A 57,671-nucleotide genomic window follows, 5' to 3' on the forward strand; every position below is an offset into this window, starting at 1 on the left:
TCTGTAGCCACTCCAGTTACTGAATTGTATTTCAAATCGGTGATGCAAAAGGGACAATCTCTGGATGCTTTTTTTACATTAAACATTTCGCCAAGGCTTAATTTTTCGATTGCTTACAAAGGCCTGCGTTCTGAGGGAAAATATATTAATCAGTTGTCAAGCACAGGAAATTTCAGATATACCACAAGTTATAATACGCTAAATAAACGCTATTTTGCGAATGCACATTTTACCTATCAGGACATCTTAAATGAGGAAAATGGTGGAATTACCACAATCAGTGATTTTGAAAATGAAGACCCTAAGTATGATAATAGACAAAGACTCGAGATTTATTTTAAAGATGCTAAATCCTTTCTAAAAGGCAAGCGTGTATTCTTGGATCACTTTATGAGAATAAATGCTAAGAAAGGAGCTAACAATTTATATGTGAGCCATCAATTTAATTACGAGAATAAATTTTTTGAATACAATCAGGCAACGGTGCCTTCAACTGTAGGCGTACAAACAGTTTATAGATTTGGGGATTCTTATGTGACAAGTGGTATTAATGATCAGACACATTATAACAAAATGTATAATAAACTGGGCTTGATGTATGAAAACACAACGCTTGGGAAGTTTCAGTTTTTTGCAGATGACTTCAGAAGCAATTATTACTACAGCCAAATATTAATTAGGGATGACAAAACTATTCCGGCTTCACTAACTAGAAATATAAACAGTGCCGGAGGACAGTATGAATATCAAAAAAAGAAATGGAATGGGAAGTTCCTGTATTCAAGATCAGTGACAAATCAATCCCTATCAAATTTGGAGGCTAAATTAAATTATGATTTTAATGATGATTATCAATTCTCTTTTGGATACCAAAACTTGAATAAGTTACCCAATGACAATTATAATTTGTATCAAAGCAGTTATATTAATTACAACTGGTCTAATAATTTTAAGAATGAAAAAATAAACTCGGTCACGGCTAATGCGATAACTCCATGGGTAGAAGCATCAGTACAGTTTTTGACGTTAGATGATCATCTCTATTTTGAAAATATTGCTACTGATGAAAGTCAGCAAATTGTGAATCCAAATCAATATGGGAACACCATAAATTATGTTTCTGTTAAGGCAAATAAAGAAATTAAATTCGGAAGATTTGCGCTTGACAATACCCTTTTATATCAAAAAGTGAGTCAACAGGATGCGATCTTAAACGTTCCTGAAATTGTGACCAGAAACACCATTTATTACACTAATTATTTGTTCAAAAAAGCCTTGTTTTTACAAACCGGGATTACCTTAAATTATTTCACAAACTATTTGGCAAATGATTATAATCCGGTAATCGGAGAGTTCTTTATTCAAAATAAAAAAGAAATTGGAAATTATCCAAACTTTGATTTTTTTATTAATGCACGGATTCAAAGAACCAGAATTTACTTGAAAGCAGAGCATTTTAATTCGTCTCTAACAGGAAATAATTTCTACTCTGCTCCTAATAATCCGTATCGTGATTTCATGATTCGTTTTGGGCTAATCTGGAACTTCTTTAATTAATTTCTTCGTTTTTTTTTTGGAGTCGTCTACTACTCCAGACTCTTCGGAATGATCTGTCTTCATTGGTTCGACCACAATTACTTAAAGGATTTTGCCTTAAATGAAATTCACTGTACTTCTATTTAAATAAAAGTGCAGGAAGTAATCAAGAACGCAATTTTACAGAAGCAGGAATGTTTTCTAACAAAATACTATCTTTGCAAAAGTATTTATAACAAATTACAATCTTAAAAATTACAATTAAATGCAATACGCAGAAAATATATTAGGCACAATAGGCAATACACCGTTAGTGAAGTTAAATAAAGTTACTGAAGGAATAGATGCATTAGTGCTAGCTAAAGTAGAAACTTTTAATCCCGGTAATTCTGTAAAAGATAGAATGGCGGTAAAAATGATTGAAGATGCTGAGGCTGACGGTAGACTAAAACCAGGAGGAACTATTATTGAAGGGACTTCCGGAAATACAGGAATGGGACTGGCTTTAGTAGCTATTATCAAGGGATACAAATTAATTTGTGTGATTTCGGATAAACAATCTAAAGAAAAAATGGACATCCTTCGCGCTGTTGGAGCAAAAGTTGTGGTATGTCCTACAGATGTGGAGCCTACGGATCCCCGTTCCTATTATTCTGTTTCTAAAAGATTAGCGACTGAAACACCTAATTCTTGGTATGTAAATCAATATGACAATCCGTCGAATGCTATTGCACATTACGAGCAAACAGGCCCAGAAATTTGGGAGCAAACAGAGGGTAAAATTACTCATTTTGTATCAGGTGTTGGTACTGGAGGAACCATTTCCGGTGTTGGAAAATACCTTAAAGAAAAAAATCCTAATATTAAGATTTGGGGAATTGACACCTATGGTTCCGTATTTAAAAAATACCATGAAACAGGTATTTTTGATGAAAACGAGATTTATTCTTATATAACAGAAGGAATTGGAGAAGATATTTTGCCATTGAATGTAGATTTTTCTTTGATTGATGGTTTTACCAAAGTAACAGATAAAGATGCTGCAGTATACACCCGAAAAATTGCTCTTGAAGAAGGGATTTTCGTTGGGAATTCAGCTGGAGCTGCCATAAAAGGGCTGTTGCAACTAAAGGAGCATTTCAAACCAGAAGATGTAGTTGTTGTTTTGTTTCATGATTCAGGAAGCCGTTATGTAGGGAAGATGTTCAATGATGATTGGATGCGCGAACGTGGTTTTCTTGAAGAGGAAGTTACAAAAGCCGAAGATGTAATCAAAGATCATATTGATAAGCCATTAATTGTAGCTCGTACAGAAGAATTGGTTTCACATGCGATTGAAAGAATGCGTAAATATAAAATCTCACAAATACCAGTTATGGATATTACAGGATTTGTAGGTTCTCTGGATGAGTCTGACTTATTCCAAAGTTATGTGCAAGATAAAAACTCAGCCGAAAGACCAATTCGGGAAATCATGGGAAGTCCTTATCCTATCGTGCAACTGGGAACGACAATCGAAGAAGTTTCTAAATTGTTTACCAGAGATAATGCGGCGGTATTAATTGATTTAGGAAAAGGAAGACACCATATTATTACAAAATATGATATTATAGGTTCTATTAAATAGTTTTTAGTTCCGATAATTACATTGTATAGACCACGGAATTGACGAATTAAATTCGTTAAATTCGTGGTTTTTTCAGAAACAATAAATAAAACAGAATGACATTTACGGCAATAGATTTTGAAACGGCTACTGCATTTCACCCTTGTTCAGTGGGAATAGTGACAGTTGAGAATGGAGTAATAGTAGACGAGTTTGTCAGTTTGATTAAACCGCCAAACAATCTGTATTCCCCTTTTACAATTCAAGTCCATGGAATTTATCCAAGGGATACGGTGAATGCCAAATCATTTGCACAGATATTTCCTGAAATCCAAAAACGACTCCAGAATAGAGTTGTTGTGGCGCATAATGAAAGCTTCGACAGAAATGTTTTGGCCAAATCAATGGCGCTGTGTGGTTTAAATTATGAGGATTTGAATTTGTCAGCTCGCTGGGAATGTACCGTGAAAATATACAAAGCCAAAGGATTAAAACCAACAAAGCTTAGTGATTGCTGCCGTACAATGAAAATTCAATTGAATCACCATGAAGCTTTGTCAGATGCTCGGGCTTGCGCCAAATTGTATTTACTGAGATAGTTTTCGAAATTTAATAGGAAGTACAAGTTGTTTGTTTTTTCATTACTTTAGTCTCTTAACTACAAGGCTTTACGATGAAAGAAGATTTTCTACATTACCTCTGGAAATTTAAGAAGTTTGATGTCCTAAATTTGAAAACTTCAAATCACGAGCAAATCACGATTGCCAATGTGGGGCAGTATTTAGAACTGGCAGGTCCTGATTTTTTTAATGCTCAAATCACAATCGATGATCAAATGTGGGCGGGAAACGTAGAGATTCACCTTAAATCTTCTGACTGGTATGTGCATCATCACGAAAGAGATGCGGCATACGAAAACGTAATTCTGCATGTAGTTTGGGAACACGATACTGAAATTTATAGAAAAAACAATACTGAAATTCCTGTTCTGGAACTTAAGAAGTATGTCGACCAAGATACGATTGTTAATTATCAGTCATTAATGTCTCCAAAGGCATGGATTTTCTGTGAAAAGCAGTTAGCTGCTATTTCTCCTTTTATTTTAAAAAACTGGCAAGAGCGCTTGTTTTTTGAACGTTTAGAAAGAAAGTCCAAACCTGTTTTTGAGTTGCTACGACAAACTAATAACGATTGGGAGGTGGTTTTGTTTTGTCTGTTGGCAAAAAACTTCGGATTGAATACGAACGGAGAAACCTTTCTGAGAATAGCGACTTCCATTCCGTTTTCTGTTATAAGAAAGGAAAGTTTTGAGGTCGAAAATTTGGAAAGCTTACTCTTTGGTAATGCAGGGTTATTAGACGTTGAAAAGGAGGATAATTATTTTAAAGATTTAAAATTCAGGTATTACTATTTATTGCACAAATACCAAATAGAAAAATGCAGCGGTAATCCCGTTGAGTTTTTTAAGCACCGCCCTGATAATTTTCCCACGATACGACTCTCACAGTTTGCCAATTTGTATCATAGCAATCAAAATCTGTTTTCACAAATAAGCGAGATTACTTCGGTTAAGGTAATCTATGATCTTTTTCAGGTTTCCGCTTCTTCTTATTGGCAAGACCATTATCAATTTGATAAGGAAAGTTCAAAGAAGAAGAAGATGCTGTCAAAGTCATTTATAGATTTGATTATTGTAAATACCTTAATGCCAATTCAATTTGCTTATGCTAAAAGTAAGGGAGAGGAGATTACGGAAGATTTAATCCAATTGCTGGATCAAGTTGCACCAGAAAAAAATGCTATTATAGATAAATTTAAATCTTTTGGAGTGAAGTCAGTAAGTGCTTTTGAAACACAATCGATGCTACAACTTAAGAATGAGTACTGTTCTAAAGGCAAATGTTTAGAATGTGCGATCGGTATGGAATTAATGAAAACGGACTGATTCTTATCTGTTTTAATTTCGAGAAATAATAATTTCGTACTTTTGTAAAATAGATTATAAAAATAATGCAATGGGACAAAGTGTACCTAGAATAATTAAGCTTAAATACTTTTTTGAAAAGTATGGCTTCCATGTATCATCGCGTCTAGCAGATAGTTTAGGAATGAGGGTGACGAGCGTAAGACTGTTCTTTATTTATATATCATTTGTTACGGTTGGATTATGGTTTGGAGTGTATTTAACGCTAGCCTTTTGGATTAGGCTAAAGGATTTGATTCGTGCTAAGAGAACTTCTGTATTTGACTTGTAACAAAACTTAAAATAGGTGCAAAGAAAAAGGGATGATAAAGTATTTAAGTACTTTATCATCCCTTTTTTATATTAGAATAAATCTATTTATCCGGATTATTTAATTTACTGTGCTTTTTACCGTAAACAAAATACAGAGCAACACCAATTGCCATCCAAAGAACTAATCGAATCCAACTTTCATAGGGTAGAGAGTACATTAAGTAAGTACAAACTAAAACTCCTGCAATCGGTACATAAGGAACAAATGGAGTTTTGAAAGATCTTGGTGCATCTGGCATTTTTTTACGCATTACTAACACACCAATACATACTAATACGAAAGCAAGCAAGGTTCCAATACTTACCATGTGTCCTAGATCGCTTACCGGAACAAAACCAGCAAATAAACTAACGAAAACCATAAAGAAAAGGTTTGTTTTATAAGGAGTACGGAATTTTGAATGTATTTGTCCAAATAAAGGAGGTAAAAGTCCATCTTTACTCATAGTGTAGAAAACACGACTTTGTCCCATTAACATCACAAGCATCACAGAAGTATACCCAGCTAAAATAGCCACAATTAATCCTGTTTGAAGGAAAGAATATCCAGTTACCGCAAATGCTGTCGCAGCAGGTTTTGCATCACCTACAAATTTGTAATAAGGTACTAGACCAGTCATAACGTGAGCAAACAACACATATAGTATTGTACAGATAACTAATGAACCTAAAATACCAATTGGCATCCCTTTTTGAGGGTTTTTTGCTTCTTGTGCAGCAGTTGAAACAGCATCAAAACCAATGAAGGCAAAGAAGACGGTTCCGGCTCCGGCAGCAATTCCAGACCAACCAAATTGACCTTTAACGCCAGTATTTTCAGGAATATATGGAGAGTAATTTGCAGGGTCTATATAATCCCATCCTAAAACAATAAACATAATTACAACGATAACTTTTAATACCACTAATATATTATTTATAGAAGCAGACTCTTGGGTTCCTCTTATTAATAATAATGATAGTGCAGATACTATTAAGATAGCTGGTAGATTGATGTACCCGCCATCTATGATGGTACCGTCACCCAATGTTAAGGTTTCCCAGGGGGAACATATAAATTTTGGATTTAGATGTACACCATATTTATTTAATAATTCGAGTAAGTATCGCGACCAGCTGACCCCAACGGTTGCAGCTCCTAAAGCATATTCAAGAACTAAATCCCAACCAATAATCCAAGCCATGAATTCTCCCATAGTTGCATAGGAATACGTATAAGCACTACCTGCAACGGGTATCATTGAAGCAAATTCAGCATAGCATAGTCCAGCAAAGGCACAGCCTACAGCTGCTAAAATAAATGAAAGTGTAACTGCAGGTCCAGCATGTTCAGCAGCAGCAATTCCAGTTAAGGAAAATAAACCCGCTCCGATAATTGCACCAACTCCTAAAGCAACTAGGGATCTTGAAGATAAAGTTCTTTTTAGCCCTTTTTCATCTTCTGATGCTTCATTTAATAAAACCGAAAGTGGTTTTGTTTTCCAAATTGACATATATTTATTAGTTTTAGTATTAATAGTGCCCAAATGTATTATTTATTTTATAAAAAATAAAAGTTATTATATAAATTAATATGGAAATAAATTTATTGTGGTGCTTTAGTTTAGTCAAGTTTTTCAGAATTAAATGCAACATGGATTATGGATTTCGTTATGTAAGTAGTAATTAAACGCTGATATTTAGATTATTATTTTTTTAGAAATGTATATTTCAAAAATTATTTTCTAAATTTAGGCTTTAATAACAGCGAGTAGTTAATTTTTAAAAGCAGTGAAAATGGTCAAAATTTCTTTACATTTATTTCTTTCAAAATGCATTTAAGAGGTATAAGGAGTTATTTCGCATTTTTCTCAGAGCAACGCGCAGGTATTTTGATATTGTTTGCAATAATAATCGTTTTGCAATCGGTTTATTATTTCTTTGATTTCAGTTCACTGCAAACCATTTCTCCTAATAAACAGAAATGGCTTTCGCTGCAATCTAAAATTGATTCATTAAAAGAGTCAAATCCAAAGTATAGTAAAAAGATATATCTGTTTAATCCCAATTTCATTACCGATTATAAAGGATACAAGCTCGGAATGTCTGTTCTTGAAATTGACAGACTATTGGATTATAGAAAAGAAAATAAATATGTTAACTCTCCAAAAGAATTTCAAGCCGTTACTCAAATTTCAGATTCGTTGTTAAATGCTATAGCGCCTTATTTTAAATTTCCGAATTGGGTAAAAAATAAAGCAGAAAGTAGGGGGTACATTAAATATGAAAAGATGGGTTTTGCCAAAAAAGAAAAAATAGTTTTAATAGATATTAACCGTGCGACACAAGAAGATCTAATTAAAATTTATGGAATAGGAGAAGCGATTTCGCTACGAATCCTAAAGTTAAAAGAAAGTCTTGGTGGATTTGTGTCCATGGATCAGATGACTGATGTCTGGGGTTTGTCTCCTGAAGTTGTTGCAAATCTTAATTCTCATTTTAAAGTGTACACTTTACCTTTAGTTAATAAAATCGCCATAAATAACGCTTCTTTAAAGGAAATTTCTCAGTTCTCTTATTTTAGATATGCTCTTGCAAAAGAAATTGTGACCTATAGGAGTATGAACGGAGATATTAGAAATATTGAGGATTTAACAAAAATTAAGGGATTTCCTGTTGATAAGGCAAATATAATTGCCTTATATTTGGACTTTAATTAGAAGTTTATAATTAGCTGGTTTGAAATTTTTTAATTTACTGCAAAATGGTTGTTTTGTCGTAGGTTTCTATTTCTATAAAACGTCGCTCGATTGTGTAACTCAAAAAAACCAAGTCCTGAAATATAAAGCTGTCGCTTTTTGTTTCAATCACATCAATTTGTTAAAAATAATATTAGTTATATGAATTCAAGTTATTTCACAGAAGAACATCAATCATTTAGAGAGAGTTTAAGAGGGTTTTTACAAAAAGAAGTTGTGCCTCATATTGAAAAATGGGAGAAAACAGGTACAATAGAGCGTTTTATATGGAAAAAGTTCGGCGACATGGGCTTTTTTGGAATAAATTATCCGGAGGCTTATGGCGGATTAAATTTAGATTTATTTTACACCGTTATTTTCTTAGAAGAACTTCAGAAAATTAAATCAGCTGGTTTTGCAGCTGCGATGTGGGCACATTCTTATTTAGCCATGACACATTTGAATGCAGAAGGGGACGAGAGAATTAAACAAGATTATTTAGCACCAAGTATTTTAGGTGACAAAATAGGGGCTTTGTGTATTACGGAACCTTTTGGAGGTAGTGATGTTGCGGGTATGCGCACTACTGCTATTAAAACAGGAGATAAATATGTTATTAATGGTTCGAAAACATTTATCACTAATGGCGTTTATGCGGATTATTATATAGTTGCAGCCAAAACAAGTCCTGAACTTGGGAATAAAGGAATAAGCATATTTTTAGTAGATACAAAAACGAACGGGGTTTCTGCGACAAAATTAGATAAATTAGGTTGGAGAGCGTCAGATACTGCAGAAATTGCATTTAACAACGTTGAAATCCCTTTAGAGAATTTGATGGGTGAAGAGGGAAAAGGTTTTCCTTATATCATGCAACATTTTGCTTTAGAGCGTTTGATTATGGCTATTAATGGTCATGCTAGAGCAGAATATGCTCTTGAGTACACAATTGAGTACATGGGACAGCGTGAGGCTTTTGGGAAAACAATAGATAAGTTTCAAGCATTGAGACACACAATAGTAGAACATGCGACAGATGTAGAGCATTGTAAAGTGTTTAATTATGCTGCCGTAGCGCGATTAAATAAAGGAGAATATGTAGTAAAAGAAGCTACTATGGCTAAATTGAAATCTACAAAAGTGGCTGATGAAACAATCTATAGTTGTTTGCAAATGCTTGGAGGTTACGGTTATATGGAAGAATATCCTTTAGCACGTTTATTAAGAGACAGTCGTTTGGGGCCAATAGGAGGCGGAACTTCGGAGATACTTAAAGAGATATTGTCAAAAATGATTATAGATAATAAAAATTATAAGCCAGCGGTGGAGTAATAGCCAGTGGAAAGTATTAGAAGAGTCAATTTAGTTATTGGCTCTTTTTTTATGTGTGAAGGATAGTAGTGGAAATCCTTTTATGAAGCCTTGCGGAGTAAAAGATTGCAGCGGATAGCCTGACGGCAAAAGAGAATTTATTTTGGGAATAAATAGTGTTTTGCCGGCACACCAAAAATAAATTGGTGTTTGATGACTGATAAGTCAAAATAATAACTACTTTTGCACACTTAACGAAAGGGGGTGTCAAAATTATGTTAATTATACCAATTAAAGACGGAGAAAATATAGATAGAGCATTAAAGCGCTATAAAAGAAAATTTGATAAAACAGGAACTGTTCGTCAGTTAAGAGCGCGTACTGCTTTTATTAAGCCTTCTGTAAAAAATAGAATTAAAGTTCAGAAAGCAGCTTATATTCAAAACATGAAAGACAACTTAGAAAACTAAGTAGTTCTTTTTTACATGATAATTACCGTTAGTCATTAAAGTTTTATAACTTTGATGCTAACGGTTTTTTCATTTTATATGGTCGCTACTATAAATGCATTTCGGGATTATCTACAAAAAGAGAAAAAATATTCTCCACACACCGTAAGTGCTTATTTGAATGATATAATAAACTTCCAAGAATTTAACACCATTCATTTTGAAGAAAGGGAAATAGAGCAGGTAAACTACAGTCAAATTAGAAGTTGGATTGTGTCGCTCGTGGATGAGGGCATTTCGAATGTTTCTGTCAATAGAAAGATCGCATCTTTAAAGGCTTTTTATAAGTTTCTATTAAAGATAAAACAAATACAAGTTAGTCCGCTGTTGAAGCATAAGGCACTAAAAACAGCAAAGACGCTCCAAATTCCGTTTTCTGAGAAGGAAGTTTCGGAGGTGTTGAAGGGCATGGAAAGTCCTGTTGGTTTTGAAGAAGTAAGAAATAAATTAATAATAGATTTATTTTATACCACCGGAATAAGGCGAACAGAACTGATTCATTTGAAAATTAGCGATATTAGTTTTTCTAACAGTACAATAAAGGTACTTGGTAAAAGAAATAAGGAGAGGATTTTGCCTATTTTGCCAATTATAGTAGAACAACTTTCTTTGTATCTTGACGAGAGGTCTCGTATAGAAAGTGTTAGGGGTTTTGATTGTCTTTTTGTTTCAAAAAAAGGGTTAAAATTAAATGAATCCTTTGTGTATCGGTTAATAAATTCTTACTTTAGTCCTGTCTCCGAAAAAGTAAAAAAAAGTCCGCATATTTTACGTCATACATTTGCGACTCATTTATTAAATAACGGAGCCGATTTAAATTCAGTGAAAGAATTATTAGGTCATTCCAGTTTAGCTTCAACGCAAATTTATACACACAGTAGTTTGTCAGAGCTCAAAAAAGTATATGAAGATGCGCATCCAAGGAATAAGTAATAGTTCAAAAAATGTTTAACCATTAAAAAAATTGATTATGAAGGTAAATGTTCACGCAGTTAACTTTGCTGTTGACGGAAAATTAGTAGGTTATGTTCAAGAGAGAATGGATAAGTTGGAGAAGTACTACGATAAAGTAGTGTCTGCCGATGTCTATTTGAAAGTTGAAAAGACAAGTGATAAGGAGAATAAGGTTGCTGAGGTGAAGATGAATGTCCCTGGTGATGATTTTATGGTAAAAAAACAATGCAAAACATTTGAAGAGGCTATCGAGTTATCGGCTGAATCTTTAGAGAGATTGTTAGTGAAAAGGAAAGAAAAAATAAGAACACATATTTAATCTAAAAGTTTTTTAAAAAAATGTTTTGATTGAGAGATAAAATCTATACATTTGCAGTCCGTTAGAAATAGCGGGCTTTTTTTATTGAATTTGCCAGCGTAGCTCAGTTGGCTAGAGCAGCTGATTTGTAATCAGCAGGTCGTGGGTTCGAGTCCCTCCGCCGGCTCAAAATGAAACTGAGGTTTTGATGGGTTGAAATAAAGTAAGAAAAGAGGGGAGATACTCAAGCGGCCAACGAGGGCAGACTGTAAATCTGCTGTGTAAACTTCGCAGGTTCGAATCCTGCTCTCCCCACAATTTTAGATTTTAAATCTAAAAGTAAAAACTCTGCCGGTGTAGCTCAGGGGTAGAGTGCTTCCTTGGTAAGGAAGAGGTCTCGGGTTCAATTCCCGACATTGGCTCAAGTAAGTAAGAGATTGAAATTAAATATATAAATAGATTAAAAATTAAGTAAAATGGCAAAAGAAACCTTTAACCGTAACAAGCCCCACTTAAACATTGGTACAATTGGGCACGTGGATCACGGAAAAACTACATTAACTGCAGCGATAACTAAAGTGTTATCTGATGCAGGTTACTGTCAAGCAAAATCATTTGATCAAATTGATAATGCTCCAGAAGAAAAAGAAAGAGGTATTACAATTAATACATCACACGTTGAGTATGAAACTGCTAATCGTCATTACGCTCACGTTGACTGTCCAGGTCACGCGGATTACGTAAAGAACATGGTTACTGGTGCTGCTCAGATGGATGGTGCTATTCTTGTTGTAGCAGCAACTGATGGGCCAATGCCACAAACACGTGAGCATATCCTATTAGGTCGCCAAGTTGGTATTCCTAGAATGGTTGTATTCATGAATAAAGTGGATATGGTTGATGATGAGGAATTATTAGAACTTGTTGAAATGGAAATTAGAGACTTATTGTCTTTCTATGAATATGACGGTGATAATTGTCCAGTTGTTCAAGGTTCTGCTTTAGGAGGTTTGAATAATGATCCAGCGTGGGTACCAAAAATCATCGAATTGATGGCTGCGGTTGATGCGTGGATTGAAGAGCCAGTACGTGATACTGAAAAGCCTTTCTTGATGCCGGTTGAGGATGTGTTTACAATTACTGGTCGTGGAACTGTTGCTACAGGTCGTATCGAAACAGGTATTGCTAATACAGGAGATGCTGTTGAAATCATTGGTATGGGAGCTGAAAAATTAACTTCTACTATTACAGGAGTTGAGATGTTCCGTAAAATCCTTGATAGAGGTGAAGCTGGAGATAACGTAGGTTTATTGTTACGTGGTGTTGATAAAGAATCTATCAAAAGAGGAATGGTTATCATTAAGCCAGGATCAGTTAAACCACACGCTACTTTTAAAGCTGAGGTTTATATCTTGAAAAAAGAAGAAGGTGGTCGTCATACACCATTCCATAATAACTATCGTCCACAGTTCTACGTACGTACAACTGATGTAACAGGTGTTATTACTTTACCAGAAGGTGTAGAGATGGTTATGCCTGGAGATAACTTAACAATCAATGTTGCTTTGTTGAGCCCAATCGCTATGAATGTTGGATTACGTTTTGCTATCCGTGAAGGTGGTAGAACTGTAGGTGCAGGTCAGGTAACTGAGATTGTAGCATAATTCTATAAATAATTACAAAACCAGTAACGCTTCGTGCTGTTACTGGTTTTTCACAAACGGGCGTAGTTCAAGGGTAGAATAGCGGTCTCCAAAACCGTTGATGGGGGTTCGAATCCCTCCGCCCGTGCAAAAAAAATATATCATAATGGCAAAAATAATTAATTACATATCAGAATCATTTGAGGAATTAAAGTCAAATATGACTTGGCCAGAGTGGCCTGAAGTGCAACGTCTAACGATTGTTGTTGCTATTTTCTCAGTATTATTCGCTTTGGCAACATGGGGAGTAGATGAGTTTTTTGCGAAAGCATTAGCTGGATTTTTTAATTGGATAAAAGCCTAATTTTTGTGATGACAGATAATAATCTAAAAAAGTGGTATGTTGTTCGTGCGGTAAGTGGGCAAGAGAATAAAGTGAAAGCTTACATAGAAAACGAAATCTCTAGATTAGAGATGGGTGACTATGTTTCTCAAGTTTTAGTTCCGACGGAAAAAGTAGTAACTGTAAAAGATGGAAAGAAATTAATCAAGGATAAAGTTTATTTTCCTGGTTATGTCATGATAGAAGCAAATCTGATAGGTGAAATACCTCATATTATAAAAGGAATAACTAGTGTTATTGGTTTTCTGGGTGAAACTAAAGGAGGAGAGCCGGTTCCATTAAGACTTTCAGAAGTAAATAGAATGCTAGGTAAAGTCGATGAGTTAGCAGTTAATGCAGATACTCGATCTATACCATTCAATTTAGGTGAGACTATTAAGGTTATTGATGGACCTTTTAACGGTTTCAACGGTACAGTTGAAAAAATTAATGAAGAGAAGCGTAAACTTGAAGTAATGGTGAAAATTTTCGGAAGAAAAACTCCATTAGAATTAGGGTTTATGCAAGTTGAAAAAGTATAATATTTTGTTACATATAATATCCATCGCAATCGCTTCTTAATGATTGTGGTGTTAAATTTTTTAAAAAATGGCTAAAGAAATTAGTAAAGTAGTTAAACTACAAGTTAAGGGAGGTGCTGCGAATCCATCGCCACCGGTTGGACCTGCTTTAGGAGCTGCTGGTGTAAACATCATGGAGTTCTGTAAGCAATTCAATGCTAGAACTCAAGATAAAGCCGGCAAAATATGCCCAGTACAAATTACTGTGTATAAAGACAAATCATTCGAATTTGTTGTTAAAACTCCGCCTGCAGCTGTTCAGTTATTGGAAGCTGCGAAGCTAAAATCTGGTTCTGGTGAGCCTAATCGTAAAAAAGTAGCTAGTGTTACTTGGGAACAAATTAGAGCTATTGCTGAAGACAAGATGCCTGACTTAAATGCGTTCACTACGGAGTCTGCAATGAGTATGGTTGCTGGAACAGCTAGATCTATGGGTATAACTGTATCAGGAGACGCTCCTTTTTAATTAAAAGAAAGACATGGCAAAATTGACAAAAAAGCAAAAAGAGGCTGCTTCAAAAATTGACAAAAACAGAATGTACTCTTTGAAAGATGCTGCGGCATTAATTAAAGTTGTTGCGTCTGCAAAATTTGATGAGTCTGTTGATATCGCGGTACGTTTGGGTGTAGATCCAAGAAAAGCGAATCAAATGGTTAGAGGTGTGGTAACATTGCCTCATGGAACTGGTAAAGATGTTAAAGTATTAGCATTAGTTACTCCGGATAAAGAAGCGGAAGCTAAAGAAGCTGGGGCAGACTATGTAGGTCTTGACGAGTATTTACAAAAAATTAAAGACGGTTGGACGGATGTTGATGTTATCATCACTATGCCAAGCGTTATGGGTAAATTAGGTCCATTAGGTCGTATTTTAGGGCCTAGAGGTTTAATGCCAAACCCTAAAACAGGTACTGTAACTATGGATGTTGCAAAAGCTGTTGCAGAGGTTAAAGCTGGTAAAATCGATTTCAAAGTTGATAAAACTGGTATTGTACATGCAGGAATTGGTAAAGTTTCTTTTGGAGCTGAGCAAATTGTTGACAATGCACACGAAATTATTCAAACATTAATCAAACTTAAGCCAACTGCTGCTAAAGGTGTGTATATCAAAAGTATCTACCTTACAAGCACTATGAGTCCTGCTATTGCATTAGACCCAAAAGCAGTATAATTGGTAGTTAATAATTTTTAGTATGACTAGAGAAGAAAAATCAATCGCGATTGAAGATTTAACTGCACAGTTAGCTGGTACAAATATTGTTTACGTAGCAGATATTTCTGGATTAAATGCAGATGCAACTTCAAAGTTGAGAAGAGCTTGTTATAAAGCAGGTATTAAATTAGAGGTTATAAAAAACACTTTGCTTGCAAAAGCAATGGAAGCTTCAGCTAATGATTATGGTGACTTACCGTCAGTATTGACTGGTAATAGTGCTATATTCATTTCAGAGGTAGCAAATGGGCCTGGTAAGATAATAAAAGATTTCCGTAAAAAATCGGCAAAACCGGTTTTGAAAGGAGCTTATATTAATGCTGAGGTTTATATTGGAGATGATCAATTAGAAGCGTTAGCGACTATTAAATCTAAAGAAGAACTTATTGGTGAACTTATTGGATTACTTCAATCACCAGCACAAAAAGTTATTTCTGCACTTCAAAACCAATTCGCTAAAGAAGAGGTTGCTGAAACAGAAGCATAATAAAAATAGAGTAAAACTTAGTTTTTATTATTTACAATGCGCACAATAAACAAAATATAATTTTACAAATCATTTTAAAACGATAGAAAAAATGGCAGATTTGAAACAATTCGCAGAACAATTAGTTAATTTAACTGTAAAAGAAGTTAACGAATTAGCAACAATATTAAAAGATGAGTACGGAATCGAACCAGCTGCTGCAGCTGTTGTAGTTTCAGGTGGTAGTGAAGGTGCTGCTGAAGAAGTACAAACAGAATTTACAGTTGTATTGAAAGAAGCAGGTGCTTCTAAATTAGCAGTTGTGAAAATGGTAAAAGAACTTACAGGTTTAGGTTTGAAAGAAGCTAAAGATGTAGTTGATAGCGCTCCAAGTAACGTTAAAGAAGGTGTAACTAAAGATGAAGCAGAAGCTTTGAAAAAATCTTTAGAAGAAGCTGGGGCTGTTGTTGAGCTTAAATAGTTAAACACAGTTGAGGAATTAGGTTTAGGTCTTGGGTACACATCCAAAGACCTAAACCATTTTTCGTATAACAAAAGTCTGTCTTATTTATTGAATAATAAGTTGTGATAGCAAATTCATTTTATCCCATTACGAGGAAAAAAAATTGACAGATAATAAGAAAGTAGTTATCTTAAATTGATTTTTAAAGATGTGGTGGTTTTAAAATTAAAGTATAATTAGAAATATTTATACCAATAAAAATTACTTTTATAATCAAAATTTTGTCCATTGATGATAACAAATCAGACCGAAAGATTGAATTTTGCCTCTACAAAAAATATTCCTGCATATCCAGATTTTCTTGATGTTCAGGTTAAATCTTTTCAAGATTTTTTTCAATTAGAAACTAAATCTGATGAAAGAGGCAATGAAGGACTTTATAATACCTTCATGGAAAATTTTCCAATTACAGATACAAGAAATAATTTTGTATTGGAATTCCTTGACTACTTCGTGGATCCACCACGTTATACAATTCAAGAATGTATTGAAAGAGGTTTAACACATAGTGTGCCCTTAAAAGCAAGATTGAAATTGTATTGTACAGATCCAGAGCACGAAGATTTTGAAACTATTGTTCAAGATGTTTATCTTGGTACAATTCCTTACATGACGCCAAGCGGTACCTTCGTAATCAACGGAGCGGAACGTGTTGTTGTTTCTCAGCTACATAGATCTCCAGGGGTTTTCTTTGGACAGTCTTTTCATGCTAATGGAACAAAATTATATTCTGCCAGAGTAATTCCTTTTAAAGGTTCTTGGATAGAATTTTCTACAGATATAAATAGCGTAATGTACGCTTATATTGATAGAAAGAAAAAGTTACCTGTTACCACTTTATTCCGTGCAATTGGTTTCGAAAGAGATAAGGATATTCTTGAAATTTTCGACCTTGCTGAGGAAATTAAAGTTTCTAAAACAGGACTTAAAAAATATATCGGTAGAAAATTAGCTGCTCGTGTATTAAATACATGGCATGAAGATTTCGTAGATGAAGATACTGGTGAAGTAGTTTCTATCGAACGTAACGAAATAATCCTTGATAGAGATACAATTATCGATAAAGATAATGTGGAAGAAATCATTGATTCTAACGTTAAATCTATTTTGTTACACAAGGAAGATGCTAATCAAGCTGATTATGCTATCATCCATAACACGTTACAAAAAGATCCAACAAACTCTGAAAAAGAAGCTGTTGAGCATATTTACAGACAACTGCGTAATGCAGAACCGCCTGATGAAGAAACCGCTCGTGGTATTATTGATAAATTATTCTTCTCTGATCAACGTTACAACTTAGGTGAAGTAGGTCGTTACAGAATGAATAAAAAACTTGGTCTTGATATTCCAATGGAAAAGCAAGTGCTTACCAAAGAAGATATTATTACCATTGTAAAATATTTGATCGAACTAATAAATGCGAAAGCAGATATTGATGATATTGATCACTTATCAAACCGTCGTGTAAGAACAGTTGGAGAACAACTGTCTCAACAATTCGGTGTTGGTTTAGCACGTATGGCTAGAACTATTAGAGAGCGTATGAACGTTAGAGATAACGAGGTGTTTACACCAATAGATTTGATTAATGCTAAAACATTATCGTCTGTTATCAACTCTTTCTTTGGAACAAACCAATTGTCTCAGTTTATGGATCAAACGAATCCACTTGCTGAGATAACGCACAAAAGAAGATTATCTGCGCTAGGACCAGGTGGACTTTCGAGAGAAAGAGCTGGATTTGAGGTACGTGATGTTCACTATACGCACTACGGACGTTTATGTCCTATTGAAACACCAGAGGGACCAAACATTGGTTTGATTTCATCTCTTGGAGTTTATGCTAAAGTGAACGGAATGGGTTTCATTGAAACACCTTACCGTAAAGTAACTAATGGAGTGGTTGATTTAGTTTCAACACCTATTTACTTAAGCGCTGAAGAAGAAGAAGGAATGTTGATCTCTCAAGCGAATATTGAGATGGATGATTCTGGAAAAATTCTTGCTGAAAATGTAATTGCACGTCAAGAAGGGGATTTCCCTGTAATTGACCCTACAAAAGTTGATTATGCGGATGTAGCTCCAAATCAAATTGCTTCAATTTCTGCATCTTTAATTCCTTTCTTGGAACATGATGATGCGAATAGAGCGTTGATGGGATCTAACATGATGCGTCAAGCCGTACCATTAATACGTCCTGAAGCACCAATCGTTGGAACTGGTTTAGAGCGTCAAGTAGCTTCAGATTCTAGAGTTTTAATTAACGCAGAAGGTGATGGAGTTATTGAATATGTAGATGCAAACATCATTACTATTAAATACGACCGTTCTGAAGAAGAAAGAATGGTGAGTTTTGATTCTGATGAGAAAACATACAATTTAATTAAATTTAGAAAAACCAATCAAGGGACAAGTATCAACCTTAAACCTATTGTAAGAAAAGGGGATAGAGTTGTTCTAGGTCAAGTATTGTCAGAAGGATATGCAACTCAAAATGGTGAATTAGCTTTAGGTAGAAACCTTAAAGTTGCGTTTATGCCATGGAAAGGGTATAACTTCGAGGATGCGATTGTAATTTCTGAAAAAGTGGTTCGCGACGATATTTTTACCTCTATTCACGTTGATGATTATTCATTAGAAGTTAGAGATACTAAGTTAGGTAACGAAGAATTGACAAATGATATACCAAACGTTTCTGAAGAGGCTACTAAAGACTTAGATGAAAATGGTATGATTAGAATTGGAGCCGAGGTTAAACCTGGTGACATTCTTATCGGAAAAATTACTCCAAAAGGGGAATCAGATCCTACTCCAGAAGAGAAATTGCTTCGTGCAATCTTCGGGGATAAAGCAGGTGATGTAAAAGATGCTTCATTAAAAGCATCTCCATCTTTACATGGTGTAGTTCTTGACAAAAAATTGTTTGCAAGAGCAGTAAAAGACAAACGCAAACGTACACAAGACAAGGATGCTTTAGGAGCACTTGAAATGGAATACGAAGTAAAATTTGTTGAATTAAAAGACAAGTTAGTCGAAAAACTTTTCTTGATCGTTAATGGGAAAACATCTCAGGGTGTAATGAATGATTTGGGTGAGGAAGTTTTACCAAAAGGTAAAAAATACACTCAAAAAATGCTTTATGCTGTTGAAGATTTTGCTCACTTAAGTAAAGGTCAATGGGTTGCGGATGACTCAACTAATAAAATGGTGAATGAATTAATTCACAACTATAAAATTAAGTTGAATGATTTACAAGGCGCATTAAGAAGAGAGAAGTTTACAATTTCTGTTGGTGATGAATTACCAGCTGGAATTTTGAAATTAGCTAAAGTATATATTGCCAAAAAACGTAAGTTGAAAGTTGGGGATAAAATGGCAGGACGTCACGGTAACAAAGGTATCGTTGCTCGTATCGTTCGTCATGAAGACATGCCTTTCCTTGAAGACGGAACGCCAGTTGATATTGTGTTGAACCCATTAGGTGTACCTTCACGTATGAATATTGGTCAAATTTATGAAACTGTTTTAGGTTGGGCTGGACAGAATTTGGGTAGAAAATATGCTACTCCAATTTTTGATGGTGCTTCTCTAGACCAAATTAATGAATTGACTGACGAAGCTGGAATACCACGTTTTGGACATACTTACCTTTATGATGGTGGTACAGGAGAACGTTTTCATCAAGCAGCAACTGTTGGTGTAATCTATATGTTGAAATTAGGACATATGGTTGATGATAAGATGCACGCACGTTCGATCGGTCCATACTCATTAATTACGCAACAACCTCTTGGTGGTAAAGCACAATTTGGTGGACAACGTTTTGGAGAGATGGAAGTTTGGGCACTTGAGGCTTATGGAGCGTCAAGTACACTAAGAGAAATCTTGACTGTGAAGTCTGATGATGTAATTGGTAGAGCTAAAACTTACGAAGCAATCGTAAAAGGAGAGTCTATGCCAGAACCAGGATTACCTGAATCATTCAATGTATTGATGCATGAATTGAAAGGTCTTGGACTTGACATTAGATTAGAAGAATAGTATTTAGTATTCAGTATTCAGCCTAAAGTAATCAGTGATAAACTGAACACTAAAAGCTGAATACTGAACACTTTTTTTAATTAGTTTTAAGGATTTAGCCTCGTAAACCGTTCCGATTTTTTATATAAAATGAGTTTTATATAACTAGCGCTTTAATAGAAGTTTAAAGTTTAGAGAAGTAATCCAGGTAGAAACGCAGCACGCTGCGCACTATAATCAATTTTTAATTGCAATTAAATCAATAGTAAAAACTATGATGAATAATAGAAATAATAATAACAATAAAGATAAGAATCCTGTAAAAAGATTCAATAAAATATCTATTGGTTTAGCTTCTCCAGAATCTATCTTGAAAGAATCAAGAGGTGAAGTTTTAAAGCCGGAAACTATCAACTACCGTACGCACAAGCCTGAGCGTGACGGTCTTTTCTGTGAACGAATTTTTGGACCAGTTAAAGATTTTGAATGTGCTTGTGGTAAGTACAAAAGAATTCGCTACAAAGGAATCATTTGTGACCGTTGTGGTGTTGAAGTTACTGAGAAAAAAGTACGTAGAGATAGAGTAGGTCACATCAACCTTGTTGTGCCAATCGCTCATATCTGGTATTTCCGTTCCCTTCCTAATAAAATTGGATACATACTTGGTCTTCCGTCTAAGAAATTAGATATGATCATTTACTATGAGAGATATGTAGTAATCCAAGCAGGTATTGCAGTAAATGGTGAAGGTGAATCAGTAAAAAGATTAGATTTCTTAACAGAAGAAGAGTATTTGAATATCTTAGATACTCTTCCTGCAGATAATCAATATCTTGACGATTTTGATCCTAATAAATTTGTTGCCAAAATGGGAGCAGAGTGTATCATGGATTTATTAGCAAGAATTGATCTTGATGAATTGTCTTACCAATTAAGACATAATGCTAACACTGAAACGTCTAAACAACGTAAAACAGAAGCATTAAAAAGATTACAAGTAGTTGAATCTTTTCGTGAGTCTAACTTGAACCGTGAGAATCGTCCTGAATGGATGATTATGAAAGTGGTACCAGTTATTCCACCAGAATTACGTCCACTTGTGCCACTTGATGGAGGTCGTTTTGCAACTTCAGATTTAAATGATTTATACCGTCGTGTAATTATTCGTAACAACCGTTTGAAAAGATTAATGGAGATCAAGGCTCCAGAAGTGATCTTAAGAAATGAAAAACGTATGTTGCAAGAATCAGTAGATTCATTATTTGATAATACACGTAAAGCTTCTGCTGTAAAAACAGAATCAAACAGACCCTTAAAATCATTATCTGATTCCCTTAAAGGTAAGCAAGGACGTTTCCGTCAAAACTTACTTGGAAAACGTGTGGATTATTCTGCTCGTTCGGTAATTGTTGTTGGACCTGAGTTGAAATTGTTCGAATGTGGTATCCCTAAAGATATGGCAGCCGAATTATACAAGCCTTTCGTGATTCGTAAATTAATCGAAAGAGGTATTGTTAAAACTGTAAAATCAGCTAAGAAAATAATAGACAAGAAAGAGCCTGTAGTTTGGGATATCCTTGAAAACGTAATTAAAGGTCACCCGATTTTACTGAATCGTGCCCCTACTTTGCACAGACTAGGTATTCAAGCTTTCCAACCAAAATTAATTGAAGGTAAAGCAATACAATTGCACCCTTTAGTTTGTACTGCATTTAATGCGGATTTTGATGGGGATCAAATGGCGGTACATTTACCATTAGGACCGGAAGCTATCCTTGAAGCACAATTGTTAATGTTGGCTTCTCATAACATTCTGAATCCTGCAAATGGTGCGCCAATTACAGTACCTTCTCAGGATATGGTCTTGGGTCTTTATTATATGACCAAAGAACGTTTGTCAACTCCAGAAAAGAAAATTTTAGGTCAAGATTTGACTTTCTATTCTGCTGAGGAAGTTAATATCGCTTTAAACGAAGGAAGATTAGAATTGAATGCTAGAGTGAGAATTAGAGCAAAAGATTTTAATGACGCTGGAGAATTAGTGTTTAAAATTATTCAAACTACTGCCGGTCGTGTAATCTTTAATGAGGTTGTACCAGAAGCAGCAGGATATATCAATGATGTATTGACTAAGAAAAACCTTAGAGACATTATCGGACATGTATTAAATTCAACTAGCGTACCTGAAACGGCTGCCTTCTTGGATAACATGAAAGATATGGGATACAAATTTGCCTTTAAAGGTGGATTGTCATTCTCATTAGGGGATATTAGAATTCCAGATCAAAAACCAAAATTAATCGCAGATGCCAGAGAGCAAGTTGAAGGTATTTCTGTAAATTATAACATGGGTCTTATTACCAATAACGAACGTTACAACCAAGTTATTGATGTATGGACTTCTGCCAATGCTCAACTGACAGAATTAGCAATGAAAAACATTAGAGAAGACCAACAAGGTTTCAACTCGGTGTACATGATGCTTGATTCTGGAGCAAGGGGTTCCAAAGAACAAATTCGTCAGTTAACTGGTATGCGTGGTTTGATGGCTAAGCCTAAAAAATCGACTGCTGGTGGTGGTGAAATTATTGAAAATCCAATTCTTTCTAACTTTAAAGAAGGTCTTTCAATCCTTGAGTACTTTATTTCTACTCACGGTGCGCGTAAAGGTCTTGCGGATACTGCCTTGAAAACGGCAGATGCAGGATATTTAACAAGAAGATTGCATGATGTTTCTCAAGATGTTATTGTTAACATCGAAGATTGTGGAACATTAAGAGGTGTTGAAGTATCAGCATTGAAAAAGAATGAGGAAATTGTTGAATCATTAGGAGAAAGAATCTTAGGACGTGTTGCATTGCAAGATGTAGTGAATCCTTTAACTAATGATGTTTTAGTAGAAGCTGGACAACAAATCACTGAGGCTATTATGAAAACGATCGATGCTTCTCCAATCGAGAAAGTAGAAGTTCGTTCTCCTCTTGTATGTGAAGCGTTGAAAGGTATTTGTGCTAAATGTTACGGTAGAAACTTAGCTACTGGAAAAATGACACAAAGAGGTGAGGCAGTAGGAGTTATTGCAGCACAATCTATTGGTGAGCCAGGAACACAGTTAACATTACGTACTTTCCACGTTGGAGGGGTAGCGGGTGGTATTTCTGAGGAATCAAGTATCATAACAAAATTCAAGGGTAAACTTGAAATTGAAGATTTAAAAACTGTTAAAGGTGAAGATAATGACGGAAATGCCGTTGATATCGTTGTTTCTCGTTCTACTGAGTTAAAATTAATTGACGAGAAAACGGGTATTCTTTTAAATACACATAATATTCCTTACGGATCTAGTATTTTTGTAAAAGATGGTCAGTCAGTTGAGAAAGGTGAAGTTATCTGTAAATGGGATCCATATAATGGAGTTATTGTTTCGGAATTCACTGGTAAAATTGCTTACGAAGAGTTAGAGCAAGGTCAGTCTTTCATTGTTGAAATTGATGAGCAAACTGGTTTCCAAGAAAAAGTAATTTCTGAGTCTAGAGCTAAAAAATTAATTCCTACTTTATTGGTTTACGGTAAAGATGGCGAGTTGATACGTTCTTATAACTTACCTGTTGGAGCCCACTTGATGGTTGAAGATGGTGAGAAAATTAAAGCAGGTAAAGTATTAGTTAAGATTCCACGTCGTTCTTCTAAATCAGGAGATATTACAGGAGGTTTACCTAGAATTACTGAATTGCTAGAAGCTCGTAACCCTTCTAATCCAGCTGTAGTTTCTGAAATTGATGGTGTTGTTTCTTTTGGAAAAATTAAAAGAGGTAACCGTGAGATTATCATCGAATCTAAATTTGGTGATGTTAGAAAGTATTTAGTTAAACTTTCAAGTCAAATTCTTGTTCAAGAGAATGACTTCGTTAGAGCTGGTGTACCATTGTCTGACGGAGCAATTACTCCAGAAGATATTTTAAGAATTAAAGGACCAGCTGCTGTTCAACAGTACTTGGTAAATGAGATTCAAGAAGTATACCGTTTACAAGGGGTGAAAATTAATGATAAGCACTTTGAAGTAGTAATACGTCAAATGATGCGTAAAGTTAGAGTTCAAGATCCAGGTGATACCTTATTCTTAGAAGATCAATTAATTCACACTAAAGATTTTATCCTTCAAAACGATAAATTATATGGTATGAAAGTAGTTGAGGATGCTGGTGATTCAGCTAACTTGAAAGAAGGTCAAATCGTTTCTCCACGTGAGTTACGTGATGAAAATTCATTACTGAAACGTAACGATAAAAATATTGTTGTAGCTCGTGATGTTATCACTGCAACTGGTACTCCTGTTTTACAAGGGATTACAAGAGCATCGCTACAAACAAAATCATTTATCTCTGCGGCTTCTTTCCAAGAGACTACTAAAGTATTAAACGAAGCTGCGGTTGCAGGTAAGATTGATTACTTAGAAGGATTGAAAGAAAATGTAATTGTAGGACATAGAATTCCTGCAGGTACAGGTATGAGAGAGTACGATCATACAATTGTAGGTTCTAAGGAAGATTACAATGATATGATGGCAAATAAAGAGGAATATATTTATTAAAACTAAGATATGAGTAATTCTAATCAACAACAGGAGCAGATTAATATTGAATTAGATGAGAAAACAGCGGAAGGAATTTATTCTAACTTAGCTATTATCAATCATTCTTCATCAGAATTTGTTCTCGATTTTGTAAGTATCATGCCTGGTATTCCTAAGGCCAAAGTGAAATCAAGAATTGTCTTGACACCGCAGCATGCCAAAAGATTATTAAAAGCAATTGGAGAAAATATTCACCGTTTTGAACAAGCCCATGGCGAAATTAAAGACACCGAACAACCTCCGATACCTTTAAATTTTGGTCCAGCAGGACAAGCATAATGTTATAGAAAAAGGCTCCAGAAATGGAGCCTTTTTTTGTGCTATAATGTCGCGATGCTTGGTTTGATATTATAGGTGTAGAATGACTGTGTTTTTGTCTAAAATCTGATAACCATCGAGTAAATTCCTTTTTTGTGGTTTTTTTATGGGCGGTTTCTGTAGATAAACGTTTTTTATGGCCGTATATCGGAAATATTTTAAAGAAGGTTATTGATGCTTTAGTTTTGTACAAGAATTAAAGATATAAATTGTCTTTTTCGAAAACAAAGCCCCCTATGAACAACTTTTCTAAATGTAACTACTCTAAAAAAACACTAACTATTTTCTTTTTGTTTCTTTTTGTTTTAGTATCGAATGTTTCTGTATTTAGTCAAAGTTCAGGTAATAGTGTAGTTGAATCTACTACAAATAACAGCTCTAATGAAGTAAAAGAAGATAATAAGGCAGCGTCAAATGTAGAATTTGTTCTTTGGTTCATGGGTTCGAAACAAGATCCTAACAGTACAATTTCAAATGACGGAATCAATACAAAAAAGCAAATTATGACTTCTGGATTGGCACCCAATCGTTTGTTAATTAAAGCTTTTTTAAAGAAAGCCGTTAACTTTGAAATTGCAATAGCTTAATATAAGATTTTAAATTAAAAATATATAACCACAAAAAAACGCTAATTTTTAAATTAGCGTTTTTTTATATATTGAATTTAAAAGATACTATTCAAATTCTGAAGTAAAAAATAATTTTACACTTGGATATTTATTTTCCGTCATTTTGATTGTGAAATCTGAATCAGCAAGGAAAACTAATTGGCCATATTTGTCTTTAGCTAAGAACTTCTGCTTGATACGCTTAAATTCTTTAAACTCATCATTCTTTGGGTCATTTGGTTTTACCCAACAGGCTTTATGAACAGGGAAATTCTCGTAGGTACATTTTGCTCCGTACTCATGTTCTAGACGGTATTGTATTACCTCATATTGAAGTGCACCTACCGTTCCAATAATTTTTCTATTATTCATTTCAAGAGTAAACAACTGTGCTACCCCTTCATCCATCAACTGGTCGATCCCTTTGTCAAGCTGTTTGGCTTTCATTGGGTCTGCATTATTAATGTATCTAAAGTGTTCTGGAGAAAAACTCGGAATACCTTTAAAGCTCATAATCTCTCCTTCGGTTAAGGTATCTCCAATTTTAAAATTCCCTGTATCGTGTAATCCTACAATATCACCTGGATAAGAGATATCAACTATTTCTTTCTTTTCGGCAAAAAAGGCGTTTGGACTTGAAAATTTCAAGTTCTTTTTTTGACGTACGTGATAATACGGTTTGTTTCTTTCAAAAGTACCGGATACAATTTTTATAAAAGCTAATCTGTCTCTGTGTTTTGGATCCATATTAGCATGGATTTTAAAAACAAATCCAGTCATTTTTTCTTCTGTTGGGTCGACTAATCTAGTTTCCGACTCTTTTGGTCTTGGTGATGGAGCAATTTCAACAAAACAATCTAAAAGTTCACGAACTCCAAAATTATTCAATGCGGATCCAAAAAAGACTGGTTGCAATTTTCCATCCAAATAGTCTTGACGATCAAATTTTGGATAGACTTCATCGATTAATTCTAGCTCTTCACGTAAAGTATCAGCGGGTTTCTGCCCGATAATTTTTTCTAATTCAGGATTTTGAACATCCGAAAAAGCGATGGTTTCTTCAATGTTTTTACGGTTGTCTCCACTAAATAAATTAATATTTTGTTCCCATAAATTGTATATTCCTTGGAAGTCATAACCCATTCCTATAGGAAAACTGAGTGGTGTAACCGTTAGTCCCAGTTTTTGCTCTACTTCGTCCATAAGGTCAAAAGCATCTTTACCTTCACGATCCATCTTATTGATGAATACAATAATGGGAATTTTTCGCAATCTACATACGGCGACTAATTTTTCCGTTTGTTCCTCAACACCTTTAGCAACGTCAATTACCACTATGACACTGTCAACAGCGGTTAAGGTTCTAAATGTATCTTCGGCAAAATCCTTATGCCCTGGGGTATCAAGAATATTTATTTTTTTCTCTTTGTAATTAAATGCCAAAACGGAGGTAGAAACAGAAATTCCTCTCTGACGTTCAATTTCCATGAAATCACTCGTGGCTCCTTTTTTGATTTTATTATTTTTAACAGCACCCGCTTCTTGAATAGCACCACCAAAAAGGAGGAGTTTTTCTGTAAGCGTTGTTTTACCTGCATCGGGATGAGATATAATCCCGAAAGTTCTTCTTCTTTGTATTTCTTTTAAAAAGCTCATGTATGATGTAAATAGTTTGCAAAAGTACTATTTATAAATGTGAATAAAAAAAATGAGGCTGTCTTTTAAAACAGCCTTATTTATATTCGAAATATTTAGGGTTTACATGTTGATTGACCAAACAGAATAACCGTTTGGAGGGCACTGGATTTTAACCCATTTGTCGCCTTGCGTTGTAGGAATCCATGTAGAGTAACCTGTAAAGTCCTTTATTTGTGCATTGGCCCAATTAGTAGGAACCCATCTTTCTTGCCATGAAGAAGAATTATTGATGTAAACAACTAATCCTGGGTTTCCATTATACCCATTTCTTCTGGCGATGTATTCATCATTATCTGCATATAAAATGGATGTTGTACCAGTAGCTTTTTGATTGTGAATCCAAATCAAGTTATTCATTTTTGCTTTGTCCAGCCATTCTTCGTAATCTCTGTAAAAAATTGTTGGATAACCTTCATGAGTTAGAATATATGCATATGCCAATTGCTTATTATATATTTCATCTGTATCATGGTTGGTAACAAACGTGACTGCTTTGTATGGATTTCTTTTCCACATCATGTCGTCATTCAAAAGAGCTAAATTATTACCGTCAAATGCATCATTCATTTTGTAATAACAAGCAAAATCAAATACAGAGCTGTTTGCACTATTTGCCCACCATTCTAATGTGTTTACGTTTGAATCCCAGTATTCTCCAACTGAAAAACCACCAACATTAGTGTTCCAATCTTTAACTACCCAAGGACCAAAACCTTTAACATAGTCAAATCTCCAACCGTCAAATTTCATAGTGTTTTTGTAATACTTACCAACGCCATCTGTTCTCAGCCAAAGCCAGTTTTGAACATTTGGTGCAACGTGTGCTAAGTCAGGAAACCCACCAAAAGCACCTTCGTCATTATTAGCGTAGGCATTTTTATAAAAGTCAGCACTTGTTCTAGGGAATTTTCCAGAAGCAACGCCAGTGAAATTAGTATAGGTTTGGGTTCCTGTAAAAGGATTGCTTTCTAACTGTCCTCCGCTATTGTGATTTAGAACCATATCAGCATAAACCTGCATATTTTCGGTATGTGCTTTTGTAATTAAACTTACCAATTCTGTTTTAGAACCAAAACGCGTTTCTATAGTCCCATTTTGGTTGTAATTTCCAAAATCAAAATAGTCAGTAGGGTCATATCCCATAGAAAAAGCACCGTTCTGTGCTTTAGATACCGGAGGAAGCCAAATGGATCCAATACCTGCGTTTGACCATGCTGTTACTTTTGTGCCTAATGTATTCCACCAGTTTCCACCGGCAGGCACGTCCCAGTAAAAAGCTTGCATCATTACGCCACCTCCTGGATTTGCTACATATTTTCCTGTAGTTGAAGTTGTCATGGATTTTCCAGTACTGAACGGATGGCCGTCATGGTGAGTGACGTCAACTACTTTACTTAATGCCTTAATTTCTGCAGTTGGTCCTTGTAATTCGTCATTTGAATTACAGGAGAAAAGGCACACAGCCAATGCGGCTAATGTTGCAATTCTTAAATTTGGTTTTTTCATAATTTTGTAGGTTGGTTAATTAATTTATTTGGGTATTATTTTTTTATATGTACGACCAAGAAGCTTTTGTATTAAAAGTTAATAATTAGGATATTCATTATTATCTATAGTTTTTAATAATTATAATAATTTATTTTAGTAGTTATTTTAAGAATAATAGTGTTGTTATTGGGCTAATGTATGTAAAATAGTATATGGTATATCTTTTGAATTTCCATTCGTACGTACGAAAACGTTGTAGTGTTGATAAGTATTTATATTTTATTAGAAATGAGCTGTTTATATGTTTATTGTTTGCGTTTTTTTTAATTTTTTTCAGGGCTTAGAAATCAAAATAATTAGTTAGAGGAATAAATTATGTTAAAGTATAGACTTATTTGAGGCGAATTATTATGCAATTACGGAGGGTCGTAATGAGTAGATTTGTAAGTGGTTAAATTGCAGTGCTATTTTTGATTAGGGCGTATGAGAAGGAGTGAATTTCAGAATGTTCAAACGCGCTTATAATTTTTTGTTAATACTAGTGGGGAAACTTGTATTATGTAATTGAATTGTTATTTTTGTTCGTTTTAACTTTGGGAAACTGTTTGTAAGAACATTTTTATTTCCTGATAGTTAAAGTGTATATTTGGCGACGGGTCGCAGGGTCTTTATAAATGAGGTCTCGAGGAATTTAAATTAGAATACTTTACTAAAATATAAAATTGATATAATGCCATTAAAAACAATACAAATGAAGTCCATAAATAGTAGAATTGCACTTATATTTTTTCTTTTACTGTTTTCAAGCAATATTACCAGAGCACAAGAAATAATTAGAGATTCTGTAGTTACGCCTGTTAAGAAAATCAAGACCAACGAAAGACAAAAGATCGATGGTATTATTGCCACTGTAGGAGATTACATTGTTTTAGATTCAGATATAGACAAGTCTTATTTAGAGTTGTCAAGTCAGGGTAATTCCATAAAAGACATTACGCGATGTCAAATGTTAGGAAAATTATTGGAGGATAAATTATATGCACATCAAGCCATTCAGGATAGTGTTAAAGTAACAGATGCTGAAGTAAAGAGTATGCTTGAGGAGCGTTTAAGTTATATGGTAGGTCAAATAGGTTCCATGGAAAAAGTGATCAAGTATTATAAGAAAAATTCTGAAGAAGAGTTTAGAAGTTATTTCTTTGATATTTTGAAAGAGAATAAGCTTTCTTCAGAAATGCAGAAGAAAATTGTTGAAGAAGTAGAAATTACACCAGAAGAAGTTCGTAATTTTTTCAAATCAATTCCTAAAGATGAATTGCCTCTTTTTGGAGCGGAAATGGAAGTAGCGCAAATTGTAGTTACTCCAAAGATTTCAGAAGCCGAAAAACAAAAGGTAATAGATAAACTTAATGAGTTTAAAAAGGACGTTGAAGCAGGTTCTAGCTTTTCAACTAAAGCAGTATTGTACTCGCAAGATAAAGCTTCAGTTCCCAATGGAGGTTATTATAAAATGAATAGAAAAACGCCGTTTGTAAAAGAATTTAAAGAGGTTGCTTTTAGTTTGCAAGAAGGAGAAATTTCTGCTCCTTTCGAAACTGATTTTGGTTTTCATATTATTTATGTTGAAAAAATAAAAGGACAGGAAATTGAATTGCGTCATATATTATTAACTCCTACTGTATCCGAAGATGCCCTGACTTCAGCTAAAGAGAAAATTACTTTGATTAGAAATAAGATTGTAGATAAAAAAATAACATTTGCTGAAGCGGCTAGAACAGAATCTGATCAAAAAGAAACCAGAGCAAATGGCGGGTCTTTAATCAATCCGAAAACTCAAGATACTCGTTTTGAAATGACAAAAATGGATCCTAGTCTCTATAGTGAGGTTTCCAATTTGAAAGATGATGCGATTTCTCAACCAGTTTTAGATACAGATGAAAACGGGAAGAAAAGCTTCAAGATAATTACAGTGACAAATAGAATCAATGAGCACATTGCTGATTATGCTACGGATTATATTAAGATTAAGGATTTAGCATTGAAAGAAAAGCAAATTAGAGCAATTGGAAAATGGTTCGACGAAACGATCAAAGAAACGTACATTAAAATTCTTGGAGAATATAGAGATTGTGAGTTTACAAACGATTGGTTAAAAAAATAATTTTATATTTTTCTAAAATAAATAAAAAGAGTTAGCTTTATGAATTCATAGAGTTAACTCTTTTTTAATTTAAATCCCTATAAGAAATGTCGGACGTAGCAGCAATACATGATTTGGTTCAAAAACGAAATGAATTAAAAAGCGAAATAGCGAAAATTATTGTAGGTCAGGATGCGGTGGTAGATCAAGTTTTACTCTGTATTTTTTCTGGAGGACATGCGCTGCTTGTAGGTGTTCCTGGATTAGCCAAGACTTTAATGGTGAATACACTTGCTCAGGCTTTGGGACTTGATTTTAAAAGGATACAGTTTACTCCAGATTTAATGCCTTCAGATATTTTGGGAAGTGAAATATTAGATGAGAACCGTCAATTTAAATTTTTAAAGGGACCTATTTTTTCGAATATTATTCTGGCCGATGAAATCAATCGTACGCCGCCTAAAACCCAAGCAGCTTTACTAGAAGCGATGCAAGAGCGATCTGTTACTATTGCGGGTGAAAATTATAAGTTGAACTTGCCTTATTTTGTTTTGGCTACTCAAAATCCAATAGAACAAGAAGGAACCTATCCTTTGCCTGAGGCGCAATTAGACCGTTTTATGTTTGCTATTAAACTCGAGTATCCTTCGTTTGAAGAGGAGGTTCAGGTAGTAAAGCGTACCACTTCAGATAATAAAACTACCATTAGTCCATTGTTTACTGCGCAGGAAATCATAGATTTTCAGCAATTGATTCGCAGAATTCCCGTAGCGGATAATGTTATTGAATATGCTGTGACCTTAGTTAGTAAAACGCGTCCAGACAACCCATTGTCTGATGAATATATTAAAAGTTATTTGGATTGGGGAGCAGGTCCAAGAGCTTCTCAGAATTTAATATTAGCAGCCAAAGCACACGCTGCCTTTAACGGTAAATTTTCACCCGATATTGAGAATGTAAAAGCTGTTGCAACCGGAATACTTCGTCATAGAATAATTAAGAACTATAAAGCGGATGCTGAGGGTATAACAGAAGAAATGATAATTGCTAAATTGCTGTAAAATGTGATTTTTTGGTTTCTTTGAACTTAAATTTTGATCTGAACTATAACGTTTTCTTATTTGTAACAATTTTCGAACTTTAGGAATAATGCGAAAATAAATGATTAATTACGGATTAATCATTATGATGTTAAAATTTTTACATTTTGTCAATTATGTGTATTAAAAATTAGTATTAAGTAATAATAATTTTTAAAAAGACCACTTCTGTTAAATTTTTTTTAATTCTCGGCTTAAATTCGTTAATTTGCATTGCGAAAAAAAACAAATAAAATACCTAAATAGTATGGCTTTTGATTTTGAGATGATCAAAAAAATCAGCCTTTAACATTGAAAAGAATTGTACTATGAACATTTATAACGATTATCTACAGGAAATCGAAGAACGAAGAGGTCAGGGACTTAACCCAAAACCGATTGATGGCGCTGAATTACTAAGCGAAATCATTACACAAATTAAAGATTCAGATAACGCACACCGCGAAGAGTCTCTTAAATTCTTTACTTATAACACTGTTCCAGGAACTACTCCTGCTGCTGGTGTGAAGGCTGCGTTTTTAAAGGAGATTATTCTTGAAGAATCTGTAGTAAAAGAAATTACTCCTATTTTTGCATTTGAGTTGTTATCACACATGAAAGGTGGGCCTTCGATTGAGGTTTTGCTTGATTTAGCGTTAGGTAATGATGTTGCTATTGCAAAAGAAGCAGCAAAGGTTCTTAAGACTCAATTTTTCCTTTACGAGGCTGATACAGCTCGTTTAGAAGTAGCATTCAAAAGCGGTAACGAAATTGCTGAAGAAATTTTAGAGAGCTATGCTAAAGCTGAATTTTTCACAAAACTTCCAGAAGTAGCAGAAGAGATTAAGGTAGTTACTTATATTGCTGGTGAAGGAGATATTTCAACTGATTTGCTTTCTCCAGGAAACCAAGCGCATTCCCGTTCAGATCGTGAACTTCATGGTAAATGTCTAATTTCTCCTGAAGCTCAAGATGAAATTCAAGCCTTGCAAGCACAGCATCCTGATAAAAGTGTGATGTTGATTGCTGAAAAAGGTACTATGGGTGTAGGTTCATCAAGAATGTCAGGTGTAAACAACGTGGCGCTTTGGACTGGTGAAAAAGCAAGTCCTTATGTTCCTTTTATTAACATTGCTCCAATTGTAGCAGGAACAAACGGAATTTCTCCAATTTTCTTGACTACTGTTGATGTTACTGGTGGAATTGGTTTAGACCTTCAAAACTGGGTAAAAGTAGTTGATGAAAAAGGAAACGCTGTACGCAATGAAAACGGTGATGTTGTTTTAGAAGAAGCCTATTCTGTTGCTACAGGTACAGTTCTTACCATCAATACAAAAACTAAGAAATTATACAATGGGGACAAAGAGCTGATAGATATTTCTAAAGCGTTCACTCCTCAAAAAATGGAATTTATAAAAGCGGGTGGTTCATACGCTATTGTATTCGGTAAAAAATTACAAACTTTTGCATCGAAAACTTTAGGAATTGATATCGTTCCAGTTTTTGCTCCGTCAAAAGAAGTTTCGATCGAAGGACAAGGGCTTACGGCAGTAGAGAAAATATTTAATAAAAACGCAGTTGGAACAACTCCAGGTAAAGTTTTACACGCAGGTTCCGATGTACGTGTAGAAGTAAACATTGTTGGTTCACAAGACACAACTGGTTTGATGACTTCTCAGGAATTGGAGTCTATGGCTGCAACTGTGATTTCACCAATCGTTGACGGTGCGTACCAATCAGGTTGTCATACAGCTTCAGTTTGGGACAATAAATCTAAGGCAAATATTCCTAGATTGATGAAGTTCATGAATGACTTCGGTTTGATTACTGCTCGTGACCCTAAAGGAGAATATCTTGCAATGACGGATGTAATTCATAAAGTACTAAATGATATTACTGTTGATGAGTGGGCGATCATTATTGGTGGTGACTCTCATACAAGAATGTCAAAAGGAGTTGCTTTTGGTGCAGACTCCGGAACAGTTGCGCTTGCATTGGCTACTGGTGAGGCTTCAATGCCAATTCCAGAGTCGGTAAAAGTTACGTTCAAAGGAGATATGAAAACCTATATGGATTTCCGTGATGTAGTTCATGCTACTCAATCTCAAATGTTGAAACAATTTGGTGGAGAGAATGTGTTCCAAGGAAGAATCATTGAGGTTCACTTAGGTACCCTTACTGCTGATCAAGCATTTACTTTTACAGACTGGACTGCAGAGATGAAAGCGAAAGCTTCTATCTGTATTTCTGAAGATGAAACTTTGATCGAATCGTTAATGATCGCTAAGAGAAGAATTCAGATCATGATTGACAAAGGAATGGATAATGCTAAGCAAGTTCTTAAAGGATTGATAGCTATTGCCGATAAGAGAATCGCAGATATTAGGTCAGGTGAGAAACCAGCTTTAACTCCAGATGCAAATGCTAAGTATTTTGCTGAAGTTGTTATTGATCTTGATTTAGTTGAAGAGCCAATGATTGCCGATCCAGATGTTAATAATGCAGATGTTTCTAAGAGATATACACACGATACTATTAGACCGCTTTCTTTTTACGGAGGAGTGAAAAAAGTAGATCTTGGTTTTGTTGGATCTTGTATGGTTCACAAAGGAGATTTGAAAATTCTTTCTCAAATGTTGAAGAATATAGATGAGCAATATGGTAAAGTGGAGTTTAAAGCACCGCTTGTCGTTGCGCCTCCAACTTACAATATCGTAGATGAATTGAAAGCTGAAGGAGACTGGGAAGTTTTACAAAAATACTCTGGTTTCGAATTTGATGACAATGCTCCAAAAGGAGTAGCGCGTACTGGATACGAAAATATCTTATATCTAGAGCGTCCAGGATGTAACCTTTGCATGGGTAACCAAGAAAAAGCAGAAAAAGGGGATACAGTAATGGCAACTTCTACTCGTCTTTTCCAAGGAAGAGTTGTAGAAGATTCTGAAGGTAAAAAAGGAGAGTCATTACTTTCATCAACACCTGTTGTCGTATTGTCTACAATCTTAGGTAGAACTCCTACTATGGAGGAGTATAAAGCTGCAGTAAAGGGTATTAATCTGACTCAATTTGCACCATCTCATAAATTGTTAGTGATGTAATCACTGAGATTAGTTAATTATATCTAAAAGCCTGAGTCTATGATTCAGGCTTTTTTTATTTTTATAGCTCCTCTATTTTTTGTACCTTGTGATATCTAAAGAACAATAATAAAAAATAATTATATATATGGCGTTTGATATTGAAATGATAAAAAAAGTGTATGACAACATGACAAGTCGTGTTGATGCTGCACGTGAGATTGTTGGTCACCCACTTACTTTGACAGAGAAAATTTTATACAACCACCTTTGGGATGGTATGCCCTCTAAAGCTTTTGCTAGGGGAACTGATTATGTTGATTTTTCTCCAGACAGAGTTGCTTGTCAAGATGCAACGGCTCAAATGGCTTTGTTGCAATTTATGCATGCTGGAAAAGCTAAGGTTGCCGTTCCTACAACGGTGCATTGTGATCACTTGATTCAGGCTAAGGTTAATGCTGTAACCGATTTGGCCAGAGCAAAAACACAAAGTAATGAAGTTTTTGATTTTCTTTCGTCAGTTTCTGATAAATACGGAATTGGTTTTTGGAAACCGGGAGCTGGGATTATTCACCAAGTAGTTCTTGAAAACTATGCTTTTCCTGGAGGAATGATGATCGGTACTGATTCGCATACTGTAAATGCAGGTGGATTAGGAATGGTTGCTATTGGTGTAGGTGGAGCAGATGCCGTAGATGTAATGTCAGGAATGGCATGGGAATTAAAATTTCCAAAACTTATAGGTGTTAAATTAACAGGGAGGTTGTCAGGATGGACAGCTCCAAAAGATGTAATTCTTAAAGTTGCTGGAATTCTTACTGTAAAAGGTGGAACTGGTGCTATTGTTGAATACTTCGGTGAAGGCGCTACTTCAATGTCTTGTACAGGAAAAGGAACCATATGTAACATGGGCGCTGAGATAGGAGCTACCACTTCTACTTTTGGTTATGATGATTCAATGGGACGTTACTTACGTTCTACTAAGAGAGCTGATGTAGCTGATGCCGCAGATAAAGTTGCAGATTACTTAACAGGAGATCCTGAAGTATATGCTAACCCGGAAAAGTATTTTGATCAAGTTATCGAAATTAACTTATCAGAACTACAGCCACATTTAAACGGACCTTTCACACCAGATTTAGCTACGCCAATTTCTAAAATGAAAGAAACAGCTATTAAAAATAACTGGCCTTTGAAAATCGAAGTAGCTTTGATTGGTTCTTGTACCAATTCTTCTTATGAAGACATTGCGCGTGCAGCTTCAATAGCTAAACAAGTTACAGATAAAAAATTAAAAATAAAGTCCAAGTTTACGATTACTCCAGGTTCTGAAGTGGTTCGTTACACGATAGAACGTGACGGATTTATAGATATTTTCGATAAAATGGGAGCGACAGTTTTCGCAAATGCTTGTGGGCCATGTATTGGTATGTGGGATAGAGAAGGAGCTGAAAAAGAAGAGCGCAACACAATCGTTCACTCTTTCAACCGTAATTTCTCTAAACGTGCTGATGGAAATCCAAATACTATGGCTTTCGTAGGTTCGCCAGAATTGGTAACTGCTATGGCGATTGCAGGTGATTTAGGATTCAATCCATTGACAGATACTTTAATCAATGAAGATGGTGAAGAAGTGATGCTGGAAGCACCAACAGGTGATGAATTACCTAAAAACGGATTTGATGCAGAAGACCCAGGCTTCCAAGCTCCGGCAGCTGACGGTTCAGGTATTCAAGTATCTGTTAGCGAAACTTCAGAACGTTTACAATTATTGGCTCCGTTTGCTCCATGGGACGGGAAAAATATTATAGGTGCTAAATTACTTATAAAAGCATTTGGAAAATGTACTACTGATCACATTTCTATGGCAGGACCATGGTTGCGTTTCCGTGGGCATTTAGATAATATCTCAAATAATATGTTGATTGGTGCTATCAATGCATTCAACCAAAAGACAAATACAGTTAAGAATCAATTAACTGGAGATTATGACGCAGTTCCTGCGGTTGCTCGTGCTTATAAAGCGGCGGGCGTTCCTTCAATTGTTGTGGGAGATCATAATTACGGTGAAGGGTCCTCACGTGAGCACGCGGCAATGGAGCCTCGTTTCTTAGGAGTGAAAGCAGTATTAGTGAAATCATTTGCTCGTATCCATGAAACAAACCTTAAAAAACAAGGGTTGTTAGGATTAACATTTGCTACTGAAGCGGATTATGATAAAATTCAAGAGAACGATACTATTAACTTTACGGATTTAGTAGATTTCGCTCCAGGAAAACCTTTAACATTAGAATTCGTTCACGAGGATGGAAGCAAAGATATTATCTTGGCAAATCATACTTATAACGAAGGGCAAATTGGTTGGTTCGTTGCGGGTTCAGCTTTAAATTTAATTGCAGCTGGAAAAGCATAATTTTAAGTATAGAATTATATAAAAAACGTTCTGTGAAAACAGAGCGTTTTTTTTGTGTTTTTTAAGTTTGTTAAAATGATTATAAAGAGGTGTTAAAATAGTAAGAAATCTGTATTTATATGCTAAATTAGCATTTTAGATGTGCGATATCTTCAGGTATTGATGTTATTGTAGTACGATTTATGCTATTGTAAAAAATAAATTGTATTATTGTTTTGTTGTTCAGGAATATAAGGGTTGTTGGGTAAAATTTAAATTAAGTTTATGCGGTTTTATAGTTGGGTCTTTTTATTTGTTTTATTAAGTAGCGTAAATATTTTTTCACAAGAAAAGTATACAGAGCATACCGTTTCCAAGGGAGAAACTATTAGCCAGATCGCAGCACATTATAACATAAAGCCCAGTGCTATTTACGAACTCAATCCTGATGCGAGGAAAGGGATAAAATTCAAAGAAGTTTTATTAATCCCCGCGGCTGTATCAAAAAACAAGGATACCGAATCAGAAATTGACACTCCTTATCCTGAAAAAAAGCATACAGTCTTCCCCAAAGAAACACTTTACGGAATAGCGAGACAATATGGAGTTGCCGTTGAAGACTTATACAAGATTAACCCTACATTAAAGAAATCAGGGTTAAAAAAAGGAGATGAAATTAGAATCCCAGGAACACAATCAAATCAAAATCCTACCGTAATTGTTGCTGAACCTATAAAAGAAATTCAAAAAAACATTCTTCCGGAAAAAAAAATAACTCAAAAAGAAGGAGTAAAACTTGTTTTAGAATCGAATAATACAAAAGAAGCGACAAGCGAAGGCGTTGTTCGTGAAATCGTAGCGAACGAAACAAAGTACTCTATCGCAAAAGAATACGGAATTACAGTTGCCGATTTAAATAAAGCAAATCCGATTCTTGAAACGGAAGCTTTAAAAATTGGTCAAAAAATTGCAATTCCTGGAAAGGGAGCAAATGATTTAGTAGCGGTAGTTGTTGAAAAAGAAATAAAAAAGGAATCTGAAACTGCAATGCAGTCTAACCCCGAAAGTAAAAGCGCAAAAGCAGAATCAATCATTGTAGTCGATAAAGTAGTTTCGAAAACTGAAACGCCAACCATCGTAGAAGCTGTTGTTAGCGCTGTCGCTGTTGAAACAGAAGTGGTAAGGGAAGTATTGGCTAAAGAAACAAAATATGGAATCGCAAAAGAATACGGGATTTCAGTAAGAGAATTAGAAAGACAAAATCCGAAAATTGTTAAGGGTCTTCCAATAGGTTATAAATTAAACATTCGAAGTAATAAAGCTGTTGAGGCCATTGTTTCAAATGCGACATCTGGATCGGCTATTAAGATGGGGAATTCGGATTCAGAATACAATGTAAAATCTTTTCACGGTACTGATTTCTTAGACCAATTGGTTTCTACGGCTTCAGAAAATATTGGGACAAGATACCGCACGGGTGGAACTACAAAGGATGGTTTTGACTGTTCTGGATTGATGTGTACCACTTTTGGTAATTTTGATATTCAATTGCCACGTACGTCTATTGAACAATCGCAATATGGAGTTAAGATTGACAATGACGATGCTCAAAAAGGAGATTTGATTTTCTTTAAAACAAACGGTAGAAGACAAATCAACCATGTCGGGATGGTAGTAGAAGCTATAGATGGTGATATCAAATTCATTCATGCTTCGGTAAGCGGAGGAGTTATGATTTCTTCCATTAAAGAGAAGTACTATAGAAAAAAAGTGTCTCAAATTAACCGTGTGCTATAAGTAATACAGCATTAGATTTTTATAAAATGTACAATAAATATAAAACTCCCAAGGCTACTTGGGAGTTTTTTTTATGTGAGCTGGTCTAAATTTATTTTAGTGGACATTACATCCGTATTTATATCTTTTTGTACATATGAAGAAAAGCCGCTATTGATTAAGTAGCGGCTTGTAATGATTGATGATTTAAAGTGAGTTTATTTTTTATCTAGCTCTTTTGTCATTTTAAAACCGCTGAACAGTCCGATTCCTGCTGTTAGAAAGATGGTTCCCGGATAAATGGCTTCATTTGTAATTCCAAAACCTTCCTGCAGGATTAATGCTAATAATATTCCGGCTCCAATTCCCATTAATAGAAGTGCGAAATTTAAAATTAGCACTTTCGAAATGGGAGTTGCATCTTGTCTTTTGCTCATGAAAATACTGGCGTCTGCCCCTTTTTCGATAAGGGCTAAACGCTCTTTATTTCGAGTTGAAAAAAATAGATAAAATACTCCGAAAATTGCCCCGAAAATAACAATAAGAATCATGACTACTGGTCCCATAAGTGTTTGTTTTTAATTGATTGTTTTAATGTGTTCCTAGCTTAGGACGATGGATGTGCCGTTTAGGTTACACGTTTTTTAAATTATTTTTTATATAGTGGTTAAGGCACAAAGTTGCAAGGTTACTTTGTTTTTTTTTGTTTGTGATGATCCTTGTTTTTTTGTGAAAGTAAAATTAGAAAGTAACGTGGTTCGTGGAAAAATTCTTTTTTTTATAATTATTTTTAATCTTATTGTAACCAAAACACATTTACTGTAGTCTTATCATTATATGAACCAAACCAACGACCAATATTATATCACAAAAATTGTGGCAGGAGATAGCAATGCGTTTGCTGTTTTGGTCGACCGTTATAAAGATTTGGTCTTTACCTTAGCGTTGCGGATGCTTAAGAATAGGGAAGAAGCGGAGGAAGTGGCGCAGGATACTTTCATTAAGGTATTTCAATCGTTGGTTAAGTTTAAAGGAGATTCTAAATTTTCGACTTGGATTTACAGAATAACTTATAATGGGTGTTTGGACAGATTAAAGAAATATAAGCAACAATATAATGTGGTTCCAATAGATGATTTCACGGAACGTCAAATGGTTGATTTAGACAACGCACTGGATGCTTTAGAAGAACAGGAACAAAGGCAAGAAATACTAGAATGTTTACATTTATTACCATATGAAGATCGTTTTCTATTGACCTTGTATTATTATGAGGAACAATCTTTAGAGGAGGTTTCAAAAATTGTGGGTTTGACGGCCAATAATGTCAAAGTCAAACTCTTTAGAAGCAGGAAAAAATTAGCGGCTATTTTAAAAGAACGTTTAGAACCAGAAATAATTGAACATTATGCACGAGAAGATAGATAAACAAATGGATAACTTGGTCAAAAAAGTTATTTTAAAAGCCTCACTTGAGACTCCGTCGTTTGATTTTACAGCTCAAATAATGACTCAATTGGCAGCTAAAAAGCAAAGTGAGAGTACTATTTATAAACCTTTAATTTCAAGAACGGTTTGGATGGCTATTTTTGTGGGTTTTGTAGTCTTGATTGCTTATTCTTTTTTTGGAATGCAACAAGAAAGCCAGAATTGGATACTAGATTTCGGTGTTTTAACCTATAGTAGTATTTTTGACCAATTACCTGAAATAACAGTTTCAAAAACTGTATCCTATGCTTTAGTCTCCTTATCTGTAATGGTACTCATACAGGTTTCTGTACTTAAAGACTATTTGGATAAGCGATTTGAAAATTAAAAATACAATTCAAAAATAACTTAGTCAGCATAATACCGCACCATTGATCTATTTTGTGAGGTACGGAAAGAAAAAAGCTAAAAATAAGTACTTTAGTACATTTAGTTTTAGCTTTTAAGGCGTTTTTGCCACAGATTAAAATAATTAACAGGATTTAATCTATATCAAGTTTTGGTTTATTTTAAAACATGATGTGCTAGTACTTTTTGCACTTCATATACATTAACTGACTTATTAAATTGCTTTTTTATGCTGGGTTGTAATTCACTGGAAACCCAAATTTTTAATTCGGCATCAAGGTCAAAAGTACCTGCAGTCTCAATGCTGAATCTGGAAATGCTTTTATAAGAAATGGATTTGTATTCGGTTTTGCTTCCTGTCAAGCCTTGTTTGTCAACTAATATTAGACGTTTGGTGGTGAATATAAAAGTGTCCCGAATCAGTTTAAAGCCCAATTCAATCTCTTCTCCGTCGATTAAAAGTTGCCCGTATTCCTTTGTTAATTGTTCTTGAGTTACCGCTCCTGCGTTACCAAGAAGTGCCGAGAATATTCCCATATTGTTTCTTTATTTTTAGATTGTGATTATTTATATTTTTAGTGGCTGCAGACTCCGTATATTTTTATAGCAGAAGGAAATCGACTTTATTTATTTCTAAGACTCGTTATGATTGCCATTACATCTTCATCACCTAATCCTTCTTTTTGAGCAGTTTCATAGCTGTCATACAATGGGTGTATTAGTGGCGAATCTAATCCAGCTTCCTTGGCCAGTCTCAAATCCTTAACTAGGTGTTTGAGTGCAAAAGCTGCAGGGTAGTCGTCCTTTAAAATAGAATTGGCTTTGATAGTTGTGATGCCGTTCCCACAAGCACCTTCATTAATGATGGAGAGCATATCTTCTTTTCGTACGCCGTTTTTCTCTGCAAAAATAATGGTTTCTGCTAATCCCTGAAGGTTTAGTCCTAGCAAGTAATTAATCGCTAATTTAGCTGAACTGGCTTTTCCGGGGGTGCCCACAGGAATAGAAACTTTTCCCAAAACATTAAAAATAGGTTTGGCAAGCACATAATCTTCATCACTGGCGCCTACTAAAATAACTAAGGTGCCGTCCTGAGCCGGCTTAACGCTTCCAGAAACAGGAGCGTCAATAAAATGAATCTTGCGGGTGGCACATATTGTGGCTAAGTAGCGAGAAGTTTCCGGAGAAACGGTACTCATATTAATGATCAGTTTTTCAGGATTGTCTTGAGACAGCAAACCATTCTCGTTTTCAAAAACTTCTTTGACGGCCTCATCGTTGGACAACATGGTAATCACCACATCGGATGTTTGTATCAACTCTTGGATGCTGGCTGCTGAAGTTGCCCCTAAGTCGACTAATTCCTTTTCCTTGTCTTTGCTACGATTGAATACGACTACTTCAAAACCTGCTTTCAATAAGTTTTTTGCCATTGGATTTCCCATGTTTCCGAGGCCAAGCCATCCTAATTTTAATGCTTCCATAATTTTTAAATATACTGTGATGTTTTTTTTTGCAGCTGCTGAGTCTCTAAAAAAAAAGATTACTAGATTATCAGACTTGCTTTTTGCTGCCACTAAATTAAGGCTTATTTTTTGTGTACAGTCAAAAAAAAGGGAGGTAGAACGAGAAGTTATTTACGAGACCAAAATCTACATTTAGTATTTGGGACTACCACAGTTAATAGGAGTGTAAAAAAGTTGTTACCTTCTGGTTATCAGATTCCTTTTTATTTTTCAATAAATTTTTTCCGTAGTATAATTTTGACGACTAAGTTTTCTGCCGTAAATTATTACACTATGACATCAGCCTTTTTTGAATTTCTTTTTTCATCACTTTCTCAGTAATGGCGAATATTTCTTTTTTGTTATTTCTAAATTTATTTACAAAAGAAATAATCTCATTATCTAATTTTTCGTGTTCGCTTCTTATTTGGTGGGAATCATATTTATTGGGAGCATCGATGAGTTCAGCGAGGTGTTTTAAATGCAGGGCGATTTTGTCTTGTAATTCATCGCTACATTTACTTTCGTTAGATAGCTCTTTGGCTACTTCGCGCATTTCATCTAAGTTCGCATTATGAGTTAGTCCCATGAAATATTTGTCAACAAGATGATATAAAAATTTCAAGTCCTCTTTGTAAAATTGTATGTCAGAGTACCATTGTTCTGTTAATATATATAATTGTTGCCACTGTGCTTCCCAATTAAAATCATTTTTTAGTTTGCGTTTTAAATTTTCCATACTATCGATTTATTAGTTAACTATTCGTTTATATGATCAGGCGCGGTTTAAAAATGCATCGCTAAAATGGGAGACTTATTTTGACTAGCGAATCCAGTATTTCTATGCCGAAGATTTTAGCTCTAAATTACTTTTAATGTCTTGCCGAAGAGGGGATTACTCAAGCGATAATTTTCATTTAAAGAGGATATTAAAAGTACAAAAAAATAAACAAACTGCTCGTGTAATGACTTGTCTTTTTTCGGTTGTAGTTGACAATAGAATTTCTTTAGTAGTGTGACAGCGATGGCGTAAAATAGAATAAAGATAAATTAGGGCTTTGAATCCAAAAAAAATACGGCTATGCGAAATGATGAGCATATATTTTGCAATCTTTGAACTCAAAAATATAAATAGCATTATGAGCAAAACAAAACTAATTATCAATAACAATGGATCTATTAAGATCGAAGGGGATTTCGAAATAATGGATTGTGATGGTAAAGTATATGGACTGGAAGGAAGAACTGCTTTAGGTCTTTGCCGTTGTGGATTGTCTTCTAATAAACCTTTTTGTGATGGTTCACACCGCAGCAGTTTTGAACATGAATCAAAGGCATTTGATTTGCCACCAATGAAAACGAAATAAATAAAACCGTTTTCTGTTTACACTATAAAAAAAGCTGCGTTTTTAATAAATGCAGCTTTTTTTACTCAATCTGGTCATTGCTACAAAGGAGGGGTTTTAATTGCGATGCATTCCTGGCGCGGATTATTCTTTGTTTTGTAATGTCCAATACACCATTTCGTTGTCATTCTTCATTTCCATAAAATTTAATTTCTTTAGTAGATTGATAGAACTAATATTGTTAATTAAACATCGTGCGGTTATTTCCTTTACAAATTTGTTTGAAAAGGCCCATTTTATAAGTCCTTTTGAGGCTTCTTCCGCATAACCATTTTTTCTTTCTTCTTTTATGATACCATATCCAATATCGATATTTTCTTCGTCATGATTGAACCCTTTAAAACCTAAGTCGCCAATTATTTCTAATGTGTCATTTTTGATGATCATCCATGATTCAAATCCAGTAGGTGATTCAACCTGAGATAAATTATTAATTATTTTGGGTAAAGTTTCTATAACATCAGCATCAGGCCAGCTTTTACCTTTCGTTAATCCCATTGTAGATAAATCACCAAAATCATCGTTCATAATATTTTTGCAAATTTGTATTGTAAACGGAATAAGAATTAATCTTTCCGTTAGGAGTCTATCTATTTGTAATGGTTGCATTTTTAATTTTTCGATTGTTTGTTGCAGTGTTGTGAAATTACTGTGAACTAGTAAATATGCGTTTCTCAATAGCTCATAATCCGTTACTCAAATATATATTGTTTTATTCACAATTAATTAATTAATTAATTCGGCTTTTTCATTTTAATTATCTTGTCATTCCGACAAAGGAGGAATCTCCGTTTGTGATGCAGTACATTCGTGGAATGCAATTGCACCATCGTATGACATGGGCGTAAACTGAATCGTCTTATTTCACCGTTGTAGTCATTGATTATATCGTTTCGTTGCGTGAGGGATAGTAGTGAAAATCCTCACTTGTCTCGTCTCGTTTAAAAACGAGACGAGACAAGTGAGATTGTAGCGAATAGCCTGACCGTACGGTAACGGAGTGGAGGTAGGGACACGCCCTGATACTATAATTTGTAACCTAACCTTCTTTGATTTTGGATTTGACTCTACTTCGGGGAACAAAATATTTGGGATTTCTAAAAAAAGTATATCTTTAGCCAACCAAAAACCAAAAACCAAAAATAATGCAAGAAGAGAATCAAGACGATTTTAAGAGAGAACTCGGATTACTGGATGGAACTATGCTGGTGGTGGGTTCCATGATCGGTTCGGGAATATTTATAGTGAGTTCAGATATGGTGCGCCAATTGGGTTCGACCGGATGGCTGATCGCTATGTGGGTGCTTACCGGAACCATTACGGTGATTGCCGCTGTGAGTTACGGTGAGTTGAGTTCCATGTTCCCTAAAGCAGGCGGACAGTATGTATATATTAAGGAAGCTTACGGAAAACTCGTTGGTTTTCTCTACGGCTGGAGCTTCTTTGCCGTGATACAAACGGGTACAATCGCTGCGGTGGGAGTTGCCTTCTCTAAGTTTGCAGCATATTTATTTCCAGCTTTTAGTGATAAAAATATCTTATATGAAATAGGTGATTTCAAATTGAATGCCGCTCAGATTGTTTCCATCTTTACCATTATTTTACTGAGTTATATTAACAGCCGCGGAGTGAAAAACTCTAAGATTCTTCAAACGGTTTTAACGGTGATTAAAATTTTATCGTTGGCAGGTCTGATCCTATTTGGATTTTTTGCAGCTAAAGCTGAGGTTTGGGATGCTAACTGGACAAATGCATGGGCATCGTCGTCACTTGACGTAGCAAGTGGTTCTTGGATGCCGATAAGCGGAGTGACTTTGATTTCTGCAATTTCAGCAGCTTTGGTGGGCTCGATGTTTTCGAGTGTCGCTTGGGAAGGAGTGACTTTTATCGCAGGGGAGATTAAAAATCCAAAACGCAATGTAGGACTGAGTTTGTTTCTTGGAACTTTAATTGTTAGTGTGATTTATGTTTTGGCAAATCTAATGTATCTGGCTGTAGTGCCGTTGCAAGAAATTGCTACTGCCGAATCAGACCGTGTGGCTGTGGTGGCTTCGCAATATATTTTTGGATCTATAGGGACGTATATTATTGCTGTGATGATTATGATTTCGACTTTTGCGTGTAACAACGGACTGATTATGGCCGGTGCCAGAGTATATTATACGATGGCGCAAGACGGTGTTTTCTTTAAAAAAGCGGCTCAGCTGAATAAAGCTAGTGTTCCAGAATGGTCTATCTGGGTACAGTGTTTTTGGGCTTCGGCCTTGTGTCTAACGGGGAAGTATGGTGATTTACTTGACTTTGTAGTAATCATCGTTTTGATCTTTTATATACTTACGATTTTAGGGATATTTATTCTTCGCAAAAAAATGCCAGATGCTGAAAGGCCATATAGAGCTTTTGGATATCCTTTTTTACCTGCTCTCTATATTGTTATAGCTAGTGCAATTTGTATTGCTTTATTATACACTAAAACAAGTACGAGCGGTTGGGGCGTCCTGATTATGCTAATGGGTATTCCTGTTTATTATTTGACAAAGGCTAAGGAATAGTTTGTCAATGGTCAGTAATAAGTTTAAATATTTTTTTATTGTAATAAAAAGTGTTCTTTACCAATAAGTTTAAAATAAATCCGTTCCGTCTGGTTCTTAAATCCGCCGAGACGGAACGGATTTTCCATTTAATGTCAGTCGGGATGCTACGATTCTAATGCGCTATTCATCGAAGAAGCTTTTAAAAACTTATATGACTTATATGGTTTAATTATTTCGCGTTCTATAGCTATTTCGCAAAAAAAATCCCTCTCGTCTTACTAACGGGAGGGATTTTCTATTAAATCCAGGTTGGGCTGCTGTAAATCTTAATCTAAAACTTGAACTAAAAACTAAAAATTAAAAATTGAAACGGCATTGCCAAACCTGTAAGCTATAGGCTAGTAATACGTGAAACGTCTTACTTTAGCAATATATTTTGCCAATCTTATTACTTGATGACTGTAGCCATATTCATTGTCATACCAGATGTATAACACGATATTTTTGCCGTCATTAGAAACGATAGTGGCATTACTGTCATAAATTGAAGGTGCAGATGTACCAACGATATCGGATGAAACTAGTTCGTTATTTGTTGAATATTTAATTTGCTCTACTAACTCGCCTTCCAATGCATATTTTTTCATAATGGCATTGATTTCTTCAATTGAAGTTTCTTTTGATACTTCAAGATTCAAAACAACTAACGATCCGTTAGGAACAGGAACACGAATCGCATTAGAGGTCAATTTACCTTCCAATGACGGTAACGCTTTAGCGACAGCAGTTCCTGCTCCCGTTTCAGTAATTACCATATTCAAGGCTGCAGCTCGACCACGACGGTATTTTTTGTGCATGTTGTCGACCAAGTTTTGGTCATTTGTATAGGAGTGTATCGTTTCTAAATGTCCTTTTACTACACCTAAAGTATCTTCAACTGCTTTAAGTATAGGAGTGATGGCATTTGTTGTACAAGAAGCAGCAGAGAAAATATCAATATCGTCTGGATTGTATTCGTTTTGATTTACACCATGAACAATATTTGGAACTCCTTTACCAGGAGCAGTCAATAATACTTTATGCGCTCCTTTTGAAACTAAATGTCTGCTTAATGCTTCTTTAGTTGTAAAAGCACCTGTATTATCGATTATCAAAGCATGATCAATTCCGTAAGTAGTATAATCAATTTCTTCTGGAGAGTTTGCTGTAATAATGTGAACAGTTGTACCGTTGATGATTAACGCATTGTTTTTAACATCTGCAGTTACAGAACCTTGAAAATCACCATGAATGGAATCATAACGCAATAACGAAGCTCTTTTTTCAAGGGTCGAAGCATCATTTTTATCTCTAGTAACAATGGCTCTCAATCGTAATTGGTTTCCTTTTCCAGTTTTAGACATTAGCTCTCTGGCTAATAAACGTCCAATTCTACCAAAACCATATAATACCACATCTTTCGGCTGAATTTCTTCTGATGATTTGGCTTCTTTTAATTTGTCCAATACAAAATGTCTTGCATCGGGATATTTTTCGTCTTCTAATACGTACTCGTAAGTCAGTTTACCAATATCTAATTTTGATGGTGGTAAATCCAACGATAAAACGACTTTGGCAATTTCTACCGAGTCGAAAATGGTAATCGGTTTGCCTACAAATTCTGCGGCATACTGATGTAAATTGATGATTTCATTTACGTTTTTGTCTATCAATTGATTTTTAAACAAAACCATTTCTATGGATTTGTCATACCATAAATCGCTGACAATTTTAATTAATTCTACTCCTGCACGTCTTCTGTCGACCTGAAATGAAACTTCTTTTTGATACAAAGGTGTCTTGCTCATATTGAAAATTTGAAAATAATTTAGTACTTGTTGTCTTAAATTTGGCGCAAAAGTACCCATTTCAATCGATTTCGTGAACTATTTTAATGTTTTTTTTTAATAAAAAAAGCCAGTGCGTTTTGCGGACTGGCTTTGTTTTTATCGAAAGCGGGCAGGTGTTAGATAATGATTCTGAATACTTCCCCGTTTTTATTGATCATTTCGAGTCGTATGCTTTGATTTTCTTCTTTATTATTTAAAAGTTTGGAGACCGTTTCGATATCTTTTGCTTTTTCATTATCAATACTCAGAATGATATTGCCTTTTAATTCAGCGCTATATTGCATTAAATTTTCATTGGTTATAGATTTAATTTTGACACCATAATTGATATTGAATTTCTTTTTGTCGGTGGTATTAATATTTTCTAGTTCGATTCCTTTGAATTCAGTACTGAAGAATTCGTTTTTACTTAGCAGTACAGGAACGATGCGATTTTCTCCGTCTCTAGTATAGGTAACCTGTATTTTATCATTAGGTCTCTTGGTGTTAATGTATCCAGAAAGGTCTGCATAAGTGGCAATCTTCTGTCCGTCTAGTTTTACTATGATATCTCCTTTTTGAAGTCCAGATCTTTCAGCACCTGAATTTTTTGTAACGGCGCCAATGTAAAATCCTTCGGTTTGGTTAATTCCTAATTCTCTGGAAGCAGTTGCATTTAATTCTCCACCTTCAACCCCCAAGATTCCACGTTGTACGTTACCGTATTCCATAAGATCTTCAATAATTTTTCGGGCAATATTAGACGGTACAGCAAAAGAGTAACCAACATAGGAGCCAGTCATAGAAGAAATCATCGTATTGATTCCTATCAAGTCACCACGGGTGTTTACTAAAGCACCACCACTGTTTCCTGGATTTACCGCAGCATCTGTTTGAATAAAAGATTGAATTCCGCTAGTTCCCAAGTCTCTGGCTTTCGCCGAAACAATACCAGCAGTTACCGTTGAGGTTAAGTTATATGGATTTCCGACCGCTAGAACCCATTCTCCAATTTTTACCGAATCAGAATTTCCAAACGTGGTATAAGGGAGTTTTTCGTCAGCATCAATTTTTAACAAAGCGATATCCATTTTTGAGTCGGTGCCAATGAGTTTTGCTTTGTATGATTTTTTATTATTTAAGGTAATTTCAATTTCTGAAGCGTCTTTTATCACATGATTATTCGTTACGATATAACCATCGGCTGAGATAATTACACCTGAGCCAGTTCCCACTTGCTCCTGTGTCTGTCCTCCTTTGTATCCGTAGAAGTATTCCAGCATCGGGTTTGAAACGGTTTTATAGGATACGTTTTTTACATGGACGACCGTGTGTATTGTTTTTTCGGCCGCTTCCGTAAAGTCAATGACATCAGGAGATAGGCCTACTTTTCTGACATAGGATTCACTAGATAGCGTGGTTAACGGATTTTTATTCGAAGAAAAATAGCCATTAGTATCAAATAATAATTTGTAAGCCCCTAATGTTACGGCACCACTTAACAGAGAAGCCAAAAATAGCTGCGAAAATCGATTCATAATAGAGTATGTTTTACGTTATTTGTATTGTAAAAATAGGGTTAAATAAGGTATTCAAAAAACAGTTTAACGCTCTTTAACAGTGATTAACATTTCATTAATAGTTCGTACTTTTGTGAAATACAACTTAGACATAATGCAAATACAATTTTATAAATACCAAGGAACCGGAAATGATTTTGTGATGATTGACAATCGTCTGGGAACTTTTCCAAAAGAAGACACCAAGCTCGTAGCGCATTTATGTGATAGGCGTTTTGGTATAGGAGGGGATGGCCTTATTTTATTAGAAAACGATCCCAAATCTGATTTTAAAATGGTGTATTACAATTCAGACGGAAGCCAAAGTACCATGTGCGGTAATGGAGGAAGATGTTTGGTGGCTTTCGCCAAAAAAATAAACGTGGTTGAAAACAGTACTACGTTTAATGCTGTAGATGGCATGCATCATGCAACAGTTGACGAAGACGGCATCGTATCGCTGCAAATGATTGATGTTTTGAATATTAAAAAAGAATCAGATTATACCTTTCTGGATACAGGTTCCCCACATCACGTTCAGGTAGTCGAAGATTTAGAAAATTATAATGTAAAAGAACAAGGCGCCGCCATTCGACACAGTGAATTGTACGGAAAACAAGGAAGTAATATCAATTTTGTAAAGAAAATAGACGCTACTACTTTTTCGTTACGCACCTATGAAAGAGGCGTGGAAGATGAGACATTGGCTTGCGGAACCGGTGCTACTGCTACTGCGATAGCAATGAATGCAACGGGAACAACAGATGCGACTTCCATAAATTTAAATGTGGAGGGCGGAAAGCTCGCTGTTTCTTTCGATAAAAAAGACAATAATTATACTAATGTATTCCTCAAAGGCCCCGCTGAGTTTGTCTTTGAAGGAACAATCGAGGTTTAAACTAACCTCTAATTTTTAATCTCTAACTTTCAACTTCAATAATGATAACTCTAAAAGGAGAACACATATACATCCGAGCGCTTGAACCAAATGATTTGGAGTTCATTTATGCCATAGAAAACGAACAGACTGTGTGGGAAGTAAGTAATACAAATACTCCATACAGTAGGTTTTTAGTCAAACAATACCTCGAGAATGCGCATCAGGATATTTATGAAGCTAAGCAATTGCGACTAGCGATTTGTCAAGACGAGGACTTTCCTGCGGTGGGATTAATTGATTTATTTGATTTTGATCCAAAAAATAACAGGGCAGGAGTAGGGATTGTAATTCAGGGACTTGAGAACCGAAAGCAAAATATTGGTTCGGAAGCATTAGGACTACTAATACAATATGCGTTCCATAACCTTAATTTGCATCAATTGTATGCAAATATTGGTACCGAAAATGAAGCAAGTAAAGCTCTTTTTACTAAATTTGGCTTCGAATGTATCGGTGTAAAAAAAGATTGGAATCTAGTAAGCGGCAGTTATAAAGACGAGGCGTTTTTCCAATTAATTAATCAACAATTTTAAAATTTTAGCTTTGAACTTAAAAAAAATTATATCAATTGTATCCATAATTGTAGTCTCAGGATTAATTATTTATGGATTTATCCTGGTAAGACAGATTTTTGCCGACAACACAAAATTTACTGAAAAAGAAGTATTCATACATGTCCCCACAGATTCTAATTATGAAGGGGTTAAGAAAATAATAGCACCTTATGTGGCTAATATGGATCGCTTCGAAATGGTAGCTGACAAAATGAGCTATGCTCAAAATGTAAAATCGGGTCGTTTTTTATTCACCAAAGGAATGAATAGCTATGCTCTTGTAAAAGCGATGCGAATGAATGTTCCTGTAAAATTAGCATTCAACAATCAAGAACGCTTGGAAAATTTTGCTGGACGGGTTGGCTCTCAAATTGAAGCCGATAGTTTGTCATTACTGACCTCTTTTAAAGATTCTATTTTTCTAAAGGAAAATGGTTTTACTCCCGAAAATGTTTTGGTTATGTTTATCCCTAATACCTATGAATTCTATTGGAACACAACAGCCGAAAAATTTCGTGATAAAATGATCAAGGAATACCTTAATTTCTGGAATAAAGAACGTGTTGCAAAAGCAGCTCAGCAAGGTTTAACTCCTGTTGAAGCAACAATTTTAGCTTCGATCGTACATAAAGAATCCGTAAAAAAAGATGAAAGACCTAGAATTGCGGGAGTGTATCTAAATCGATTGAGACTGGAAATGCCACTTCAGGCTGATCCTACGGTGATTTATGCTTTGAAATTAAAATCAAATGACTTCGACCAAGTGATTAAACGAGTTTTTTATAATGACTTAATAATGGCGTCGCCTTACAATACTTATATGAATATCGGACTTCCTCCAGGTCCGATTGCCATGCCAGACATCACCGCTTTAGAAGCTGTAATCAATCCTGAAAAGAACGGTTACATCTATTTTTGTGCCAGTGTCGAGCGTTTTGGTTATCATGAATTTGCAGCTACTTTACCGGAGCATAATATAAATGCTAAGAAATATTCAGATTGGATTAACGCCCAAGGGGTAAAAAGATAATTTTGAAGGGTAAAAGCAATTGTTTTTTTTTACTTTTTTTACTGCTGTGGTTTCATATTAGTTTTGGACAAAACAGACTGAATGGTTTCTTGAAGCCTTCAGACTCATTAAATTCAAGCAGGAGAAATTCGGTAATTTTTACGGAAGCCGCATTGGTCTCGGGAGCCTTGGTAGGTTTAAACCAATTTTGGTATGCCGATTATGAAAGATCTAACTTTCATTTTATCAATGATAATGAGGAGTGGCTGCAGATGGATAAGGTGGGTCATTTGTATTCCTCTTATCATATAGGCAGATTGGGGGCAGAAATGCAGGAATGGAGCGGAACAACCCAAAAAGAGCAATTGATCTACGGGGCGGGTCTAGGTTTTGCTTTTTTGACTGCTGTGGAGGTCTTAGACGGGTTTTCTTCAGGATGGGGTGCTTCGCCAGGAGATATAATCGCGAATGCTTCAGGGACTGCTTTATACGTCTCACAGGAATTATTATGGAATGAGCAACGCATCACACCGAAATTTTCTTTTCATACTACTCAATATGCCCAATACAGACCCAATGTTTTAGGAAGCTCCCTTGCTGAGCAAATTCTGAAAGATTACAATGGACAAACGTATTGGCTTTCGGCCAATTTATACTCCTTTTCCAAAGGCTCAAAGATACCCAAATGGCTCAATTTTGCTATTGGTTATGGAGCGGACGGAATGATTACTGGAAATGGTGAAAATAGCGGGCTTTTCCCGATGCCAAAAACGGAAAGAATGAGACGGTTTTATTTGAGTTTGGACGTTGACCTGACGAAAATTGAAACAAAATCCCATTTTTTGAAGACAATTTTCTCCGTTTTGAACACTTTAAAAATCCCGGCACCAACGGTTGAATGCTCACATGGCGAGGGGTTTACGGGTCACTTATCGTATTTTTAGACAAGTTTAACAGGTTGATTTTCAGCTTTATGAATTTTATTGTATCTTTGCAGGCAGAAATTTCTTAACGGGACAGCGTTTTGAAGAAAAACAATTTATGGTAAAGAAATGGTATTTTTATACAAGTTTAACTGTTATTATAGCTTTTTTAAGCTCGGGTTTTAAACCTCTCGAGATTGAAGCAAATCAATGGTTTCTAATAAAAAACACAGATGGAATTAGGTACTTATTTCCATCGTTACAGCAGGACGATTACACCAATATGAATATCCCTTTTACTGGAAATTTATTTATTGGTTTCAAAGAAGCAATCGGATATAGAGAATCTGAAAACAAATACAAAAAAATCAATTCTCTCGGTTATTTAGGGAAATACCAGTTTGGTAACGAAACCCTAAAATCTGTCGGAATATACGATACTTCTTTATTCCTTCGTAGTCCTAAGATGCAAGAGAGAGCCTTTGTAGCTCTTTTATCAAAAAACAAATGGATATTACAGGATATCATCGAGAAATACGATGGTAAGGTGGTAAATGGGATTTTGGTCACGGAATCCGGAATTTTGGCAGCAGCACATCTTGGTGGTGCAGGTTCTGTAAAGAAATATTTTAAATACAATGGAAAAAAATTCATCAAAGATGCTTATGGGACTTCAATCCGAAGTTATATGGAAGCATTTGGAGGATATGATACTTCATTAATAGTGGCAAATGTAAATGCAATTGCAAGTCTAAACTAATTTACAATAGTGTATAAAAAAGAGGCAGTCTCAATTGAGACTGCCTCTTTTTTTATCGGACTTTTAAAATGTCCCCATTTGGGCGAACAGTCAGTTTCATCGTTTCTTTTCCTTTTTTAATTTTAAGATTGTACTGTTTTTTCAGGACATCACCATCTTCTTGGGTATATAAATATTTATCGTTAACAATTGTCCAATCCGGATAGGTTCTATAAATGGAGTACAGTAGTTCATTAGGCAATCGTACATCTTTGTAATTCTCCACTACGCGAATTAACTTCCCTTTTTCATTATAAGTAGCTGACAAAGAGCCGTCTTTAGTTTGCATGATTAAAAGATAAGTTTCGGCACCTTCGTAGTCCGTACCAATATCATAGGCAATGAACTTTTCTTCTAACCTTCTGACATCTGTGTCAGGATTATTGTCTGGGATATAAACTGAAAAATCAGACCCCACTCTTTTAATTACAACGGGAGGTAGTTCTTCCACTTTCATCAGGCCTTCTTCTCTATCTTGTTTCACTGTTTTATCTTGGGAATAAGACGAAACAGTCATGCTTAAAAACAACAAAGTAATAATAAATGATTTCATAACGTTTAGTTTTAAATTAATATTTGGTATTATAGATTCTTCATGCGTGATTTAATTTTTATTTAGTTCCTTCCTTCTTTAAATGTCTAAAATTAAATAAGTTTGATTCAGGTGTGTCTAATTAAATCATCTTAATATAAAGTTAGTTGTTTTTCTAACCTTTTTATGTTAATTTTTTCTATGAATATTGTTAATAAAAATGGTTTTTAAAAGTTTTTTTTATTAGGACTTATCGCGATTCAATGTATAAAAAGGATATTTTATGAAGGGTCTTTTTAAAATGTGTAAAAAAAAATAGGTTAAAATCATTCTGATTATAATTTTAAAGCACTTTGGTTTAACAAAAAAAGCTGCCCAAATTTTGGGCAGCTAGAAGGAAGTCAATTTTATGGTGCTTATCTTTCAGCAAGAATCTCACCATCAGCATGAACTGTTAATTTACGGCTGTCATTTCCATTTTTAATTTTTAAGTTATACTGTTTTTTTAAGATGTCTCCCTCTTCTTGGGAATATAAATACTTGTCATTGACAATTTCCCATCCGGGATATGCTTTATAGACGGAGTAAATTACAGGAGCGGGTAACTTTACATCCTTGTAATTTTCGACAACTCGAATTAATTTCCCTTTTTCATCATAGGTAGCGGCCAAAGATCCTCCTTTTATTTCCATAGTTACTAAATAGGTATCGTAACCTTCAAAATTTTTACCTAAATCGTAGGCGATGAAATTATCTTGTAATTTTCGAACTTTGGGATCTGCATTTCTATCTGGTAGATAAATTGAAAAGTCTTCTCCTGCACTTTTAATAACTACAGCGGGTAATTCTTCTATTTTCATCATTCCTTCTTTCGTAGCGGTCTGTACTTTTTCTTGAGAATAAGATGAAATAGTTAAACTCAAAAATAATAAAGTAACAATAAATGTTTTCATGATAATTAGTTTTAAATTAATATTTACCGTCGGTTAAAATAATTTAAATTTAGGGACTTCTTACTTTTCATTATAATTATTACATCTTTAATTTTTAATAGTATTAGTTAATGTATTGTGTTTATTTGTAGTTAATACGTGTTTATTTATTGTAAATTTAGTTTTTTTATTGCGAATTTTACGTTAAGGGTTTCCTCGTTACCTGTTAATAAAAACGATTATTTAAATTTTTTTTTATTAGGATAAATCAACTTCTTACGCTAAAATAATGGAGCTTCTATAACCTGAACCAGATGATTTATCATTTAGATTTCTTGTGAATTTGGAACAGTCTGATTTTGCTAAAGAAAAAGAACCTGCCCCATGTTTACGGGGCAGTTAAAATGGGTTCTATTTTATTATTTTAGTTTTCAGTTATAAGTTCACCATCAGGATGAACCTTCAATTTACGACTTTCTTTTCCTTTTTTAATTTTTATATTATACTGTTTTTTTAGAATATCTCCTTCTTCTTGAGAATATAGATATTTATCATTTACGATCTCCCATCCTGGGAATTTTTTATAGATTTCGTAGATTAATTTACTTGGTAATACTACATCCTTGTAATTTTCTACAACACGAATTAATTTTCCGTTTTCATTATAAGTGGCTGTTAATGTACCTCCTGTTACTTCCATATATACGAGATAGGTTTCATAACCTTCATAGTTTTTACCTAAATCATAGGCGATGAAGTTGTCTTGCAGCGCTCTGACCTTAGGATCAGCATTTCTGTCAGGCAGGTATACCGAAAAGTCATCTCCAGCACTTTTAATTACTACAGCTGGTAAATTTTCCATACTCATACTACCAGCATTTGTTTCTTGTGAGTAAGATAGAGTGGTTAACCCTAAAGATAATATTAATACATGCATAAACGCTTTCATAATATTTAGATTTAAATGATTAATGACATGATTTAGAGTAAATTTTAGATCTGTAAATGACTTACTTTTTTTAGTTTTTCAATTTAGTCTAAATTCTTTTTTTAAATAATTATTTGCGTTTTGGAGCTTTTGAAATAAAATTGCAATTAGATGTAAATTTAATATTTTATGGTTTAAGTAGCAGTTAATGTGGTATTTAAGTTTTGTTAATTAACAATATGGTGGTAGTATTATATGCCGTTTTTGGGTAGTGTTCAAAATTTAATATACAAATGTGCGTTTTAATAAGCATCATTACTCAATTGTTTTTAGTTCTTGTATACCAATGATTTTGTAGCCAAACGATTTGACTTTAGCATTTGCGGTTTGTTTTATTTGTTACGATTGGTTTTAATTATGAGGAGCTTTTTTTTGATTCATTTTCGAACATAAATAGAAAAACACCAACTTTTGGTTGGTGTTTTTCTATTTATTATATCGTGCAAATTGGGGGTTATTCTCCGATAAGTATTTCTAATATTTTTATTGCAGCATCGCTTATTTTTGTTCCAGGTCCAAAAACAGCAACGGCGCCAGCATCAAATAAGAATTGATAATCCTGTGAGGGAATTACTCCTCCTACAACCACCATGATGTCTTCTCGTCCGTATTTTTTTAATTCTTCAATTACTTGGGGAACTAGGGTTTTATGTCCTGCTGCTAATGAGGAAACACCCAGAATATGAACGTCATTTTCTATAGCTTGTTTCGCTGCTTCGGCTGGAGTTTGAAATAGAGGGCCAATATCCACGTCAAAACCAACATCAGCATATCCCGTAGCAACTACTTTTGCACCACGATCATGACCATCTTGCCCCATTTTGGCAATCATGATTCTAGGGCGACGGCCTTCCTGTTTTGCAAAGGCATTGGCTAGCTGTTTGGCTTTTTCAAAGCTTTTGTCGTCTTTTATTTCTTTACTATACACGCCACTAAAGGATTTAATTTGTGCTTTATATCGTCCAAAAACCGTTTCTAAGGCATCACTGATTTCACCTAATGTAGTTCGGTTTCTTGC

General features: G+C 34.9%; 49 protein-coding genes and 4 tRNA genes (2 of these 53 cut by a window edge). 39 read left to right on the plus strand and 14 right to left on the minus strand.

All coding sequences use genetic code 11. From position 1 onward, the window contains the following. From AC4PRO_RS07600 to AC4PRO_RS07620, 5 genes are all read left to right on the plus strand, one after another. Nucleotides 1-1,557 carry the 3' portion of a putative porin gene (locus AC4PRO_RS07600; RefSeq protein WP_492116920.1) on the plus strand. The gene continues 390 nt to the left of window position 1, outside the view, so only the last 1,557 of its 1,947 coding nucleotides appear in the window; its start codon lies off the left edge, out of view; its stop codon occupies nucleotides 1,555-1,557. Between the two features lie 244 nt (nucleotides 1,558-1,801). Next, the gene (locus tag AC4PRO_RS07605) at nucleotides 1,802-3,163 is read left to right on the plus strand and encodes a pyridoxal-phosphate dependent enzyme (RefSeq protein ID WP_074721379.1); all 1,362 of its coding nucleotides are present in this window, start codon (nucleotides 1,802-1,804) and stop codon (nucleotides 3,161-3,163) included. 95 nt (nucleotides 3,164-3,258) lie between these two features. Beyond that, complete coding sequence (locus tag AC4PRO_RS07610; RefSeq protein WP_074721377.1) at nucleotides 3,259-3,741, plus strand: 3'-5' exonuclease; 483 nt, start codon at nucleotides 3,259-3,261, stop codon at nucleotides 3,739-3,741. A gap of 74 nt (nucleotides 3,742-3,815) precedes the next feature. Continuing rightward, a complete protein-coding gene (locus AC4PRO_RS07615; protein ID WP_492116921.1) occupies nucleotides 3,816-5,087 on the plus strand; it encodes a DUF2851 family protein in 1,272 nt (423 codons plus the stop codon). Nucleotides 5,088-5,157: 70 nt separating this feature from the next. Beyond that, a complete protein-coding gene (locus AC4PRO_RS07620; RefSeq protein WP_074721373.1) occupies nucleotides 5,158-5,397 on the plus strand; it encodes a PspC family transcriptional regulator in 240 nt (79 codons plus the stop codon). An 82-nt stretch (nucleotides 5,398-5,479) separates the two neighbouring features. Here the strand turns inward: AC4PRO_RS07620 and AC4PRO_RS07625 are convergent, their stop codons facing one another. Beyond that, nucleotides 5,480-6,931 carry an amino acid permease gene (locus AC4PRO_RS07625; protein WP_492116922.1) on the minus strand — a complete coding sequence of 484 codons (1,452 nt, stop codon included), beginning with the start codon at nucleotides 6,929-6,931 and terminating at the stop codon, nucleotides 5,480-5,482. 318 nt (nucleotides 6,932-7,249) lie between these two features. On the opposite strand from AC4PRO_RS07625, the gene AC4PRO_RS07630 reads away from it, so the two are divergent. From AC4PRO_RS07630 to AC4PRO_RS07725, 20 genes are all read left to right on the plus strand, one after another. Continuing rightward, nucleotides 7,250-8,137 (plus strand): ComEA family DNA-binding protein, encoded by an 888-nt coding sequence (locus AC4PRO_RS07630; RefSeq protein ID WP_492116923.1) that lies wholly within the window; start codon nucleotides 7,250-7,252, stop codon nucleotides 8,135-8,137. A 180-nt stretch (nucleotides 8,138-8,317) separates the two neighbouring features. Then, nucleotides 8,318-9,487 (plus strand): acyl-CoA dehydrogenase family protein, encoded by a 1,170-nt coding sequence (locus AC4PRO_RS07635; RefSeq protein WP_492116924.1) that lies wholly within the window; start codon nucleotides 8,318-8,320, stop codon nucleotides 9,485-9,487. 254 nt (nucleotides 9,488-9,741) lie between these two features. Continuing rightward, a complete protein-coding gene (gene rpsU, locus AC4PRO_RS07640; protein ID WP_007137807.1) occupies nucleotides 9,742-9,936 on the plus strand; it encodes a 30S ribosomal protein S21 in 195 nt (64 codons plus the stop codon). A gap of 78 nt (nucleotides 9,937-10,014) precedes the next feature. Then, nucleotides 10,015-10,908, plus strand: a complete 894-nt coding sequence (locus AC4PRO_RS07645) for a tyrosine-type recombinase/integrase (RefSeq protein WP_492116992.1) — start codon at nucleotides 10,015-10,017, stop codon at nucleotides 10,906-10,908. A 37-nt stretch (nucleotides 10,909-10,945) separates the two neighbouring features. Then, a complete protein-coding gene (gene hpf, locus AC4PRO_RS07650) occupies nucleotides 10,946-11,248 on the plus strand; it encodes a ribosome hibernation-promoting factor, HPF/YfiA family (protein ID WP_074721363.1) in 303 nt (100 codons plus the stop codon). A gap of 92 nt (nucleotides 11,249-11,340) precedes the next feature. Continuing rightward, nucleotides 11,341-11,414, plus strand: a tRNA-Thr gene (locus AC4PRO_RS07655). A 47-nt stretch (nucleotides 11,415-11,461) separates the two neighbouring features. Continuing rightward, a tRNA-Tyr gene (locus tag AC4PRO_RS07660) sits at nucleotides 11,462-11,542 on the plus strand. 35 nt (nucleotides 11,543-11,577) lie between these two features. Next, a tRNA-Thr gene (locus AC4PRO_RS07665) sits at nucleotides 11,578-11,649 on the plus strand. 54 nt (nucleotides 11,650-11,703) lie between these two features. Beyond that, nucleotides 11,704-12,891, plus strand: coding sequence for an elongation factor Tu (gene tuf, locus AC4PRO_RS07670; RefSeq protein WP_074721361.1), 1,188 nt, complete (start codon nucleotides 11,704-11,706; stop codon nucleotides 12,889-12,891). 56 nt (nucleotides 12,892-12,947) lie between these two features. Then, nucleotides 12,948-13,018, plus strand: a tRNA-Trp gene (locus AC4PRO_RS07675). An 18-nt stretch (nucleotides 13,019-13,036) separates the two neighbouring features. Beyond that, nucleotides 13,037-13,234, plus strand: coding sequence for a preprotein translocase subunit SecE (gene secE, locus AC4PRO_RS07680; protein ID WP_074722026.1), 198 nt, complete (start codon nucleotides 13,037-13,039; stop codon nucleotides 13,232-13,234). Nucleotides 13,235-13,242: 8 nt separating this feature from the next. Further along, a complete protein-coding gene (gene nusG / locus AC4PRO_RS07685; RefSeq protein ID WP_074722024.1) occupies nucleotides 13,243-13,794 on the plus strand; it encodes a transcription termination/antitermination protein NusG in 552 nt (183 codons plus the stop codon). A 67-nt stretch (nucleotides 13,795-13,861) separates the two neighbouring features. Next, entirely contained in the window at nucleotides 13,862-14,299 is a 438-nt protein-coding gene (gene rplK, locus AC4PRO_RS07690; RefSeq protein WP_074721359.1) for a 50S ribosomal protein L11, read from the plus strand. A 13-nt stretch (nucleotides 14,300-14,312) separates the two neighbouring features. Next, on the plus strand, nucleotides 14,313-15,002 hold the full coding sequence (gene rplA / locus AC4PRO_RS07695) for a 50S ribosomal protein L1 (RefSeq protein ID WP_074721357.1): 690 nt from the start codon (nucleotides 14,313-14,315) through the stop codon (nucleotides 15,000-15,002). A gap of 22 nt (nucleotides 15,003-15,024) precedes the next feature. Beyond that, nucleotides 15,025-15,531: a 50S ribosomal protein L10 gene (gene rplJ, locus AC4PRO_RS07700; protein ID WP_492116925.1), complete on the plus strand. Its 507-nt coding sequence runs from the start codon at nucleotides 15,025-15,027 to the stop codon at nucleotides 15,529-15,531. Between the two features lie 91 nt (nucleotides 15,532-15,622). Next, complete coding sequence (rplL, locus tag AC4PRO_RS07705) at nucleotides 15,623-15,991, plus strand: 50S ribosomal protein L7/L12 (RefSeq protein WP_074721353.1); 369 nt, start codon at nucleotides 15,623-15,625, stop codon at nucleotides 15,989-15,991. A gap of 273 nt (nucleotides 15,992-16,264) precedes the next feature. Beyond that, nucleotides 16,265-20,077, plus strand: a complete 3,813-nt coding sequence (gene rpoB, locus AC4PRO_RS07710) for a DNA-directed RNA polymerase subunit beta (protein ID WP_091084270.1) — start codon at nucleotides 16,265-16,267, stop codon at nucleotides 20,075-20,077. 253 nt (nucleotides 20,078-20,330) lie between these two features. Continuing rightward, a complete protein-coding gene (gene rpoC / locus AC4PRO_RS07715; protein ID WP_074721349.1) occupies nucleotides 20,331-24,647 on the plus strand; it encodes a DNA-directed RNA polymerase subunit beta' in 4,317 nt (1,438 codons plus the stop codon). A 9-nt stretch (nucleotides 24,648-24,656) separates the two neighbouring features. Next, nucleotides 24,657-24,968, plus strand: coding sequence for a DUF3467 domain-containing protein (locus AC4PRO_RS07720; protein ID WP_074721347.1), 312 nt, complete (start codon nucleotides 24,657-24,659; stop codon nucleotides 24,966-24,968). A gap of 275 nt (nucleotides 24,969-25,243) precedes the next feature. Next, nucleotides 25,244-25,594, plus strand: a complete 351-nt coding sequence (locus AC4PRO_RS07725; protein WP_492116926.1) for a hypothetical protein — start codon at nucleotides 25,244-25,246, stop codon at nucleotides 25,592-25,594. An 87-nt stretch (nucleotides 25,595-25,681) separates the two neighbouring features. Here the strand turns inward: AC4PRO_RS07725 and AC4PRO_RS07730 are convergent, their stop codons facing one another. Next, complete coding sequence (locus AC4PRO_RS07730) at nucleotides 25,682-27,271, minus strand: peptide chain release factor 3 (RefSeq protein ID WP_074721343.1); 1,590 nt, start codon at nucleotides 27,269-27,271, stop codon at nucleotides 25,682-25,684. A 102-nt stretch (nucleotides 27,272-27,373) separates the two neighbouring features. Beyond that, nucleotides 27,374-28,819 (minus strand): alpha-amylase, encoded by a 1,446-nt coding sequence (locus AC4PRO_RS07735; protein ID WP_492116927.1) that lies wholly within the window; start codon nucleotides 28,817-28,819, stop codon nucleotides 27,374-27,376. 712 nt (nucleotides 28,820-29,531) lie between these two features. Here AC4PRO_RS07735 and AC4PRO_RS07740 point away from each other — a divergent pair. The 5 genes from AC4PRO_RS07740 to AC4PRO_RS07760 all read left to right on the plus strand — a co-directional run bounded on the left by AC4PRO_RS07740 (nucleotide 29,532) and on the right by AC4PRO_RS07760 (nucleotide 39,289). Then, nucleotides 29,532-30,962 carry a peptidylprolyl isomerase gene (locus tag AC4PRO_RS07740; protein WP_492116928.1) on the plus strand — a complete coding sequence of 477 codons (1,431 nt, stop codon included), beginning with the start codon at nucleotides 29,532-29,534 and terminating at the stop codon, nucleotides 30,960-30,962. 86 nt (nucleotides 30,963-31,048) lie between these two features. Further along, the gene (locus tag AC4PRO_RS07745) at nucleotides 31,049-32,002 is read left to right on the plus strand and encodes an AAA family ATPase (RefSeq protein ID WP_074721339.1); all 954 of its coding nucleotides are present in this window, start codon (nucleotides 31,049-31,051) and stop codon (nucleotides 32,000-32,002) included. Nucleotides 32,003-32,349: 347 nt separating this feature from the next. Next, nucleotides 32,350-35,121 (plus strand): bifunctional aconitate hydratase 2/2-methylisocitrate dehydratase, encoded by a 2,772-nt coding sequence (locus AC4PRO_RS07750; protein ID WP_074721337.1) that lies wholly within the window; start codon nucleotides 32,350-32,352, stop codon nucleotides 35,119-35,121. Nucleotides 35,122-35,248: 127 nt separating this feature from the next. Further along, the gene (locus AC4PRO_RS07755) at nucleotides 35,249-37,513 is read left to right on the plus strand and encodes an aconitate hydratase (protein ID WP_492116929.1); all 2,265 of its coding nucleotides are present in this window, start codon (nucleotides 35,249-35,251) and stop codon (nucleotides 37,511-37,513) included. Between the two features lie 264 nt (nucleotides 37,514-37,777). Further along, nucleotides 37,778-39,289, plus strand: coding sequence for a peptidoglycan endopeptidase (locus AC4PRO_RS07760; RefSeq protein ID WP_492116930.1), 1,512 nt, complete (start codon nucleotides 37,778-37,780; stop codon nucleotides 39,287-39,289). 197 nt (nucleotides 39,290-39,486) lie between these two features. Here AC4PRO_RS07760 and AC4PRO_RS07765 read toward each other — a convergent pair whose 3' ends face one another. Next, the gene (locus tag AC4PRO_RS07765) at nucleotides 39,487-39,834 is read right to left on the minus strand and encodes a DUF6249 domain-containing protein (RefSeq protein WP_074721331.1); all 348 of its coding nucleotides are present in this window, start codon (nucleotides 39,832-39,834) and stop codon (nucleotides 39,487-39,489) included. A 271-nt stretch (nucleotides 39,835-40,105) separates the two neighbouring features. On the opposite strand from AC4PRO_RS07765, the gene AC4PRO_RS07770 reads away from it, so the two are divergent. Continuing rightward, nucleotides 40,106-40,696, plus strand: coding sequence for an RNA polymerase sigma factor (locus tag AC4PRO_RS07770; protein ID WP_492116931.1), 591 nt, complete (start codon nucleotides 40,106-40,108; stop codon nucleotides 40,694-40,696). Continuing rightward, nucleotides 40,677-41,084 carry a hypothetical protein gene (locus AC4PRO_RS07775; protein ID WP_492116932.1) on the plus strand — a complete coding sequence of 136 codons (408 nt, stop codon included), beginning with the start codon at nucleotides 40,677-40,679 and terminating at the stop codon, nucleotides 41,082-41,084. The genes AC4PRO_RS07770 and AC4PRO_RS07775 overlap by 20 nt, the downstream gene beginning before the upstream one ends. 176 nt (nucleotides 41,085-41,260) lie before the next feature. On the opposite strand, the gene AC4PRO_RS07780 is transcribed toward AC4PRO_RS07775, so the two are convergent. From AC4PRO_RS07780 to AC4PRO_RS07790, 3 genes are all read right to left on the minus strand, one after another. Then, nucleotides 41,261-41,641, minus strand: coding sequence for a PH domain-containing protein (locus tag AC4PRO_RS07780; protein ID WP_492116933.1), 381 nt, complete (start codon nucleotides 41,639-41,641; stop codon nucleotides 41,261-41,263). Nucleotides 41,642-41,727: 86 nt separating this feature from the next. Beyond that, the gene (locus AC4PRO_RS07785) at nucleotides 41,728-42,588 is read right to left on the minus strand and encodes an NAD(P)-dependent oxidoreductase (protein ID WP_492116934.1); all 861 of its coding nucleotides are present in this window, start codon (nucleotides 42,586-42,588) and stop codon (nucleotides 41,728-41,730) included. Nucleotides 42,589-42,901: 313 nt separating this feature from the next. Then, entirely contained in the window at nucleotides 42,902-43,348 is a 447-nt protein-coding gene (locus AC4PRO_RS07790; protein ID WP_492116935.1) for a hypothetical protein, read from the minus strand. Nucleotides 43,349-43,748: 400 nt separating this feature from the next. Here AC4PRO_RS07790 and AC4PRO_RS07795 point away from each other — a divergent pair, with 400 nt between their 5' ends. After that, nucleotides 43,749-43,976, plus strand: coding sequence for a CDGSH iron-sulfur domain-containing protein (locus AC4PRO_RS07795; protein ID WP_074722022.1), 228 nt, complete (start codon nucleotides 43,749-43,751; stop codon nucleotides 43,974-43,976). A 123-nt stretch (nucleotides 43,977-44,099) separates the two neighbouring features. Here the strand turns inward: AC4PRO_RS07795 and AC4PRO_RS07800 are convergent, their stop codons facing one another. Continuing rightward, nucleotides 44,100-44,624: a GNAT family N-acetyltransferase gene (locus AC4PRO_RS07800; RefSeq protein ID WP_492116936.1), complete on the minus strand. Its 525-nt coding sequence runs from the start codon at nucleotides 44,622-44,624 to the stop codon at nucleotides 44,100-44,102. A gap of 536 nt (nucleotides 44,625-45,160) precedes the next feature. Between AC4PRO_RS07800 and AC4PRO_RS07805 the strand changes: the two genes are divergently transcribed. Next, complete coding sequence (locus AC4PRO_RS07805) at nucleotides 45,161-46,567, plus strand: APC family permease (RefSeq protein ID WP_492116937.1); 1,407 nt, start codon at nucleotides 45,161-45,163, stop codon at nucleotides 46,565-46,567. 380 nt (nucleotides 46,568-46,947) lie between these two features. Here AC4PRO_RS07805 and AC4PRO_RS07810 read toward each other — a convergent pair whose 3' ends face one another. Continuing rightward, on the minus strand, nucleotides 46,948-48,396 hold the full coding sequence (locus AC4PRO_RS07810) for a glyceraldehyde-3-phosphate dehydrogenase (RefSeq protein WP_074722018.1): 1,449 nt from the start codon (nucleotides 48,394-48,396) through the stop codon (nucleotides 46,948-46,950). A gap of 158 nt (nucleotides 48,397-48,554) precedes the next feature. Beyond that, on the minus strand, nucleotides 48,555-49,955 hold the full coding sequence (locus tag AC4PRO_RS07815) for a trypsin-like peptidase domain-containing protein (RefSeq protein ID WP_492116938.1): 1,401 nt from the start codon (nucleotides 49,953-49,955) through the stop codon (nucleotides 48,555-48,557). A 136-nt stretch (nucleotides 49,956-50,091) separates the two neighbouring features. On the opposite strand from AC4PRO_RS07815, the gene dapF reads away from it, so the two are divergent. From dapF to AC4PRO_RS07840, 5 genes are all read left to right on the plus strand, one after another. Next, nucleotides 50,092-50,874, plus strand: a complete 783-nt coding sequence (dapF, locus tag AC4PRO_RS07820; RefSeq protein WP_492116939.1) for a diaminopimelate epimerase — start codon at nucleotides 50,092-50,094, stop codon at nucleotides 50,872-50,874. Between the two features lie 41 nt (nucleotides 50,875-50,915). Further along, nucleotides 50,916-51,449, plus strand: coding sequence for a GNAT family N-acetyltransferase (locus AC4PRO_RS07825; RefSeq protein ID WP_074721315.1), 534 nt, complete (start codon nucleotides 50,916-50,918; stop codon nucleotides 51,447-51,449). Nucleotides 51,450-51,459: 10 nt separating this feature from the next. Further along, entirely contained in the window at nucleotides 51,460-52,500 is a 1,041-nt protein-coding gene (gene mltG / locus AC4PRO_RS07830; RefSeq protein WP_492116940.1) for an endolytic transglycosylase MltG, read from the plus strand. A gap of 89 nt (nucleotides 52,501-52,589) precedes the next feature. Further along, a complete protein-coding gene (locus AC4PRO_RS07835) occupies nucleotides 52,590-53,423 on the plus strand; it encodes a DUF2279 domain-containing protein (RefSeq protein WP_492116941.1) in 834 nt (277 codons plus the stop codon). Between the two features lie 97 nt (nucleotides 53,424-53,520). After that, nucleotides 53,521-54,162, plus strand: a complete 642-nt coding sequence (locus AC4PRO_RS07840; RefSeq protein ID WP_074721311.1) for a lysozyme family protein — start codon at nucleotides 53,521-53,523, stop codon at nucleotides 54,160-54,162. A gap of 52 nt (nucleotides 54,163-54,214) precedes the next feature. Here the strand turns inward: AC4PRO_RS07840 and AC4PRO_RS07845 are convergent, their stop codons facing one another. From AC4PRO_RS07845 to scpA, 4 genes are all read right to left on the minus strand, one after another. Beyond that, nucleotides 54,215-54,754: a hypothetical protein gene (locus AC4PRO_RS07845; protein WP_074721309.1), complete on the minus strand. Its 540-nt coding sequence runs from the start codon at nucleotides 54,752-54,754 to the stop codon at nucleotides 54,215-54,217. Nucleotides 54,755-55,149: 395 nt separating this feature from the next. Then, nucleotides 55,150-55,686 (minus strand): hypothetical protein, encoded by a 537-nt coding sequence (locus tag AC4PRO_RS07850; protein WP_492116942.1) that lies wholly within the window; start codon nucleotides 55,684-55,686, stop codon nucleotides 55,150-55,152. A gap of 403 nt (nucleotides 55,687-56,089) precedes the next feature. Then, the gene (locus AC4PRO_RS07855; protein ID WP_074721305.1) at nucleotides 56,090-56,614 is read right to left on the minus strand and encodes a hypothetical protein; all 525 of its coding nucleotides are present in this window, start codon (nucleotides 56,612-56,614) and stop codon (nucleotides 56,090-56,092) included. Between the two features lie 493 nt (nucleotides 56,615-57,107). Beyond that, nucleotides 57,108-57,671, minus strand: the 3' end of a protein-coding gene (gene scpA, locus AC4PRO_RS07860; RefSeq protein ID WP_074721303.1) for a methylmalonyl-CoA mutase. 1,581 nt of this gene lie beyond the right edge of the window; only the last 564 of its 2,145 coding nucleotides appear in the window; its start codon lies off the right edge, out of view — the gene reads right to left on this strand; the stop codon is at nucleotides 57,108-57,110.

The organism is Flavobacterium sp. DW-iso2 (assembly GCF_058725285.1).

Excerpts from the sequence above, each read along its gene's own strand:
- tuf (WP_074721361.1), top strand. The coding sequence starts at position 11,704 with ATGGCAAAAGAAACCTTTAACCGTAACAAGCCCCACTTAAACATTGGT.
- AC4PRO_RS07840 (WP_074721311.1), top strand. The coding sequence starts at position 53,521 with ATGGTAAAGAAATGGTATTTTTATACAAGTTTAACTGTTATTATAGCT.
- AC4PRO_RS07755 (WP_492116929.1), top strand. The coding sequence starts at position 35,249 with ATGGCGTTTGATATTGAAATGATAAAAAAAGTGTATGACAACATGACA.
- AC4PRO_RS07645 (WP_492116992.1), top strand. The coding sequence starts at position 10,015 with ATGGTCGCTACTATAAATGCATTTCGGGATTATCTACAAAAAGAGAAA.
- rplA (WP_074721357.1), top strand. The coding sequence starts at position 14,313 with ATGGCAAAATTGACAAAAAAGCAAAAAGAGGCTGCTTCAAAAATTGAC.
- AC4PRO_RS07785 (WP_492116934.1), bottom strand. The coding sequence starts at position 42,588 with ATGGAAGCATTAAAATTAGGATGGCTTGGCCTCGGAAACATGGGAAAT.
- AC4PRO_RS07795 (WP_074722022.1), top strand. The coding sequence starts at position 43,749 with ATGAGCAAAACAAAACTAATTATCAATAACAATGGATCTATTAAGATC.
- AC4PRO_RS07850 (WP_492116942.1), bottom strand. The coding sequence starts at position 55,686 with ATGAAAACATTTATTGTTACTTTATTATTTTTGAGTTTAACTATTTCA.
- rpoB (WP_091084270.1), top strand. The coding sequence starts at position 16,265 with ATGATAACAAATCAGACCGAAAGATTGAATTTTGCCTCTACAAAAAAT.
- AC4PRO_RS07625 (WP_492116922.1), bottom strand. The coding sequence starts at position 6,931 with ATGTCAATTTGGAAAACAAAACCACTTTCGGTTTTATTAAATGAAGCA.
- AC4PRO_RS07745 (WP_074721339.1), top strand. The coding sequence starts at position 31,049 with ATGTCGGACGTAGCAGCAATACATGATTTGGTTCAAAAACGAAATGAA.
- AC4PRO_RS07610 (WP_074721377.1), top strand. The coding sequence starts at position 3,259 with ATGACATTTACGGCAATAGATTTTGAAACGGCTACTGCATTTCACCCT.
- rplK (WP_074721359.1), top strand. The coding sequence starts at position 13,862 with ATGGCTAAAGAAATTAGTAAAGTAGTTAAACTACAAGTTAAGGGAGGT.
- AC4PRO_RS07615 (WP_492116921.1), top strand. The coding sequence starts at position 3,816 with ATGAAAGAAGATTTTCTACATTACCTCTGGAAATTTAAGAAGTTTGAT.
- AC4PRO_RS07720 (WP_074721347.1), top strand. The coding sequence starts at position 24,657 with ATGAGTAATTCTAATCAACAACAGGAGCAGATTAATATTGAATTAGAT.
- AC4PRO_RS07760 (WP_492116930.1), top strand. The coding sequence starts at position 37,778 with ATGCGGTTTTATAGTTGGGTCTTTTTATTTGTTTTATTAAGTAGCGTA.
- AC4PRO_RS07635 (WP_492116924.1), top strand. The coding sequence starts at position 8,318 with ATGAATTCAAGTTATTTCACAGAAGAACATCAATCATTTAGAGAGAGT.
- AC4PRO_RS07790 (WP_492116935.1), bottom strand. The coding sequence starts at position 43,348 with ATGGAAAATTTAAAACGCAAACTAAAAAATGATTTTAATTGGGAAGCA.
- rplJ (WP_492116925.1), top strand. The coding sequence starts at position 15,025 with ATGACTAGAGAAGAAAAATCAATCGCGATTGAAGATTTAACTGCACAG.
- rplL (WP_074721353.1), top strand. The coding sequence starts at position 15,623 with ATGGCAGATTTGAAACAATTCGCAGAACAATTAGTTAATTTAACTGTA.
- AC4PRO_RS07730 (WP_074721343.1), bottom strand. The coding sequence starts at position 27,271 with ATGAGCTTTTTAAAAGAAATACAAAGAAGAAGAACTTTCGGGATTATA.
- AC4PRO_RS07815 (WP_492116938.1), bottom strand. The coding sequence starts at position 49,955 with ATGAATCGATTTTCGCAGCTATTTTTGGCTTCTCTGTTAAGTGGTGCC.
- AC4PRO_RS07800 (WP_492116936.1), bottom strand. The coding sequence starts at position 44,624 with ATGCAACCATTACAAATAGATAGACTCCTAACGGAAAGATTAATTCTT.
- AC4PRO_RS07750 (WP_074721337.1), top strand. The coding sequence starts at position 32,350 with ATGAACATTTATAACGATTATCTACAGGAAATCGAAGAACGAAGAGGT.
- AC4PRO_RS07775 (WP_492116932.1), top strand. The coding sequence starts at position 40,677 with ATGCACGAGAAGATAGATAAACAAATGGATAACTTGGTCAAAAAAGTT.
- AC4PRO_RS07825 (WP_074721315.1), top strand. The coding sequence starts at position 50,916 with ATGATAACTCTAAAAGGAGAACACATATACATCCGAGCGCTTGAACCA.
- secE (WP_074722026.1), top strand. The coding sequence starts at position 13,037 with ATGGCAAAAATAATTAATTACATATCAGAATCATTTGAGGAATTAAAG.
- AC4PRO_RS07770 (WP_492116931.1), top strand. The coding sequence starts at position 40,106 with ATGAACCAAACCAACGACCAATATTATATCACAAAAATTGTGGCAGGA.
- AC4PRO_RS07805 (WP_492116937.1), top strand. The coding sequence starts at position 45,161 with ATGCAAGAAGAGAATCAAGACGATTTTAAGAGAGAACTCGGATTACTG.
- AC4PRO_RS07605 (WP_074721379.1), top strand. The coding sequence starts at position 1,802 with ATGCAATACGCAGAAAATATATTAGGCACAATAGGCAATACACCGTTA.
- AC4PRO_RS07620 (WP_074721373.1), top strand. The coding sequence starts at position 5,158 with ATGGGACAAAGTGTACCTAGAATAATTAAGCTTAAATACTTTTTTGAA.
- dapF (WP_492116939.1), top strand. The coding sequence starts at position 50,092 with ATGCAAATACAATTTTATAAATACCAAGGAACCGGAAATGATTTTGTG.
- nusG (WP_074722024.1), top strand. The coding sequence starts at position 13,243 with ATGACAGATAATAATCTAAAAAAGTGGTATGTTGTTCGTGCGGTAAGT.
- AC4PRO_RS07725 (WP_492116926.1), top strand. The coding sequence starts at position 25,244 with ATGAACAACTTTTCTAAATGTAACTACTCTAAAAAAACACTAACTATT.
- AC4PRO_RS07630 (WP_492116923.1), top strand. The coding sequence starts at position 7,250 with ATGCATTTAAGAGGTATAAGGAGTTATTTCGCATTTTTCTCAGAGCAA.
- rpsU (WP_007137807.1), top strand. The coding sequence starts at position 9,742 with ATGTTAATTATACCAATTAAAGACGGAGAAAATATAGATAGAGCATTA.
- AC4PRO_RS07780 (WP_492116933.1), bottom strand. The coding sequence starts at position 41,641 with ATGGGAATATTCTCGGCACTTCTTGGTAACGCAGGAGCGGTAACTCAA.
- AC4PRO_RS07845 (WP_074721309.1), bottom strand. The coding sequence starts at position 54,754 with ATGAAATCATTTATTATTACTTTGTTGTTTTTAAGCATGACTGTTTCG.
- AC4PRO_RS07735 (WP_492116927.1), bottom strand. The coding sequence starts at position 28,819 with ATGAAAAAACCAAATTTAAGAATTGCAACATTAGCCGCATTGGCTGTG.
- AC4PRO_RS07740 (WP_492116928.1), top strand. The coding sequence starts at position 29,532 with ATGCCATTAAAAACAATACAAATGAAGTCCATAAATAGTAGAATTGCA.
- AC4PRO_RS07855 (WP_074721305.1), bottom strand. The coding sequence starts at position 56,614 with ATGAAAGCGTTTATGCATGTATTAATATTATCTTTAGGGTTAACCACT.
- hpf (WP_074721363.1), top strand. The coding sequence starts at position 10,946 with ATGAAGGTAAATGTTCACGCAGTTAACTTTGCTGTTGACGGAAAATTA.
- AC4PRO_RS07810 (WP_074722018.1), bottom strand. The coding sequence starts at position 48,396 with ATGAGCAAGACACCTTTGTATCAAAAAGAAGTTTCATTTCAGGTCGAC.
- AC4PRO_RS07765 (WP_074721331.1), bottom strand. The coding sequence starts at position 39,834 with ATGGGACCAGTAGTCATGATTCTTATTGTTATTTTCGGGGCAATTTTC.
- rpoC (WP_074721349.1), top strand. The coding sequence starts at position 20,331 with ATGATGAATAATAGAAATAATAATAACAATAAAGATAAGAATCCTGTA.